The sequence below is a fragment of the Marinomonas phaeophyticola genome (genome assembly GCF_026966905.1).
GTDB classification, from domain to species: Bacteria; Pseudomonadota; Gammaproteobacteria; order Pseudomonadales; family Marinomonadaceae; genus Marinomonas; species Marinomonas phaeophyticola.
Window position 1 is genome coordinate 403,700 of record NZ_JAPUBN010000011.1, and the last position, 57,671, is coordinate 461,370.

The window sequence follows — 57,671 nt, forward strand, 5'->3', positions numbered from 1 at the left end:
TGTAGCCGATTCTTTAAATAAAGCTAAAAAGGCATCATTGGGAGACTCTATCGTTTCGATTTCATGGGCTCGGTTGATCGAAATGGAATCAATAAGTGCTTTTATTCGACGCTCTTGAGGGCTAGCTAAAGGAATGGCTTCACGGACGGCATTGCTGCCACTGCTGGCCGGTATGGCGGTTTTTGTTTCATCTTCTTCCGCGGCTAAGGCTTTAGCTGGGGTGAACGCGTTAATAACCAGTGTAATTAACAGTAAAAAGCCGCTTTTTTTAATCGCTATCATAAATACTTATCTTACTTGCCTTGTTAGAATATGGATAAAATTTAGCCCAATCTGATGCTGGAGTTTACTATGAATGATTTTTTTATCGCGCCTTCTATTTTAGCGGCGGATTTTGCACGACTTGGAGAGGAAGTTGACCAAGTATTAGCCGCTGGAGCAGATATAATCCATTTTGATGTAATGGACAATCATTATGTACCCAATTTAACGATTGGGCCAATGGTCTGTAAAGCACTACGTAAATACGGTGTGACGGCAGAAATCGATGTACACCTTATGGTAAAGCCTGTTGATAGTATGATAACGGACTTTATTGCGGCTGGAGCAAGTTATATTACCTTTCATCCAGAGGCGACTGAGCATATTGATCGATCATTACAATTAGTTCGAGATGGTGGCTGTAAGTCGGGCTTAGTATTTAATCCAGCCACACCATTACATCATATGAAGCACGTAATGGATAAACTGGATATGGTGATGCTAATGTCTGTTAATCCGGGGTTTGGTGGTCAAAAATTCATTCCTGAAACATTGGAAAAGTTAAAAGAAGCACGAGCAATGATTGATGCTAGTGGTTATAACATTCGCTTGGAAGTAGATGGCGGTGTCACTCAAAATAACATAGCGGCCATTGCTGCGGCTGGAGCCGATACTTTTGTGGCGGGCTCTGCGATTTTTGGAAAGCCTGATTACAAGCAAGCGATCGATGAAATGCGTACAGCACTTAAAACGGTTCGTTCATGAGAGTGCCTACTAAATTAGATGAGTGGTTTGATGGTTGGCCAGAGCTGGTTTGCCTTGATCTTGATGGTACGCTGATTGACAGTGTGCCTGACTTAGCTCAAGCGGTTGATTACGCGTTAATGCAAGCTGGGGCAAATCCGGCGGGCGAGGACCGAGTTAGAACATGGGTTGGGTTTGGCGCCGCGAAATTGATAGAGCAAGCCATGCAATGGGCAGACCTTCCGAAAGCATTAGCTGAAAATTGTTATCGTGATTTTTTGTTGTATTACCGTGATCATTTGACAGAAAAAACCACCTTATACCCAAATGTTGTGCAGCTGTTAAAAACGTTTAAGCGTGCAGGAGTGCCTATGGCATTAGTCACGAATAAACCGAGCGTGTTTGTGCAGCCAATTTTGGAACATTTTGAGATGAGTTCGTATTTCTCTTGGCAACTTGGCGGTGATACATTAGAAGAAAAGAAACCGTCACCTATGCCACTATTACATTGTTGTGAAACCGTGGAGGCCGAACCTAAAAACTGTTTGATGATTGGCGACTCGATCACAGATCATAGGGCGGCAACGGCGGCTGGATTTAGAAGTATGTTGTTAACCTATGGCTACCACCAAGGCGTCGATTTACTTTCTTTAGGGGCCGATATGGTGGCGGATGATTTAACGGAATTGTTTATTTAATAGGGCGGCTCGTTGCATGAGTGTGATGTATTGCAATGAACTTTTATAAAGTAAGCTTTTCGTTAGTATAAATAAAAAGCACCTTATCTACGAGTTGTAATATAAGGTGCTTTTTTATGTTCGTGCAGCGCAAAAAACGAATGTCTAAGGCTGAGGTGGCGTTATTTGAGGGGCGTTAACTTGAGTGTTAAGTGTCTCCTCATGAGCTGCGATGTGCAACGTTTGCGTTGGAAAAGCAATTTCAGCACCGCTATCAGTAATAATCTTCATAACGCGTAATAAAACGTCTTGTTTGACTTCGTGATAGTGGACCCAATTGACGGTTTTAGTAAAGGTATAAATAAAGAAGTCGAGAGAGGATGCGCCAAACTTATTAAAATTGACAATCAAGGTCTGTGTTGAATCAATTTCATCATGCTCTTTAAGCATTGTTTTAACCTTACTAATAATATCGGCTAACTGACTTGCATCATCATAACGAACCCCTATGGTTTCATAAATACGGCGGTGGGTCATTCGTGACGGGTTTTCAACTGAAATCACAGAGAAGGTGGAGTTAGGAACGTATAAAGGGCGCTTATCAAAGGTTCTAATGCGAGTTTGTCTCCAGCCAATATTTTCTACCGTCCCTTCAATTTCTTTATCTGGTGAACGTACCCAATCCCCCACAGAGAAGGGACGATCTAAATACACCATTAATCCACCAAAAAAGTTTGCTAATAGATCCTTTGCCGCAAAACCAACCGCAATACCACCGACCCCACCAAACGCGAGCACCCCTGAGACGCTATAACCAAGAGTTTGTAGAATAACCAATAAACTGGTGATGACAATGGATGCACGCAGTAGCTTACTGATTGCAGACGCCGTGGTTAGGTCCATGGGCTGTTTCATTTTTTCAGCTGAAACTAGGATATGCTCACTATTCTTGACTAATCGCGTCACAAACCAGGTAATCAGAGCGATAACCCCCACTTGCCTGATGTTATCTATGGCGGTAACCATTTGTGGGGCTAATTCTTTTTCTGATATTTCAAAAGCCAAAGCAAAGCCGATTAACCAAATGCCAGATGTAACCGGTTTATGGGCCGCATTTAGGATGGCGTTATCCCAATAGGTGGATGTGCGGTCTAATTGTTTGTCAATCCGAATAAATAATCGACTGATTAAAAAATTTAAAATTAGGGTTGCAGAGACAATAAGAAAAATCTTAGTAACCCAATTTATCTGACTTTCTCCTAGACCAACTAATTCCTGTAGAGTTTCCCAAGTCATTTCATCACTCTCGTAAAAAATATAGTGTATTTTAGATTAGAAATAGGGTGCCTAAGCCTAAAAAGGCGACAAAACCAACGATATCGGTCACGGTTGTCAGTATGACTGAGCCTGATAGCGCCGGATCTATTTTGAGTTTATCTAATAGTACGGGTATTAAAACACCTGATAAAGCGGCCATAATGATGTTTACAATAATCGCCAACCCGATGACGCATCCTAGAGCAAAACTGTCAAACCACCAAGCGGAAATAATGCCAATTACGACGGCCCAAACCATGCCATTTAAACCACCAACACGTAACTCTTTGTCTAACAATGAGAATAAGTTGCTACGGGTTATTTGACCTAGTGCCAATCCGCGAACAATAAGGGTTAATGTTTGGCTTCCTGCAATGCCTCCCATGGATGCGACCACAGGCATTAACACGGCCAGTGCAACAACTTGCTGTAGCGTCGCTTCAAAAATACCAATAAACGCTGACGCCATAAACGCCGTCAACAAGTTAATTCCCAACCACAAGCCACGAGTGCGAGCACTTCGTTTTACTGGTGCAAAGAGGTCTGATTCTTCGTTCAAACCGGCGGTAGACATCAATTGGCCTTCTGATGTCTCTCGTAAAATTTCCATGGCGGAGCCAATATCAAAGCGCCCAAGTAGCGTTTGATTGTCATCCAACACCGGGAGTGCGATATGTCCAGAGCGTTCAACGGCATCGGCACTTTTTACCACATCAGTTGACGCGGTTAAAAATGGGTAATCTTCAACCATGAGCTCCGAAATATTAATGTGAGGCTGTGCGGCAATTAAACTATGAAATTTTACACAACCTACCCAGCGACCAGTGCGGTTTACGAGGTAAATCACATCGCTGTATTCAGATATTTCTTTTTTTAGCAGTCTTAATGCCTCAGAGACTCGAATGCTTTGAGACGCAATTAAAATATCATGGTCAATCCAGTGCCCCACTTCGTCATCATCATAGGTGTTGGCTTGTTGGTAGTATTCTTGCTGTTTTTTGTTCATGCGCTTTAGCGCAATATCAACCAACCTATCAGGAAGGGTGTCATCAATCTCAAGGAGGTCTTCGGCTTCCATGTCTTTAAAGAGCAGGTCAATTTGATCTTCCCCTAACTCTCTTAAAATCAGAGCTCGAGCTTCCCCTCGTAACTCAACAAAGATATCGAGACGCTCTTCCTCTTTAATGGTCTCCCAAACTTGCATCCGTTGATCAAGAGGTAAGGACTCTAAAGCAAGCGCCACCTCTTCTGGTTCTAAATCCGATAAGGCTCGATTAATGTCTTTTTCAGATAGGTCTTCTACAATGAGGGTATCGACCAGTTCGGCAACATTATTTTGCATGGTTTGTGCTCCTCATTTGTGTATTGTAAAACGCATTGTTCGGTGTTTCTTTTCTACAGGTTATTATGATGAGAGTGGTAAACGCAACCTGAAAATCTAAATAAGATCTTGTATTAAAAGCAATATTGTCACTGTATAGGAAAGACCGAAGCCGTTTTTTGTTCGAGTTACTTTTCTATTATGTTACCGATGAGTTATGAAAATGACGTGACAAAATAAGGTCTGCATAATGAAATTCTTCTAAATAAAAGTCTACGGTTATTTTGTATTTATAGGGAAAGAATGTAGCGAAACATCGACGTATTTGTAATGGGTGGCGGTTTCTTTGTGCGGGTTGTGGATAATACAAAGACAATAGTGGAATAACGCTTAGATTCATGGTTTTTACAAAGTTCGCTAACCTTTATAAAAACCCTGCATGGATCGTCTTTTATACTTTTAATGAATGGAACAGATTTAACCGTTAATTCTGCGCTTGTCTGATGAAACTGACGGTTCCTATTTCTGCTCCTTGAAGAGAAGTGATAGTAAAAACACCCTCTTTTGCTTGGTATTGGCGGCCTATCTCTAAAGGAGAAATCTCTTGCTTTAGAAAAGCAGAAAGTTTGCAATTTTCAGCGACATCAATACGAATACCATAAGCTCTTGCGATATCTTCAAGAGTGGATGACCCTTTTAAAAATAAGGTTCCGTTAGGTAAGTCAGTGGACAAATCTGGCTCAACGGTGGAAAAAATACAATCGACATAATCACGTAAACCCGGTTTAAGCACGATAAACAAATGATCATCAGGCAATAACTTGGTTGAGCCTCTTGGAGGAAATACATCGTCTTGCCTGACTATCATAGCCACAACCGCGCCTTCTGGAAGCGCCAGTTGAAAGATAGTCAAGTTGGATACTTTTGAGTTCTCTCCTAGAGTATATCGCACTATGTCTGTGTCTACTTCGGCTAATGCGGCAATTTCTAAAGTAACAGAAGGGGTGGCTGGTGGCGCTTCAATTAAGCCTAGCTTTCTTGCCATCCAAGGTAGTGTTGAGCCTTGTAAAGTAGCTGAAATTAATACGACGAAAAACACCACATTGAAAAGAAGAGGCGCCTCAGGGAGTCCAAACAACAAAGGAAAGATAGCTAAAATAATAGGTACTGAGCCACGTAGTCCAACCCAGGCAACCAAACCTATCTCCCGTCTATTAAATCCAAACAGAGAAAGTAGTGGTGCGACGGCGAGAGGTCTGGCAACAAACACCAAGACTAAGGCAATCAATAATCCTTCTTTCCACACTTGAATCAGTGACGAGGGAGTAACGAGCAACCCGAGCATAACAAACATGCTGATTTGGCATAGCCACGCGAGACCGTCATGGAATAAAAACGTGGCACGTTGGTACACAAAACGACCATTGCCAATAATTACGCCAGAAATAAAGATCGCTAAGAAGCCGCTGCCCCCTAATGTGGCGGCGACACCGAAAGACAGTAAGCCACAGGCTGCCACCATGACAGGGTAAAGCCCCGGAGCTTGTAAGGTGATTTTGTTAATCAGCTTTAATGCTGGGTAACCAATCGCCAAACCGACAATACTGCCTAATCCCATTTGTTGGACAAACAATAATGCCAATTCAAAACTAGGTGCATTATCCATGGTAATGATCTGTAGAATGCCAATGGTAAGGAAGATCGCCATAGGATCGTTGGACGCACTTTCAATTTCCAAAGTGGATTTTAAACGAGGACTTAAATGAATACCGGCCCCTCTTAGAATGGTGAATACAGCGGCCGCATCAGTGGACCCTACGATGGCACCAAGTAAGAACCCAATAAGTAGAGGGAGGTCTAAAATATAGGCAGCGGCGACACCGGTAATACCCGCGGTAATGGCAACGCCTACGGTAGCTAAGGTACTAGCGGGTTTCCATACTAATTTTATGGATGAAAGGGAGGTTTGCAGACCTCCATCAAATAGAATCACCGCCAATGCTAACGTGCCTAATGCATGGGCTGTTTGTACATCATCAAATTGGATTCGGCCAATACCATCCTCACCCGCTAACATACCGATCCCAAGGAAAATAACTAATACGGGCAAGCCGATACGAGGGGAAAGTTTGCTGGAAACCACTCCAGCAAACAAGAGTACAGCGGCAATTAAGATCTGATGATCAATGGCAAACATGAAAAGTCCTTTAATAAAAACGCAGTGGAATAAAAAAATCTCTAACCGCATGGAGTTTGCCATGTAGGAACGAATTCCTTACCCCGCTAATATCCTGATAAATAGGGGCATTTAAGAGATTTTCAATGACGAACCAGTACTTATATCGGGCTTTTAATGCTCTAATTCTGATGGATGTTTTTCAATACTTCAATGTTTTATGAAGAGGCCTCTTATTATTTGAGGCCATTATAGACTTTTTTATAACAAATTCGTTATGGCTATTTTCAGATAGAAATTTTTATTTGAATGGCTTGAACCTTCTTACTTGCCAGTTCTGAATATGTTGTACGTAGCGTTCGCAAGCCGCGGATAGCTCCACGTCATTTAATTGATCCGCTTGGTATAAAATAAAAGGCGCTGCCCAGGGAAGTTTGCATCGCCAAGCGGTGGCTTTTAAGGGGGATAACAAGGTATCTAATGAAAAATGATTTTGCCCTCCAGCTTCATAGGCTGTTTTAATATTGCCGGCGGTTGTGGCTATTAATATTGGTGTTCCCTCGAATAACCTTCCTTCCTTTTCATAAGCTAAATAGAACATCTGCGTGAGTACTCGGTCTTGCCATGTCTGTAGCAGCGGCGGCGTTGAATACCATTGAATCGGAAATTGTAAGATTAAATAATCGCTTTCTAGTATGCGCTGAACTTCGGTTGTTACATCAATGTTACCGTCAGGGTATAGAAGGTTCATATCAATAGCGTCTAGATTGGCTAATGTATTTGCTGCTGACATAAGCGCCGTATTGATCCGGGAAGGGCGATAACGCGAATGAAACATAAGCAATGTGATTTTTGGTAGGGAAGTGGTCATCATCATAAAATAGCTCCTCTGTTGCGATAGGAGTAGAATGCAATAGGTTTATATATTAATCTAATTGATAGTTTGTATATTTGATTATTTGTTTTATGAATTTAAGAAGTGTTGATTTAAACTTGTTAGTGATTTTAGATGCTCTTTTAGAAGAGAGGCATGTTACAAGAGCGGCAATGCGCTTAAGTTTGTCTCAACCTGCAACATCAAGCGCCCTTGAACGTTGTCGTTTTTTATTTTCGGATCCGCTTTTGATTCGTAGTCGTGGTGAAATGCGATTAAGTGCCAAAGCTGAAACCTTAAAGGGGCCGATACGGTCTCTTTTAATGCAAGCGGAATCGGTATTGGAGCAATCCGAGACGTCTCTTCACGATATTAAGAAGACCATACGTATTATCATGGCTGATTTGCCTGTGACAGCCATTCTTGGGCCATTGCATCAACGCTTGATAAAAACGGCACCGAACCTAAACCTCATTATTCAACCATGGCATGGCTCGGCATCGGCGTTAGATGGGCTTGCCCGCGGAGAGGCTGATTTAGCGGTGTCTGTATTTCCTAATGTGGGAAATTCGTTTCGTTGTGTCGAGTTACTTAATGAAGAGTATTATGTGCTGATGAGAAAATCGCACCCTGCAGTAGCACAGTTTGATCTATCTCAGTGGTTATCTTATCCCCATATTATGGTGTCCGGTCAAGGTGAGTCCTACAGTGCAATAGATCAAGTTTTACTAAAGCAAGGCCTAAGTCGTCGCATTGCCTTGGTTGTCCCTTATTTTCAAATGGTGCCGGATCTCGTTGCTAAGTCAGATTATATCGCACTTTTACCAAGTCGATGTTTACCTAAGAATGCGACAAATGACTTTGTTATTTTTCCGCCTCCGGTAGCGGTGTCGGGTTTTTCTTTGCATCTCGCTTGGCATCTTCGATCAGACACGGACAGCGCTGTTAATCATGTATCTGATGTTATTCGTGAGTTGACCAGTAGTTCTAGCGCCTTATTAGAATAAAAATTTGAAAAAAATAAACGGGATAGTTTTATTTGTAAAATCTATAGGTATGATCCTGTCTCATAAAAGAATTCACACTAGGAATAAGGCCATGGCTTCATGTTACTGATGATCGATAATTATGACTCTTTTACTTATAACTTGGTTCAGTATATTCGTGAGCTGGGTAAAGACGTTGTGATTTATCGAAATGATGAAATTACAGTAGAGGAAATAAGCGCTCTCGCTCCTACGCATTTGGTTATCTCTCCAGGCCCTTGCACGCCAAATGAAGCTGGTATTTCGCTTGAGGCTATTCGATATTTTGCTGGAAAAATCCCCATTCTAGGCATCTGTTTAGGTCACCAAAGTATTGGCCAAGTGTTTGGTGGTGATGTCATTAGAGCGAAAAAAGTTATGCATGGAAAAACCTCTCAGGTTTATCATAACAATACCTCTGTCTTTACTGGGTTACCAAACCCACATATTGCTACGCGTTATCATTCTTTAGTCGTTGCTCAGGATACTTTGCCGAATTGTCTGGAAATCACAGCATGGACAAAGGATGAGTTCGGTAAAATAGATGAAATTATGGGCATTCGTCATAAAACCTTGATGGTAGAAGGGGTGCAGTTTCACCCTGAATCTATTTTGACTCAGTCAGGTCATGATCTCTTAGCTAATTTCCTAACACGATAAGATTGTGTCTATGATCAGTTTGATTATATGAAATACCTTTTCTCTCTATATATTAACAACGTTTTCTTAATAGGAATTTTTTGGTGATAGCTCATAAATTAGGTTTGATCTCAAATTATGGATGATTCATTAATACCTTTAGTGCCGATTATTTTATCAGGTGGAGTAGGGAGTAGATTGTGGCCTATCTCTCGTCGAAAACATCCTAAACCCTTTATAAAATTGTCTGATGGGGAAACCTTATTGGAAAAAACATTAAAGCGAGCCCTTTTAATATCTGAATCAAATGAATTAGTAATAGTGACTAATCGAGATTTGTTTTTTCATACGAAAGACAATGTTCTTGGTATGCAAGAAGGTGGCTTGTTAAGGAAAGATTTAGAGCAACATTACGTACTTGAGCCTGTTGGTCGTAATACGGCCCCTGCGATTGTATCCGCCGCTCTGCAGTTATTTCAAAAATACGGGCCTGACGTTGTTATGTTGGTGATGCCTGCAGATCACTTGATATCTAACGAGCTTGCGTTTTCAAAAGCGGTGAAGTTGGCTTATGAGGTAGCGTTAAAAGGGCAGTTGGTCACGTTTGGGATTCAACCTGAATATCCAGAAACAAGTTATGGGTATATCCATTCTAGACAGAGATCTTCGTCATCTAATGATATTGATGATCTTTTTTCTTTTAGTGTTGAAAGTTTTTTTGAGAAGCCCGATAGCGCAACAGCTCGTTCGTATTTTGATAGCGGGGATTACTACTGGAATGCTGGTATATTTTGTTTTACTGCAGGTTCGTTATTAAAAGAAGTGGAAATTATTGCTCCGAAAATGTTCAATCAGGTTTGTATTGCTTTTGATGGCTCCGTGGTTACCAGTAATTCAACAACGACACAAATAGAGTTACCAGCAAAGGAATTCTCTAAAGTTGACTCAATTTCTATTGATTATGCTTTGTTGGAAAAATCTAATAATGTATCGGTTATCCCCTGTAATATTGGTTGGAGTGATATAGGTTCTTGGGAGGCATTGAGTGGATTAATGGCTCAGGATAAGGAAGGTAATCATATCTATGGTGATGTGATTGCTCTTGATACTCATAACACTAGTATTTATAGCCCTGATCATTTAACTGCGGCATTAGGTGTGGATAATTTAATTATAGTGAATACTGGAGATGCGGTGTTGGTATCTCATAAGGCGGCTCAACAAAATGTAAAGCAAGTGGTTTTAGAATTAGAAAAGCAGGGTCGAAATTTACATATAAATAATAAAGCAGAGTATCGCCCTTGGGGGCATAGTACGGTATTAGAACAAGGTAAAAATTTTAAAATTAAGCTTATTATAGTTAAACCTAATAGTAGTTTATCTTTGCAAATGCATCATCATCGAAGTGAGCACTGGGTTGTTGTTGAAGGGGAAGCTATTGTAAATAATGATGGTAACATTCTTTATCTTTATGCGAATGAATCAACTTTCATTCCTGCAAGGTGCAAACACCGTCTAGAAAACCCAACTAATATGAACCTTGTATTGATCGAAGTACAAATTGGAAATTATTTAGATGAAAGTGATATTGTACGTTTTGACGATAAATATGGTCGTTTATAGACACCTTGACTAGGGCTGATGTGAATAAATTTTTTCTCATGAGACAATTAATTTTTAAATTTCGATCAGAGCATGTCACATTAACTCACTTTTGCCGACAGCGAATTCAACAACAAGCGTCGTAAAACGCGCAAAGAAATTTTCCTTTCTCGGATGGATTAGTTGATGTCTTAGGATCAGTTTGAAGCCGTGATTGAGCTTTTTACCCCAAAGAAGGAAAAGGCAGAGAACCCTATCCGATGTCTACTATGTTTCGCATTTACTGTATGCAACATGAGTGATCCTGCCATGGAAGATGCGCTTTATGAAATTACTTTCATGCGTTTGGTTGCCGGTTTGTCATTGGAAAGTGCCTGTTTAAAATTGGAAAACTGACTATACGAGCATTATGAATTTTAGGCGCTTACTGGAAAAACATAAGCACTCCGACAGTTATTCAAAGAGGTCAATAAGTGGTTGGCGAGCGCAGGGATTTACTTTAAATAAAGTACGATTGTCGACGCCACCATCACTGAAGCCGCCAGCTCAACCAAGAATAAAGAGAAAGCACGCGATCTCCAAATGCACCAGACTCAAAAAGGGGAGTAATGATTTTTTGGGTTAAAAGCTCACACCGGAATTGACTCCAGAACAGGGTTAATGGACTGCCTAAGCACAACGGCGGCCAACGTGAATGACATTACAGAAATAGAAAACCTATTTCATGGTGAATAAGCGTTTATCTCTGCGGATTCCGGTTATCGAGGTGCACAAAAACGAGAAAAACTCAAAGTCACCTACCGAGGCTTGGTTAAAAATGATAATAAATTGGCGATGCGGTTTGACTTAGCTAATGTGTTTAGAATTGGCCAGATGATACGAGCTAGAAATGATGAAAAATAAACATGCCGATTAAAGAGATTATTAACAAAAGCGGAATAGCGTTTGGAACGAGTGGCGCTAGAGGCTTAAATACTCAATTTAGCGACCGCGTTTGTGCGGCGTTTACGGTTGCTTTTGTGAATGCAATGAAAGTGGAGTATTCCTTCAATCAGATAGCGTTAGCGATGGATCGTCGACCTTCTAGCCAATTTATGGCTCAAGTCTGTGCGGGAGTGTTAGAAGCGCTTGGCTATGCGGTGCATTTTTATGGTGTATTACCAACGCCAGCGTTAGCGCTACAATCAATGAAAGACGGCATCCCCGCTATTATGATTACGGGGAGTCATATTCCGTTTGACCGCAATGGCATCAAATTCTATCGCCCTGATGGTGAAATAACGAAAGCAGATGAACTTGCTATTATGGCAGATACTTCGTTTTTACCGGCTTTTACATTAGCGGAGCTTAATGAGAAAAACACCGCAAAAGAAGTTTATCTAGCACGTTATACGAACGCCTTTGCAAGTGATTTATTCAATGGCTTTCGTCTGGGGATTTATGAGCATTCAGCGGCCGGTCGAGATTTGAATCGTGATGTTTTTGAATCCCTTGGGGCGACCGTCATTTCGCTAGCTCGGTCCGATGTTTTTGTGCCCATTGATACCGAAGCGGTTTCAGATGAAGATAAGCAAAGAGCGTTAGATTGGGTGAAAGAATATCAATTGGATGCGATCTTTTCGACGGATGGAGATGGCGATAGACCGTTACTGTCTGATGAAAAAGGGGTTTGGCTCAAAGGGGATATACTGGGTATTTTATGTGCGAAAGCGATCTCGGCTCGAGCGATTGCGCTACCGATTAATGCAAACTCTTCTGTTGATTTTGTTGATTTTGAGCAGGTGACTCGAACCCGTATTGGCTCACCTTATGTGATTGCTGGAATGGCATCATTCGATGAGCAAACAGACGGCGTTGCTGGATATGAAGCCAATGGCGGCTTTCTTTGTGGTCAAGGATTACGTCTAGGGGGAAGTGCTCTTGCTGCATTACCTACTCGAGATGCGATATTACCTGCATTGGCTGTTTTGGCTAAGGCTCGTTTAGAGGGTGTGTCTTTATCTCGATTAGTGGAAGCGGTAACTGTTCGTTATACCGCAAGTGATCGTTTGCAAAACATTGATTCAGAGAGAGTAAAGAAGACTTTAGCTAACTGGATGGTAGTGCCTCAGCAAGCCGTTTTAGATTTATCGTTAGAGTCAGAACTAAAAGGTGTCAATACCCTAGATGGCTTACGTTTAACACTTATGAATGGTGATGTTGTACACATTAGACCATCAGGGAATGCCCCAGAACTGCGTTGTTATATTGAGTCGGACACTAAAGAAAATGCAGATGCATTAAATCTTGAGGTTATTAGTCGCCTATTTCATTATGGTTAACTAGATAAGAAGAGCTTAAAGTACTTATTTATCAGAATCATGCGCATTACTTATTGTGAGTCAAGCCGATAATAGAAGAATAGTGGATTAATTAAAAAATTTAAACTGTAGTATCAGGTATATAAATAATGTCCTATAAATTCCATCTATCTGATCTGATTTTTATGTTCGCAATTGCTGCGCTTTCTCTATGCAGACAGCAAGGAAGTGGGCGTGTAGAATGAGGGTAATTTTTTATTTGTTTTAATTCTATAGGAGTCCCTGATGGACATTAAATCGGCCATTGCAGCCGTCATAGATAAGCAAAACCTTACAACAGAAGAAATGCGTGACGTTATGCGCATTATTATGACCGGCGGTGCAACTCAGGCTCAAATAGGCGGCTTTTTAATCGGTCTGCGTATGAAAGGCGAGACAGTAGATGAAATAACCGCAGCGGCACAGGTCATGCGTGAGCTGTCTAATAAAGTGATAATTGATCAAGAAAACCTAGTGGATACCTGCGGTACGGGTGGGGATGGCGGTAAGTTATTTAATGTTTCTACGGCAACTGCATTTGTGGCGGCTGCCGCTGGTGCACGTGTTGCCAAGCATGGTAACCGCTCTGTTTCTTCAAAATCTGGCAGTGCCGATCTATTAGAACATGCGGGTATCAATCTGAACCTTACTCCTGAGCAGGTCAGCCGTTCCATTGAAGAGGTTGGCTTAGGTTTTATGTTTGCGCCAAATCATCATGCCGCCATGCGACATGCTATAGGACCACGAAAGGAAATGGCTGTCCGTACTATCTTTAATTTACTCGGGCCTTTAACGAATCCTGCCGAAGTGCAAAATCAAGTCTTGGGCGTGTTTGATAAACAATGGGTTCGCCCAATGGCCGAGGTGCTGCAACGTTTAGGCAGTCGACATGCCATGGTCGTGCACTCTCAGGACGGTTTGGATGAAATTAGTATCGCGGAACCGACTTATGTGGCTGAGCTGAAAGACGGAGTAGTGACTGAATATGAAATACTTCCAGAAGACTATGATATTCCTCGCCAGTCTATAGACCCTCTTCAGGTTGAAAATGCAGAAGAAAGCTTTGTTTTGGTGAAGCAAGCGTTAGCGGGTAAGGGGAAAGTAAATCCGGCCCGTGACATTGTGGCTTTGAATGCGGGGGCTGCAATTTATGTTGCCGGTGTTGCCTCTTCCTATACTGAAGGTGTGATTATCGCAGAAGACGTTATTGGCGGTGGCTTAGCGACAGAGAAATTGTCTGCACTAGCAAGTTTTACACGTTGTTTTTAATGTGTTTTCGAATAAATAGGTGATGTGATTATGCAAGTTGAAACACCAACGATACTGAAGAAAATTGTTGCTCGAAAGCACGAAGAAGTTACTGAAAGAAAGTTGCATGTGACTCTTGAAGAGGTGAAAAATGCGGCTTTACTGGCGAATAAAGAAAACCCAGTACGTGGCTTTGCCAATGCTCTGAAAGCGAAAGTGGCAAACGGACAATCAGGGGTCATTGCTGAAATTAAAAAAGCTTCTCCAAGCAAAGGTGTTTTACGTGAGCACTTTGTACCTGCTGATATTGCTCAATCTTATGAGAAAGGCGGAGCGGCGTGTTTGTCTATTCTAACGGACAAGGATTTTTTCCAAGGGCATGAAGATTTTTTAGTTGAAGCTCGTAATGCGTGTGGTTTACCGGTAATCCGTAAAGATTTCATGGTTGACCCCTACCAAATTTATGAAGCTAGGGCGATGGGAGCGGACTGTGTTTTATTGATAGCGGCTTGTTTGTCTGGAAAAGAATTGTTTGAACTTGATAAGCTGGCTCGAGAATTAACATTGGATGTGTTGGTTGAAGTACATAATAGAGCTGAGTTAGAGCTGGCTCTAGAGTATTCAAATAGTGAATTATTAGGTATTAATAATCGAGACTTACACACTTTTAATCTAAGTTTAAACAATACGTTTGAGTTGTTAGATAGCATCCCTAAAGAACGCTTTATTGTTACTGAGAGTGGTATCCATACCCGTGAAGACGTAGCCTTGATGCGAGACAAAAATGTGAATGCGTTCCTCGTTGGAGAAGCGTTTATGGTTGCGGATGAGCCAGGTAGTAAGCTCGCAGAGCTATTCCAAGTTTAGTGTGACGGCAACGTAAAAAGGCAGTGGACGGATCTTGGTTAATGTCAGTCTTATTGCAAAAAATTAAAACTATCTAAAGAGAGTGGATGATGAAAACAAGTGTCGCTTGGCAAGAAGACGTACATTTTACGGCGCAAACAGGTTCTGGGTTTTCAATTGAGATTGACGGTAACCAAGAAAAGGGCGCCCGTCCGATGGAGTTGATTTTAGCGGGATTGGGTGGTTGTACTTCTTATGATGTAGTGAAGATTTTACAAAAATCTCGTCAAGATGTTGTTTCTTGTGTTGCGGATATTGATGCAGAACGGTCTGATGGTGTACCCGCCGTGTTTACAAAGATCAATATTAAGTTTGTTGTAAAAGGCCGCAAGTTGAAATCCAGCATGGTTGAACGTGCGGTAAAGTTATCGGCAGAGGAATACTGTTCAGCTTCCTTGATGCTTGAGCGTGGTGGTGTTGAAATTACCCATAGCTATGAAGTAATTGAAGTAGAGTAAAGGTCGGTCGGGATTTATCCCGACAAGTGTCTTGGATCATTGTTGCGTTTGGTCGTGCCTTCAGGCCGACAATATATACATTTAAGCCAAATGCTGTCAGCCTGAAGGCCGCTATTATATTGATAATGTTTTACTGTATTTTTCTTGGGATGAGCAGGGAGAGCCGTCCCAATAAGTATAATTGATGTTATTTTTCTCAACTTTTATATGACTGAGACTGACTGTTTTGGCGTCTTCTCTATGCATACATACGGATTTCATTGATTTAGTCGGTAGGTGTGAGCGATGAAAATCGAATAATAATTCTGGTGTGATTTCTTGTTTGTTTTGCGTTAATAAGCTTTTGAAACTGTCTTGTCTGTGTTGGGAAACAATTGGGAAATCTACACCTGAAGAAGTGAAAGGTGAGACAATATTTAGGCTTTGATATTGGTTATGGCCGTCCCAGCAGAGACTGTAGGGTTTGCTTTTGTCAGGGCAGAATACTAGCAAGCTGAAAGGCGCGTAGGTTAATAGCACCATTTCTGACAGTGCGGCGCGAATTTTTTCAAAGCTATTGAGTTCTAAAAGCTGTTTAACCAATATGCCTCTACTGATAAGAGGTCCTGTTGGTGGTTTACCTTGATAAAAATTCAACAAGCAAACAGTAATTCCCGAGTGGGTGACACCCATCCAAGAGCCTAACCCTTGAGGATCAACAGGCATGATATAAGTGGCGTTATTTATTTTTGTGGATGAGAATATTTGTGGAGGTTGTGCTTTTTCTCGACTACGTTGCTCGTCTCGATTGAAAAAAACTTGGTAACCATCCTCATTGTATAACCAGCTGACTGTGCACATAATTATGAGGTGACCGTGTTGAGCGATTCTTGTTGGCGCACATAGGTAGCGGTTGCTGGAGCCAAACCAAAATGTTTTGGTGTTTCTAGATTTTGCAGTTTCACCGCGACACCAATTAATGCCATGTGATGAATACAGTGGCTGGCAACAAAAATCAGTTCTCTATGTAAGCTTGAGACCAGGTGATCTGATTGTTCTTCCTCCAAACAGACTTCTGAAACTATGGTAACAGGTGTCGCTAATGCCTCTTGGCTTAAAGTCAGTAGCCATTGTTTTATGTTATTAAGTTCTTGTTTTGCGGTTGTTAAACAGGTTTCTACTTTCGCACCTCTACGGCGCAGATTGTAATCAATGTGCTTTTTTGAAAAACCATTCACTATGACTAAATAGTTATCAATAATATGACGGATATGCTGCCCAATGCTGCTATTAATATGAGGCGTACAGATGTGGCAATAGGATGAGTCATCTAGTGAATCTAATAAGTCTTGAGCTTGTTGAATGGTTTCTAAATTACCTTTTACAACCGGTATCATTTTTCCTCCTGAGGATCAGGTAATTGTGTTTCCATCTTTTGGTGATGAAAATCTAAATAGTATTCTGCCTGCTCTTTCCCCATATATTTACCTAATACTCTTGGGGTGAGTTGGGTTAAGTCTACGGTAATTAGACCGTCTACTGTTTGATTAAAGTCCGGATCAACGTTAAAACTAATAAAACGACCTTGCAAGGAGAGGTACTGGCGGATTAAAACGGGCACCCCAGCCCCATTTTCTAAGCGAGATACAATGTTAGATAGCAATTGAATGTCGGCTAAACCTGAAAGTAAATTTACTGACCAGAAAGGTTTGCTCGCTAAAGGTACGGGATGGGTCGCTTCCACAAGCTTGGAGCGATCGGCATCATAAAAATGGGCGGTTAGGCAGCTGACAATCAGCTGGTGGGTGAGGGCTTTGTATTCACCACTGATGCTTACTGGTCCGAATAACGTTTTGTATTGCGGGTTTCGTGAGACGAAGGTGGCAATGCCTTTCCATAGAAGCATAAGAGGAGATAAACTTTTCTGGTATGGCTTATCGATAACAGACCGTCCCATTTCAATGGCATTGGGCTGGGTTTTGATGAAATTTTCATCAAACTTAAATAATGTGCGGCTATACAGCCCTTGAATGCCCGATTTTTGGGTTAAGTCATCGACCAGACCAAGTCTGTATGCACCGACTATATTTTTTTGTTCTTTATCCCAAATAAACAAATGTAAGTAATGGTCATCAAATTGATCTAAGTCGATTTCCCGGCCGGTACCCTCACCAACCTCTCTAAAATTACGTTCTCTGATAATGCCTATTTGCTTTAATATACAGGGGATTTCTGTTGCTTCGGCAATGAAAACGCTAAACTGCTTTTGTTGAATTAGCAAGTGATCGGAGGGCAAGGCATGAATCGCTTTCTCTAATTCAGCGCTTGCTACCTCCTCTAGAATAGGCGCTAGGGGCCTGGACGGGGCAGGGATTTCCTTGGCTTCTTTGGTTAAGTCTTTTTGATGAACTGGCTGGGTTTGTTCTAATAAATAGGTATTAAGGCGTAAATAGTTCGTGATATCTTGATCGTTATCCATCTTACTAATTTCATGGGGCTCAATGATTGAACCGCAGCGAATACCAATAGATTTATTTTTCTTGTTAAGTAGCTCACGACCTAATAGTACGGTTCTAAGTCGTGGATGTATGTTTCCGGCTTTATAGAATAAGGGGGAATTTTGGCCTTCTATAAATATCGGTAAACAGCTGGCTTTGCTTGATCTCGCTAGGCGACCGACGAGTCTGCCCCATTCTTTATCTTGCAGATGATGGGTTTGGTCATCAAAAGTAGAGACCTCACCAGCAGGGAAGATTAATAAAGCACCGCCAGTTGTTAGGTGTTGTCCTGCTTCTTTGATGGCTTTCATATTGGTACGGCGAGCTTCTTTGGTTTCAAATACGTCCACACCAATAAATAGATTATCTAATTCTGGAATCCGTTTTAAAAATAAGTTCGCCATAACTTGAATATCGGGACGATATTGCATGAGCATTTTGGCTAGAATAACGCCTTCAACGCCCCCGAGCGGGTGGTTAGCAACGATAAGCAGAGGTCCTGTTTTAGGTATGCCTTCTAGTGGTTCTCCGCTGGAGTGAAAACGGATGCCTAATGAATCTAATGTATGGGTTAAGAAGGTATTAGTATCTGCATTCTGTGGGCGAGTCAGATAATGTTTGTGCAGTTTTTTTAACCCGGTAATGCTTTCCACAATCGGAGCAAAGCACTTCATAGAGGCAGTGGTTCTAGGAAGTAAAAAAGGGCTAAACTCAGATGCTGTTTTCATATTTTAATCCATGGATGGGTAATCAACGACCCAACTCTTTTCTTCTCGCCAAGCGCGATACAATGATGATAAGGATGGTGTTTGGTAACCAGCTTTACGATTTAGATGGCCAATTTCGTATAAAGTTCGATATTGATTCATTAAAACTTTTATGGCGTCTGGTAGCTTGGTTTTACTGTCCCAAATATGTGTTGCTTCACTGCTTGCACCATTGACTTCTAAAATTTGAAAATTTTCGCCTTTCATTAGATCGTCAATGTTTTTAAATTTGACGTCGAGACGGCCATAATGAAACTCGGGCATACCATCAAAGAAAGTATCAAGTGATTCCGCAAGTGCCTCGGTAATATAACGATTTCCGTCTCTAAAAATACTGCCACCACTATGGCTGCCAGCAAAGGCAATACGAAATGCTTCTCCCTCTGGGATAACCTTATCGTGGTTTGCCTTATGTCTAGGCAAATAGACGTGAGATAGCAGACTCGCTCTTGGGTCCGCCATAATTAACTGCTTGAGGGTACTGACTCCATCACCGATCACCCAAGGTGTGTATTTAAGGGTGATCGAAATGATTTTTCCTTTTTTTTCACCTGGGTAACGTATATAGAATACTCCCGCTTCTGCTTGATATTTTGATTTTTCTTGCAATAAAAAACGAGCGCTCTTTGGGAAAGCCGAAATATAGTGGATTAATTGATCTTCTGTTTCAATTAACCGTACGCCCACACCACGGCATCCTAGATCTGGTTTTGCGACGGCGGGCAGCTGCAGTCCCTTTGTGTGATAATCTGTTAATGTATTTTGAGCATTGGTTTTATCATCAAGAAGCGCTTCATTCGTTGATGTCACGTATTCGCATAAATAAGAGCGCACATCCTCTGCCGCTTGATTGAGGATATCGGCTTTTGATTCTCCAACCATACCGCTTAAAGGAATTTTTGGATTGGCAATCAAGGGGAGGCAAACGTTTCTGTATTTCACGCTTAGACCAAGGCATTGAAAAAATACCGGCATATACATGGCCCAAGCAGGCCAGAATTCAAAGAATGAGACCGGCTTCTCCGTGATCTCCAGAGGAGGCATTCCCTCGTTTATGCCAGCAGGCAAGGCGACTTTTGTGATTTTCAAGCAGGTTGTTCCTTTAGCAAATAGGTATTGATCAGTTTATTGATTGAGATAATAACAATAATCATCATAGGTGCCAGTCCCCAACGCCATAAAGAGCTTTCTACCCAAAGAGCGTCCCCTAAAGCAAAAACCGAGGCGTATATAAGGATAGACCATAAGAACGTGGCGAGCCCAACAGACAAAAAGAAGGTTGCAGGTTTAATGTGTAAAGCGCCACAGACTAAATATCCAGTGCCTCGTAAGCCGGGTAAAAAGCGGATGAGGAATACATTTAAAAATGCATTTTGCTGTAGCTTATGTTGAATTTTGATGACCTTTGAGTGGGATAGCCGTTGTTGCACCCAGTGAAACTTATGACAATAACGGCCAATGTAAAATAGTCCGATATCGCCTGAGGCAATACCAATAAAGACCGCCATGATTCCCAAGTGAGTAGGTAAGCTTCCTTCTACTGATAAAAGAGCGGCTCCAACAATGGCAGCGTCTTCTAAAATATAAGAAATAAAAATAATACCCAGAGCAATCGCATAGGGATTTTGAGACCAAGTGAGTAAAGTGTCTAACATATAAAATTCAAACTAAACCATTTTTTCTACTATAGGACTTCAGACATATCAAAAGCTAGCGAGTTCAATGAAATTGTATATATATTTACGGAGGAGGTTTTCTGGAGGAGGAAATAGAGGTTTGCACACAAGATGCACACTTTTTTAGCTGTGTTATTGATTTTATTGAAAAAGATGGTGTCCCCACCAGGACTCGAACCTGGAATAGCCGCTTAGGAGGCGGCAGGTATATCCTGTTTACCTATGGGGACAATGTTCTGCTTGTTTTTTGATCTAAAAACGTCTTTAAAAAGATATTTAGCAAAGTTGCTGATTTTATACATTATTTTTTGAAATACGGCAAATAAAAGCCGCATTTTAATCGATTTTGTCTGTCTTAATGTGGGAGATATATAGAAGGATTAAGCTCTACCGATCGTATGTTTACTGCTAACCGGTTTCGTTCCGCCTGTAGCTGTATAGACGCGGCTTTTCTTATCCGTTCCTTTTAGGATTTCTAAGAGGGACTTATTGCGTTTTTGGGCTATATATAAAATCTGTTCGTTACTCTGATTTTTTACCTTGCAGGACTCCAAAAGAATTTCACACTCTAATACGAGATCATTAAGACGAGGATTTTCTAATTGAGTTTGTAACCAAGCTTTGAATTGACCTTCCTCAGCTTTTTTTTGGTCAATGATGCCAAATTTCAGTAACAACGAATGGCGCTTAATGTTTAAAGAGTCAAGTTCATCTAAAATGGATTGTTTCTGTTCAGAAATTTCCAGGATTTTTTCTGGACTCAGCTGGGCAAGCGCGTCACGCTCACTGTCTAGGAGTGTCGACAGCGAATCTAAAAGTTCTTTATTTCGAGCAAAGATGGGTTCTACAGGGACCATACAATCAGCTTAGAATCAGGTAGTGCTTGTTAAGGTTAAGCGAATAGAGCATCAATACTTTGCATGTTACTGGCTAACTTTTGAGTATCAATTTGATATTCACCCGCGGCAATAGCTTGTTTAACCCGCTCGACTTTCTCCATATCCATATCTGGAAGATTTGATATTTTTGCTTCTTGATCTTTTAATATTTGAGCTGCATCACTTAACTGAACCGTATCTTCAGAAAGCGTGTCTTTACTAGATACATTTTGTCCAGCTCTATTCTCGGTAGACTCAGAAGATTTTTGTAATCTTTCATTCTTACCTATGTTGGCTTGATTACCCAAGCCGTTACTAATATTAATTGCCATAATCCTATCCGCCCCTGAAAATTTTTCACTTAAAGCAACTATCGGCTGTCTAATAAGAAACTTTAGATATTTTTGTAAAAAATAATTATAAAGTACTTTTCTGGATAATCGTTTCAATAGTTTACAAGAATCTCGTTGCTGGATACAACTTTTCCGTACACAATTCGACCAGAGCTGATGTTTTTTACTCTTATTTGCTGTCCGAGTGTGCCGTTTTCGAGTGATTCTCCATTCATTCTAACGCTGATAGCATTACTTTGCGCTTTAATCATGACTCGTGATCCTTTTTTGACAATGATCGGTAGCTCTGTCAGTTTGTCAGTAATGACGGTATTGATGTTAATATTACGAGAGGCAACAAACCCAAAGGGTGGGTTTTCTTTGTTGTAGATATCACCTCTTAATTTGGTGATATCGACTTGGATTAAATCGGTATTGTGTGAGCTGATAGGTTGTTTTCTTGATATGGGAGTAATGGCCACATAAGCTTCTAGTAAGATCATTTGATTTACAGGAACATAAAACTTCCACGCGGGGGCGAAGCATTCAACAGTATAAGTAGTGCGTTTTTGTGCATCTTGACGTGAATTGATGATGGATAAGTTTTCCTCAGAACACGTAGGTAGATAACTAAAGTCCGCTCTGTTTTCTAGCTCAATATTCACGTCAGCTTGAGGATAAAGCTCTGCTAATCGAGGTTTTTCATGGTGTTCTATAAAGTCAGTGATATAGCGTTGAAGGTCTGTTGCGCTACTAACAGAAGAGAAACTGCAAATTATTGAGACGAGAGAAAAAATTTTTTTGTTCATACAGGTAAATATCTCACAGTTTTAGCGCTAAGTTTGCATAAGATATTAGTAAAATAACAAATATCACTCTATGATTGGATGATATTTACATATTTTTTGAGGTTCGCCTTGGCGACACAATAAGGTTCATAGGAGATATAGTTATGGCCGGAGTTCTCGATACAGTAAACCAGCGTACCCAACTTGTTGGTGAGAACCGTCTGGAGTTGTTGTTATTTCGCTTGAATGGAAAACAAATTTACGGCATTAACGTTTTTAAAGTAAAAGAAGTTTTGCAGTGCCCAAAGTTAACAACCATGCCTCATAGTAGTCCTGTTGTTAGAGGTGTTGCTCATATTCGTGGCGGCACTATTCCAATTTTGGATCTAGGTTTGGCGACAGGTGATAGGCCAATTGAAAACATTAATGAATGTTTTGTCATCATCACAGAATATAACCGTCGTATTCAAGGCTTCTTGGTTAAAGGCGTTGAACGCATTGTTAATATGAATTGGAGTGATATTCAGCCACCACCAAAAGGCTTATTGCATGATAATTATTTAACCGCTGTTTGTCAGGTTGATAAGCACATGGTGGAAATTATTGATGTAGAACAAATCCTTTCTGAGGTCGCTCCCACTAAACAAGATATTTCAACTGGTATTGTTACCGATTCGGTACAAGAGAATGCGAAGCAACATCACATACTTATTGTTGACGATTCAAGTGTGGCTCGCAAGCAAATTAAGCGTTGTATGGAAGATGTTGGTTTTGCAACAACGGTATTGTGTGACGGTCGCGAAGCATTAGAGTATCTGCAAAATATTGCCGATGATGGCGGTGATGTTACTACTGAGTTCGCCATGGTTATTTCAGATATAGAAATGCCTGAAATGGATGGATATACGCTAACCACTCGGATACGTAATGACAGTCGATTAAGTGACTTATTTATTTTGCTGCATACCTCATTAAGTGGTGTGTTTAATGAAGCGATGGTGAAAAAAGTGGGCGCGGATGGCTTCTTAGCAAAATTCCAACCAGACGAATTGGCCCGTTTGGCAATAGAAACGGTTCAGATTCAGGGTGATGAGTGATTTAGGGATGTTTAGCGCATTTAACTAATATTTCAAAAATGTGCTTTTTGGGAGTGACAATGTTGAGTACAACAAACGTAATAACGCCACAAGGATATATGAAGTTTCGACAATACTTGGAAAAAGTATGTGGCATTATGTTAAGCGATAATAAGCAATATTTAGTTGCTAGTAGATTAGGTAAATTGCTTGAAAGAGAAGAAATAACGAAATTAGAAGATTTGGTTTCATTATTGGAAAGAAGAGGGGGGGCATTAAAAGAAGAGGTGATTAATGCTATGACAACGAATGAAACGTTGTGGTTTAGAGACTCTCATCCTTTTACTATTTTAAAAGAGAAAATCTTACCTGAGTTGGGGGATAGACCAATTAAAATCTGGTCTGCAGCCGCGTCTACGGGGCAAGAGGCGTATTCCATTAGTATGATCATAGATGAATACAAGTCAAGTTATCCTGGGAAGCTGAGAGCAGGTGAAAAAATAGTGGCTACGGATATTTGTACAAACATACTGCAACATGCAAAGCAGGCTGAGTATGATAGTTTAGCGATTGTTCGAGGCCTTAGTGAAAGCATGCAAAAACGTTATTTTGATAAATTAGATAGCGGTGCTTGGAAAGTAAAGTCTCCTATTCGCAACAGAGTGGACTTTCGCTATTTAAATTTGATCGATTCTTATGCTGGTCTTGGTAAGTTTGATGTGATTTTTTGCCGTAACGTGCTGATTTATTTTTCGGCTGAGTTGAAACTTGATATTTTAACCAGAATGCATAAAGCCTTAAACCCTGGTGGGTACCTATTTTTGGGTGGGTCTGAGGCATTAAGCGGATTATCTTCTTTGTTTGAAATTGTTCAGTGTCATCCCGGTATTGTTTATCGAGTAAAGTAATGTGAAAAGGGCTCTCTCTTCAGTAGAGGGTTCTTTATGATTTTTCTGTGTGACTCCTTCTAGCTTCTTTTCCTTCATCTATTTTCATTTGCCGCTTTTTGCCGTTCTTTTAAGCAATAAAATCTAAGTTATTGAATTATATGATGTATTTTTATTGGCATCTATTTTGCTTAATATTTAATAATATTACATTAAGGTTTAGATGGGAGTTGCGTACATGGCTATAACATTTGAAGGTGCATTTGCAGGACATGATAAAGCATTATTGTTTCGTAGTGCTCGTTCTGCTGTATTAGCGAATAATATAGCAAACTCTGATACACCGAATTATAAGGCTCGAGATATTAGCTTTGAATCGATGATGCAAGAGGCAACTCGTAGTCAACTATCTATGAGCGCAACGAATAATAAACATTTTTCGCAATCCTCTGGTTTTTCTGGATCTGATGACGATGCCTTGTTGTATCGAACACCTAATCAGCCGTCTATAGATGGTAACACGGTAGATATGCAAAGAGAGCAAGCTGAATTTGCTCAGAACTCACTTCAATTTGACACTAGCTTTTTGTTTTTGGATAGAAAAATTAGTGGCATGAAGAAAGCCATATCAGGAGGGCAGTAAGCATGTCTTTAAATAACATATTTGCTATTGCTGGATCAGCAATGAGCGCTCAAAGTGTCCGCTTAAATACCGTAGCGAGTAATATTGCTAACGTAGACAGTGTTTCCAGCTCTGTTGATCAAACTTACCGAGCTCGTAAGCCTGTTTTTGCTGAAATGTTTGATCAGTCTATGCAGGCCCATGGCTGGAATAATGTAAACGATAATGGAATGGGTGCCGGTATTGGGGTTCAGGTGAAGGGGATTATTGAATCCGATGCGCCTCTAGAACCAAGGTATGAACCTGATCATCCAATGGCGAATGAAAGTGGTTTTGTTTTTTATCCAAATGTTAATCCTGTGGAAGAAATGGCAGATATGATGTCGGCATCTCGTTCTTTTCAGACGAATGTCGAGGTTATGAATTCGGCCAAAAGCATGATGCAAAAAGTTTTGACGCTTGGTCAGGCGTAAGGGGTAGCATATGGCAGAAATAAGTAATGGTTTAAACAGTCTGATTGCTCAGTACGGTACAGATAAGGCGAAAGCAGCATCTGGTGTTGATACGCAAACGGCAACAGAAAAAGCCAGTATTGGTGATCAAGATGTGTTTATGACTCTGTATATTGAGCAGCTTAAAAATCAAGACCCAACTGCCCCTCAAGATACTAATGATATGGTTGCTCAGATGTCTCAGTTTAATCAGGTTGAGCAGCTATCAACGATCTCTTCACGCTTAGAGTCCATGTCTGCGGCACTGACCTCTAGTCAAGCGTTAGGCGCTTCGACATTGGTAGGTAAGTCTGTTTTTGTTAGTCAGAAGTCAGCCGAATTAGCTGAAGATGGGAATATCGCTTTACGAGTGGAGATTCCTGATGATGCTCAAACAACGACCTTGAAGATTTCAGATGCGAGTGGCAACTTGGTTAAAGAAGTCGACTTGAGCGATAAAGAATACACATGGGACGGAAAAGCGGCAGATGGCAATCCTTTGCCGCCTGGTAGTTATCAGTTTTCCGCCAAGGCGCGAACATTCGATGGGGATGTTGTTGAGCTACAAACTTTGCTTCCTGCGAGGATTCAAGGTGTCACAATCAACGGTGCTAATGGCACGGAACTTAATGTTGCTGGGCATGGCAAACTTAGCCTGTCTAGCGAACTAGAAATTGTAGGTTAATCGGAGGGCGTTATGGGATTTAATACAGCACTTTCAGGCATCAAAGCTTCTGCGGATTTTTTGAGTGTCACAGGTAACAATATAGCAAACTCCGATACGACTGGCTTTAAGCGTTCTCGTGTTGAGTTTGGAGATCTTTATAATACGAGTGTACTGGGTGCAGGTAGTAGTAATGCTATCGGTTCTGGTGTCAGTGTTAATAATGTTGCTCAGCAATTTGCTCCTGGTAATATATCTGATACAGGAAGTAATTTGGATTTAGCCATTGATGGAACTGGTTTTTTTGTCTTGGACGTAGGTGGTACGCAGGGTTTTACTCGAGCGGGAGACTTTAAACTTGATGAGGAAGGTTTTCTTGTTACTAACGATGGGGCGAATGTTCAGGGATATAATGCTGTCGAAGGTATTATTGGCGGTAACTTAGAAAATTTAACCGTGCCTACTGAGCGTATTGCGCCGCAAGCGACCTCTGAAATGTCGATTCAAGCTAACCTTGATTCTCGTTCTGAAGATGTGCCGGCGTTTATTGATGATATCTTTGACCCTACTGATCCGACTACGTTTGATTATACTCAAACTCAAACGGTTGCGGATACTCAAGTTCCACCTCAAAACCACATCGTTACTTACTTCTATGCGAAATCTGATTTGCCTAACACTTATCAAGTTTATGCAACAGTAGACGGTTCCCCGACTGATGATGCAGGTACGGAATGGTTGACCGACCAGTATATTACTTTCAACGGTCCTGATGGTTATCGCGATGCGGTGGGTACAATTCAGCCTGGCGGAACACAGGTGTTGTATGCCGGTACCAATCAGCCTCAAGTGACTGATATTACTAGTTTATCTCAAGCTCCGTTTACTTTAGGTGGTACGTTAAATGGTAATGCTATTAACGATACTTTAGCTGTGGCCAGTGTTGTTGAGCCTTCTAATATTGCTCGTAAATCATTTGATCCTGCAGACCCTTCTAGTTATACCTACGGTAATACAAAGAATATCTATGACACTTTGGGTGAAACTCATACTGTGGGTTATTACTTTATCCAACAGGGCGAAGCCAATACATTTGAGCTGAAAATTACTGTTGATGGAAAACAAACCTACGATGATCCAGTAACGGGTACGGCGACTCGCTTTGTTCCTGAAGATACGGTAGTGACGTTTGATGCGGCCGGTAATTTGTCGGGTACTTTTGAAGGCTTTCCTCCTTTCGCAATTTCTTCTCCAATCCAGTTGGAGATTACAGGTTTCGATCCAACGAACCCTTCAGCAACCATTCCAGTGGATCTTGCGGGGACGACTCAATATGCATTGACCAGTACTGATACTTTTACTCAGGATGGTTTTGCTGCCGGTGAGTTGCAGGGAGTCTCTTTTGATGAGGATGGCTTTTTGATTGCGACGTATACGAACCAACAGACAGCTGTGCTTGGGCAGGTTGCGTTAGCTACCTTTGATAATACTGATGGATTGAGCCCTGCAGGTGATACGGCTTGGGTGGCAAGCTCGAACTCGGGAGTGGCAAACATTGGCCGAGCGAATACAGGAACACTAGGAAGTATTCGTGGTGGTGCTCTTGAAGAATCCAATGTTGATTTAACATCCGAATTGGTTGCCTTGATTGAGGCGCAAAGAAACTATCAGGCTAACTCGAAAACCTTAGAGACTGAAAATACGGTAACCCAGACAATCATTAACTTACGTTAATCGGTTGAAATAAAGCCTTCTCTAGGAATGGGGAAGGCTTTTGTGCGTCTGATTTTTGCTGATTACACTCAAAAGAATCTACTTTGGCATATTTTTTGTATTGTCCTAGGTAGATTCTTTTTTTTGAGGGTATGGCTAATGGACAGAGCACTCTATTTGGCGATGAGTGGTGGTAAGCAAACCATGCATGCGCAATCCATTCATGCAAACAATTTGGCTAATGTTAGTACTACAGGCTTTCGTTCTGATTTTGAGCAAGCTCGTTCAATGCAAATCAATGGCGAACATTTTCCATCGAGAGTGTTTGCAATGACGGAGAACCCAGGTACACGATTTGCTTCTGGTGGTCTCATTCAAACGAGTCGAAGTCTTGATATTGCTGTGCAAGACAGAGGATTTATTACTGTTCAGGACGAGTTAGGGCGTGAGTCCTATACACGTGCTGGTGATTTGCAAATCACTTCTGTGGGTCAGCTTGTGACCGGTACAGGTTTGCCTGTAATGGGCAATGCTGGTCCTATCTTTTTACCTCCTTTAGATAAAATCACGATTGGCGATGATGGAACGATTTCTATTATTCCTCAAGGTGCTGGTTTGGCTGAAACGGCCGTTATCAATCAAATTAAGCTGGTTGACCCAGATACCAAGCTGCTCGAGAAAGGTAATAGTGGTTTGATTTATGGTAAAGAAGGTCAAACGTTTGAACAAAGTCCTAATGCGAGAGTGACCTCAGGCTTTCTCGAAGGCAGTAATGTTAATGCGGTTGAAGAGATGACGCATATTATGAGCTTGTCTCGCCGCTTTGAACTGAATATTAAGGTGATGGATACTGTTCGAAATAATGAAAATGCCTCGGCACGTATATTGCAGCGTAATGCATAATTAGTATCCGTAACTCAGTAAGTAAACTTATGTTTGCTTGAGAAAGAATTATTTTATAGGTGATGGTATGCATTCAGCTCTTTGGATTAGTAAGACAGGTTTAAGTGCAATGGATAAGCAATTATCTGTTGTTTCAAATAACTTAGCTAATATCTCTACTGTGGGTTTTAAAAAAGATAGAGCGGTTTTTGAAGATCTTTTATATCACACAGTTAGACAGCCTGGCGGATTAAGTACTCAAAATAATGAGTTGCCTTCAGGTTTGCAAATTGGTGCAGGTGTGCGTGTAACAGCGACTCAAAAAGACTTCTCTGAAGGGGATTACAATATTACGGATAGGCAGCTAGATGTTGCGATTCAAGGGGATGGGTTCTTTCAGGTGCTGCAGCCAGACGGTACTATCGGTTATACCAGAGACGGCAGTTTTCAGCTCAATAGTAATGGTCAAATCGTTACTCCGAATGGGCTGTTATTGGAGCCGGCTGTCACAATAGATCCAGATGTGGTTGAAATTACCATCGGGGATGATGGGGTTGTTTCTGTGCTGAGAGCGGGACAAACAGACACAGAAGAAGTTGGCGCAATTAACGTAGCTGGCTTTATTAATCCAGCTGGTCTTGCTGCGCTGGGACAGAATTTATTTGCGGAAACCAATGCCAGTGGCGCTCCTATAGTCGGAGTTCCGGGAGAAGACTCGCTTGGAGAGCTTCGCCAAGGTATGTTGGAAGCTTCCAATGTCAATTCAGTTGAAGAGTTGGTTAATATGATTACCACTCAAAGAGCTTATGAAATGAACTCTAAAGTGATTTCGACAGCAGATTCAATGTTAGGTTTTGTTACTCAGCAACTCTAATAAGCGAATAGGTAAGATTATGAGATTGATGATATTGGCGGCTTTAGGTGTATTTTTAACAGGTTGTGCGGCAGTTGAATCGACACCCAAGTCGGATGATCCTTTTTATGCGCCGGTTATTCAAGAAAATATACAAGCGAACAGAAAAGCCGATGGCAGTATTTATCAAGCTGGTATGGGAGATATTTTCTTTGGGGATAAAAAAGCACGACGAATTGGTGATATTTTGACGATAAATTTGAGTGAAAGTACTCGATCAACAAAATCAAATGATGCCAGTGTGTCTAAGTCTTCTTCATCAACAATAGGTAATCCTACTATACTTGGTATACCTATTGGGTTGGATACTAACTTGCCAAGTACCAATACAGATTTTTCTGGTAGTGCTGACGCGAATCAAAGCAACAGCTTATCTGGAAGTATTACCGTGACGGTTTATAATATTTATCCAAATGGCTTATTGGCAGTAAGAGGGGAGAAATGGATTACACTCAATCGTGGACAAGAATACATTCGGGTTTCAGGATTGGTTCGTGAATCAGATATCAGTGCGGAGAACACGGTCAGCTCAACCCGATTAGCGGATGCTCGGATAGCCTACTCTGGAACGGGTGAGCTTTCGGAAGGCAGTAAGCAAGGTTGGCTAAGTCGATTTGTAAACTCCAGCTGGATGCCTTTTTAAGGCTACTTTTGGCATTCATTGACGGTAATTTTATTTTTTCTAGGTTCATCTTATGAGATTGTTAAGTACATTAATACTGCTTTGTGTGACGAGTTTTACCCATGCAGAAAGATTGAAAGACATTACTTCTGTAGAAGGTGTTCGTAATAACCAATTATTCGGCTATGGTTTGGTTATTGGATTAAATGGCACTGGAGATAATACGGCTTTTACAGAGCAGAGTTTTGCCAGCATGCTGTCTCAATTTGGCATTACTTTGCCGGAAGGTGTGCAAACCAATTCGGATAATGTCGCGGCGGTTTCTTTGACGGCTACGCTGCCTGCATTTTCTAAACCAGGTCAAAATATTGATGTCACGGTATCATCAATTGGTAATTCGAGTAGCTTGAGAGGGGGGACGTTATTGTTATCGACCCTTAAAGGGGCGGATGGTGAAGTCTATGCTATTGCGCAAGGAAACTTAGTTGTTGGTGGTTTAGGGGTTCAGGGAGCGGATGGCTCTAGATTATCCGTTAATATTCCTACAGTAGGTCGAATTCCGAATGGCGCTTCGGTTGAACGAGTGGTGCCGAATAGCTTTAACCGAGGTGATACATTAACATTTAATCTTAATCGTCCAGACTTTACGACGGCTAAGCATGTCGCCGACCGAATTAATAATCTATTGGGTCCAAATATTGCCCAGACATTAGACGCAACTTCCATTCGTGTTTCAGCACCAAGAGATCCAAGTCAGAGAGTTTCGTTTTTATCAATATTAGAAAATTTAGAAGTGGAACTAGGTCAAGAGAGAGCGAAAATTGTTATTAATTCTCGTACAGGAACGATTATCATAGGACAAAATGTCACCGTTACTCCGGCGGCTGTGACTCATGGTAGTTTGACGGTGACAATTAAAGAAAACCCTGAGATAGGACAGCCAAACGCGTTAGCTGGTGGTGAGACGATTCTAGCGCCTCGAACAGAAATAACCGTAGATGAAGACAGTGGTCATATGTTTCTCTTTAATCCTGGTGCGTCCCTCAACGATATTGTAAGGGCGGTTAATCAAGTAGGAGCTGCGCCTGGTGACGTCATGGCTATATTGGAAGGCTTAAAGCAGGCTGGCGCGTTAAATGCCGATCTAGTGGTAATATAAACATTTGGTTTTAGTCCAGAGTAGGTCAGAGGAGAGGTTGTGAATAAAGTAAATTCCAATGAGTTTTATGGTGACTTTGCATCCTTGGCCGCCTTGAAAACGCAAGCGCAAAAAGATCCTGATGCCGCATTAAAAAGAGTTGCTCAAGAATTCGAATCTATTTTTATTGGCATGCTATTAAAAAATATGCGTAGTTCCAATGAGGTTATTGGTGGGACGGATTTATTTTCTAGTAGCCAAACCCGTCAGTATGAAGAGATGCTGGATTCACAAATGGCGCAATCAATGGCGACTTCTGGTGGTGTTGGTTTAGCGGATGCATTAATACGCCAATTTGAAGGTCGTGGTACGGCGTCTTTATCTGCAGCAAGGGCAGAAAGTAGTGATGACTCTTCATTGCTGCAAAGTATCGCTACTCATGATTTAGCAAAAATACAATTAATGGCTCAAGCGGCAAGTAAGCGTTTATTAGATCAGTCTGAGTTGACTCGTCAGTTATCTTCAAATACCGCAGCGGAGGTGGGTGCTTCTAATGTAAACTCATCGGACGTTGTTCCTGTCAAAAATGTCATATTTGACTCCCCTGAATCCTTTGTAGAAGATCTTTGGCCTCTGGCTCAGCAAGCCGGTAGGCAGCTTGGTGTAGATCCCAAGGCTATTTTGGCTCAGGCCGCGTTAGAAACTGGCTGGGGAAAGTACCCAATAGCTAAGGCGGATGGCAGTGCTAGCTTTAATATGTTTGGGATCAAAGCCGATTCGCGTTGGCAAGGAGATCGGGCTGTCGTGACAACGTTAGAGTATGAAGATGGGGTGGCCAAAAAGCAAAAGGCGCCATTTAGATCGTATAACTCTTTTTCTGAAAGTTTTAATGACTACGCTGACTTTTTACAAAACAGTGAGCGGTATAAAGATGCCTTGCAAGTGGGGGATAATGCGTCAATGTTTGCCGCCTATTTGCAAAAAGGGGGTATGCAACTGACCCTAACTACAGTCAAAAAATAGGAAATATTCTATCTAGTAAGTGGTTTAAAACACTTCTCTAATATCTCTTAACATTCTTTATAAAGTGGTCAAGTTTTTGCATGACCTACCGATATACTTAATATCTTTGTTAACTTAATAGCAAAGAAAATACAGAGTGAAATCGAGGTAGGTCATTATGGCTGCAAGCTTATATTCAATTGGATTGTCTGGTATTCAGGCCAGTAATGCTCTTATTACGACAACAGGGCAGAATACGTCTAACGTTAATACGGCTGGCTTTAATAGACAAACCACGGTCTTATCGGCGACGCTTAATGGTGGTGTTGAGATTCGTGATACTGAACGTGTCGTGGACCAATTTCTAAATCAACAGGTTCGTTCGGATACCTCTGCAAATAATTACTATGACAAATATTACCAGTTAGCTTCAACGGCGAATGAAATTGTTGGTGATCAGTCGGTTTCTATAAATACTTATCTTGATAATATGTTTTCCTCGCTTCAATCGGCTAATGCTGAACCAACTAACTTAGCGACAAGGGACATTGCTTTAACCGATTTAACCAACATGGTGAATCAATTTAATGAATTAGCAGGTTTTGTTGAAAGCCAAAATACACTGGCGAACAATCAGCTTGGAACTGTTATCAGTGAAATTAATGAGATTGCCGGTCAAATAGCCAATTTAAATGGTAAAATTTTGGTTCAAGAAACTGTCGGTGGCCGTGTTGCAAATGAATTAAGAGATCAGCAAGAAGAGTTGGCAAGAGGCATCAGTGAGATGATTGATGTGAAATTGTCATATGACTCCAATGGCCTAATGGAGTTGCAATTAAAAAATGGACAGCCATTGGTCTTGCAGGATGATACAAAGGATTTGATATTGTCTCCTAACGAGCTTAACCCTTCTGAATATGAATTGAAATTAGACTTTGGACGCTATGAAATTGGTTTGAATAACGATTCTTTAGGGGGAGTTAGGTGCGTTAATGGATTTTCGCAACGATATGTTGACTGAAATGGATAGGCGTTTAGGTCAACAAGCGATTGTGATTGCCGATAGTATGAATTCACAAAACGCGCTAGGTTTAGATTATAACGGAGATTACGGTAAAGACTTATTTTCTTTAAAATCGATAAGAATTAATCAAAGTTCAACTAATTCAAGTTTGTCTCATAATGTGAGTATTCGTCCAGAAGCTGGTAAGTCAAACGAAATTACCACAGACACTTACAGTTTAACTATGACATCAGCGACGACATTCGACGTGAAGGGTTATGACTCGAATGGTAAGGCCAACGGTGTGTTTATTGGTGTTGATTTAATCACGGCCGTTCCGTCTGCTGATGGCTATGTCTCTATACCTGGGTTAGGGCTTGAGGTTAAATTGCAACAGGATCCAAATGTAAACTTTGCCAATGGAGACTTGTACCAATTTACCCCTACCAGTGGGGCGGCAGCGGGGATATCTGTTGCGGCTGGAACAGGTGAGCAGTTTGCATTTAATGCCCCTATTATCGTTTCAAGTGACTTAACCAATATATCAAACGCTCAGATTAGTCTTTCAGATATTACTGATGTTGATTCTGCTTCCTCTGGTTTTGCTTTTGGTGGTGGCTTGGATGCTACGGCGCCACAATCGATTCGATTTACGTTGGCGGATGAATATGAGGTAATTGATGGTGGAGGCAATATCTTAGCAACGGTTTCTGGTGTTACTGACTATAATAATTTACTAGAGCAAGCTGGGTTAAGTGCTGCAGGCTACGACGTGTCAGTCTCATCAATACCAACTCCAGGCGATTCTTTTGAAATGACGTTTAATTCATCTGGAACAGGAGATAATTTTAATGGATTGAAATTAGCTGACTTGCAAAATCAAAATTTGGTTGAAGGTGGTAGATCTTATACTCAGAGTTATACGGCTATGGTGACGAATGTCGGGAGTCAAACTCATTCTCTGAAGTTGAATTTAGATTCTAGTGATACGGTTTTACAACAGAGCCTCAATAGACGAGACGAGGTGTCTGGAGTCAGTATGGATGAGGAAGCGGTAAAATTGGTTAGGTTCCAGCAATCTTATTCCGCTTCGGCACAAGTCATTACAGCGGCCAGAGACACTTTTCAAACATTATTGAATGCAGTGAGGTAGATCATGAGAATTACCAATAATTATATCTATCGTCAGTCCGTTGAAGGTTTAGCGAAAGCAAATGAACGGTATTTTGAAGTAAATCGTAAAATCACAGAGCAGTCTGAAATTGTTAAACCCAGTGACGACCCTGTTGGAGTTGGTCAGCTATTACAGTATGAAGCGAGTAATTTATTAATAGAGCAATATTCGAAAAACGCGACATTAGCTAAAAATAGACTGGAATACCAGCATGCATCATTAGATAGCTTAAAAGGCTTTTTAGATAAGATGAGTACCTTGACTATTCAGGCTGAAAATTCAGCTAATGATCAAGTGGATTTGAATGCTATTGCTGAGGAATTGGAGTCTTTGGTCTTTTCTGCTGCTGACTTGATGAATTCCAAAGGGTCTGATGGCAAATACGTGTTTGCTGGTTTTGATTCTGATAATCCTCCGTTTCAAAAGCAAACGGACGGCTCTTATCTCTTTAAAGGGGATGAGGGAATCATGCAATCTCAACTGTCTGAAACGGTAACAATTGATGTTTCTAATTCTGGTAAAGAGCTTTTTGAAGCCGCTAGAGTGCGTAATGACTTCACGGGAGCAGTGACGGCAGGCGCGGCGACACTGGTTCAAATGAGGGTTGAAGACCAAGGGGCTTTTGATACATTTGTTGATGCTAATTATGATGCGATTACACCAGCAAATAATCGTTACACATTAACGACGGTGGCAGGTGTGCCAGATACGTTTTCAGTTGCGGATTCCAGTGGTACAGTGCTGTCATCAGGTGAATATGTTTCAGGTCAGCCAATGGTGTTTCTTGGTATGGAGGTGTCATTAGATGGCGCTGCTGGTAGCTCAGTAGATTTAGATATAAACCCACCTTCTCGGGATAATATTTTGAATCAAATGAACGACTTTATTGGTACGCTCAGAGATTCATCTTTAACCATAAAAGATAAAGAATTTGCTTTTAGAAATGCTTCCGTAAGTATTAAAAATACGCTAGAAACGATGGGTATTGGCAAATCGGCGATAGGTGCTAGGCTAAATACTATATCGCAAGTTGAAAGTTACAGCTCTATTGCAAAAATCACTAATCAATCCGCACAAAACGCTATATCAGGGCTAGATTTACCGGCGGCATCGGCTGAATTGGCTTTAGCTCAGCAAGCGATAGATGCATCGCAACTTTTATTTTCAAGAGTGACCAACCTTTCACTGTTTAATGTGTTGTAGGTACTTAAATGTCATCGTTTAAAGCGGATTTGTGTTTTGGTGTTGATATTTCCTTCGACTATTTCGATGTGGATCTGCTGTTAGATGCGTTACAAATCAGTTCTGAAATTAAGAACAGTAAAAGGATACAGCAACTGATTAAAGAGCATGGTAAGAGGCACCGAATAATTCAAATTGCAAAGCGTCAAATGGCATTGGATATCGTTAAAGTGGCTCTAGATGAGGGGGTGATGCCCTATGATTCCCACTTTTATGAAAAAACAACATTGTCTTCAGTTGCTGATCGTTTGTATGACTCTGAAGAGAGATTGTTGCAAATTTGCTTGTCCATTTCTTTAGGTAAGTCCGTTAAAGGGCTACGTAAATTGGGAGATGGGTATAGTACAAAAGAGTTAAGGATTATTTCTGTTAAAGGTCGAAGTTTATTTCGATATTTCCGTGCTCTTCTGAATGATAATACTCGTAATTTTATTTTGGCATTTAAAGAGGGCGTGGGAGGAGACGGCGCGCTTTCTCAAAAAGACATTCCACATGCTATAAATTCAGATGTAATCGATAGCGTTCCTTTTGATCGTCAAGCTGAAACCCTGTCGAAAAAAGAAACAGAAAGTAAATTCAAACTGAAACACTCGGAATTTGTTGATGAAATTGTGAAGGCAAATCAGTTGCTTAATGAAGGCCAGGTCTTACTCACTGAGCAGATAAAAAATATGAAGGTGGGCGCGCCTTTTGACGTACCTTCATTGCAAAAATACATTCAACAATTAGTTAAATCATACGATAGAAACCCTTTTGCGTTACTTGCATTGCGTCATGTTAAAGACAGCGAGTTCTATTTGCTGCAACACCTTTTAAGTTCCGCCGTTTTAGGTATTCATTTTGCTCGTATAATTGGTTTGTCTGATTCATATGTGTCGGCCATTGCATTGGGTGGCTTGTTATTTGATATAGGACGTTTTCGATTGCCAGAAGCGCTATCAACTAAGTTGGAAAAATTGACGGAAAAAGAATCTGACTTATTTCAAAAACACATAGATTTTGCGCTTAGTGTGGTAAAAAACTCTGATGGGTTGGTGAAGTTGATTTATCAGATGATTAGTGATCACCATGAAAGAGTGGATGGCACGGGTTATCCCGCAGGAAAACAAGACGATGAAATTTCTATTTACGGAAAAATAGCGGCTATTATTGATGCTTATGATGCGATGACATCTGAGCAGCAGCATAAAGTATCAATGGGGCCTGTTAAAGCTTGTGAGTGCTTGATAAAAGAGTCGGGTTTGGCGTTTGATAAAAAATTGGTTGAAGCATTTGTTCAGAGTATGGGGGTGTATCCTGTCGGGTCATGTGTCTCCCTGTCTAATGGGCGTGTTGGGTTTGTAATTACGTTAAATAAGTTGAAGCAACCATCATTAATTCGACAAGTATTTAGTGTTACGCAGAATGCGTTTATTCCAACAACTGATATATCAGTAGACGATTCTAGCTCAAAGCGTAGCGATGTGACCATAGTATCTGAAATGGATCCCCAGCTTCATGGCATTCAATTTATTAATCATTTATTTTGATTTTTAGATAACTATCTCTAACGCATATTTTCGTGAATTTCCACTCGGATTCCCTTCTTCCTTTCCTTAAATATTTCCTAAAGAAGCTTGTTCTCTAAGCAAAAAAGACAGTTATCTTATTGTTTATTCAGTTGAAATACGCTATTCCTTAAAATAACTCAATTATTTTAAGGCTTTAGAAAGAGAATGGTGGAGTATTTATGATCTTTTGAGAGGTAGGAGGCGCCTTTGCCTAATGGGGTATTAACAAAGGCGCCGAGAAAGGATGATTAAAGCGGAGGCATTAAAAATCCAGTATGTATCCTATTTTGTATATAAATACATACGTACTTTAATAGTAAGCATGAAGTATGCCAAAAAGTGTGAATTAAGGTTTTACTGAGTAAACAGGTTAGATTATTTTGGGGTTCTGATTTTACTTATAAAAGAGCGTGGTTATTTACGTTCTCTGCTGAAGTTTTGTTTGGATTGCGATAGGTAATGATTATTAGCTAGGTACGATTTCTTTTTATTCTTGGATTAGATCTAATTGAGGCGGCATTTTTTTGCCGTAGAGGAGATGTTTTTCTCCTTGGGAACGCAAATAATGTCAACTTTAGTTAAAGTTTGATTCTGGTTGCCGATAACCTTAAGAGAGTAATTTGTCACCACAAATATAAGGGCTGGCTATTAAGTGAGTGACTTAAGCGTTGTGATTAAAGTTAGTCGATGATTGGCGCGTTTAGTGTAACAAGCTTTCTAATCTGTTTGCCTGTAGGGCCGTGCTCTCTATAATAAAAATGGACCAACGTCTTCTCGTATCTATCAGAGAAATACCTTCAAAGGAGTTTCGAGAAATAGCGGATGCTTTGGATGAGTTTACTGAGAAGCTTAAAAACAAGGGTGTATTGTTAGACGAAACGGTTTGAAATGAATAGGTTACTGTGACGTTAGCGCCCCAGTGAATCGTGTTTAGTTTTATTTATGAGTTGTGTTTTTTGGCTCTGATTGCTTCTTTCTGATAAAAAGGTAGAAGAATCTACTCAGGGTCTGACGTTTTTTATGTTGCATGCAAGTATTTCAATCGACTTAAGTTGCTTGGCTTGTAAGTTTACTTGGTTTTTAAGTGTCGAGTTCGTAATTTCATATTTGCGTATGGTTTACTCGAGTGGCAGATGTAGTCAATAGGTTGAGTTATGTATAATCCCAAAGTTAAAAATTACCAAAAAGAAGCATTGAAAATGAGAATAGCGGGAGCGGACCGTTATGAAGTGATTCAGATGTTAATGGAGGGAGCCATAGAAAAAATGGTGATGGCTAAAGTCACGATTGAAAGTAAAAATATGGAAGCTAAGAGTGATTTCTTGTCTAAGGCGTCTAGTATTTTGATTGCTTTAAGAGAATGTTTGGATTTTGAAATCGGCGGTGAAGTGGCTGAAAATTTATATGCTCTATATTCTTATATGATCGATCGTTTAATTGAGGCCAATTTAAAAAATGATACGGCTGTTGTAGATGAAGTTATTGCTCTAATAAAAGACATCAAGTCGGCTTGGGATGAAATTCCTCATGATGTTAGAGAGAAAACGCTGACCGAAAATGGCATGGATGCAAATGTTGACTGATCAACTCGAAATAATAAATGGCCTACTAAAAGAGTTAGAGATTACGATTGAAGAAGTTGATATTGAGAAATCACAAGAAATAATATCAAACTTTAATCAAGCCGTTCAGTGTGTTCTCAGGGATGATGGTCAACTGCAAGAATGTGACTTCAAATCTATTCAATCCTCATTGAATAGATTTGGTGATTTAATTTCTAACGTTGCAGAAAGGAAAAAGAATACAGGGAATGAGTTAGGAGCCATAATCAATGTTAAGAAAAAGCTTAAAGCGTATAAAAACGCTAAGTAGGTAGTTTCATTTATAAAGAGAGTTGCGATCGTTTTGTTGCTATCTTTAAACCGCGATCATTACTTGCGGTGCCTTATGCCAAGTTTCCCAATAACTCGTATTTACACGACGGTTTATCTTTAATTTAGTCAGCGTTTTCAATTATTTTTCTTATAGTCATTTTCCAAAAGCCTCATATTTAGTTTTTTTCTATTAGTGACTTAATTCCGTGTGATCATAATCCCCTTCAATAGAGAGATCGTCTAAAAACGTTTGGTTTTTGGTTGCTATTGTATTGCTGTGAAATTTATTAAAAGGGGTGTTTTAGCTTTACATAATCAAATTTTAGTAAAATAAATTTAAATTAGTTGTTATTTTTCAATGGTTTAATAAAATTTATAAAAAACATAAAACAAAGCTAAAGGATTTTTTAAGAGGACCGATAACTTAAATAACGAAGCAAAGTGTTGAGTACAGCGACCACTGCTTAATCTATTAAGTTTAAGAGTAAATGGTAAGTTTACTTTGGGAGAATGATAATGGCTTTATATGTAAATACAAATGTTAGCTCGTTAAACGCACAAAGACAGTTAAACAATTCTGGTAATTCATTAGATACGTCATTCCAGCGTTTATCATCTGGATTGCGTATTAACAGCGCAAAGGATGATGCGGCAGGTTTGCAAATATCTGACCGTTTAACATCTCAAGTTAATGGCTTAAACCAGGGTAACCGTAACGCAAACGATGGTATTTCACTTGCGCAAACGGCAGAGGGTGCGTTAGACGAAGTAACATCAATGTTTCAGCGTATTAGAACATTAGCACAGCAAGCATCAAATGGTTCCAACACTGACGAAGACAGATTGGCTATTCAAGAAGAAATTCGCTCATTGTCTGCAGAGGTGAATCGTGTTGCAGAAGATACAACGTTTGGTGGTCAAAATTTATTAGATGGTAGCTATGACGCTAACTTCCAAGTCGGTGCAGATGCTGTACAAACGATTGGGTTTAGTATGCAGAATGTTGGTGGCTCTGCTACAGGCTCAATGTCAGCAAATAAAGGGTTTACACTTTCAGGTATTGCAGGCGTTGCCAGTAATGTAACAGGTAAAGGCTTAAGTACTTTAGTCGCTGGTGTATCAGCTATTTCGGGATCAGCGGTTGATGGTAACTTTGACTTTAGTACACAGTTCATAGCGACAGCCATCAGTGTTTCTTCACAGGGTAATGCACAATATGTTCTTGCTGGTATGGATTCACTTATTGCTGTTGTAGATAAAAAACGAGCAGAGTTAGGTGCGGTTCAAAACCGTTTTCAATCTACTATTCGTAACCAATCGAATATTTCTGAAAACTTATCTGCTGCACGTTCTCGTATTAAAGACACTGATTTCGCGCAAGAAACAGCAAACTTGACTAAGATGCAGATTCTACAGCAAGCAAGTCAAACAATCTTAGGTCAAGCTAATCAGCGTCCACAGGCCGCATTAAGTTTACTAGGTTAATAACTTAAAGACTTTATAGTAAGTACTGACGGAAAAAGCAAAAGTGCCTTTGCTTAATGGGGTATTAACGAAGGCGCTACAAAATTTTGCTAGCGGAGGCTTTACATTCAAATAGTTCTAACATTGCTAGAACATATTAAATCAGATCGAAAACTATGCTATTAGTTTGTTCAGATCTAATCACTCTCAAATGTATCAAATTATAATGCCCGTAAAGGGCATTATTTTTGACGGCCATTTATTATATTTCTCCTCCTTTACTCTGGTTGATTTTAGACAAAGTCCTCGTTCAGGAGTGATCTTTATTCTTTGTATGTGTTTTCTAGATTAAAGTTGGCTTTAGGCTAATTTTTAAATTGACTGATTGCTTACCCCTAGGTGCAAGGTATTACTTATGTATCCACTTTATCTCCTCCATTTTTTGCATGAGGCAGTGGCTTAACGTTAGCAAATCAGAAGAGAGTGTAGGATGGCTTTATATATTAGATATCAATGTCAGTATTATTAATGGGCAAAGGTAACTTGCAAGGGGTTGTGGAGGAGTAGGTTTGTCTGTATTTAAAAGAGCATCCTCGGTTAAAAATCATGTGAAAGATGATGATTTCCCGGAGGAATCGGCGAACTTAGCCAAAAATAAGGCTCAAAAATATATTCTATGGCAGGCTGATTTTTGTTCCCAGGCGGTACCTAGTTTATTGCAGGGCAACTAAAATAGACGTTATTTAAAAATTAAAGCTAAATAAAGTTAAAGCTTTCTCTTTAATGGACGATAAAAGTCTTAGAGGACTAAAAATCCAGGACTCTAAATCGCGGATTATAACAGGGTAGGGGTATCCCGTTGTAATCTATCGAACTTTGAAGCGGAGGCTACTATGGCTTTATATGTAAATAGTAATGTGAGTTCTTTGAACGCACAAAGACAATTAAGTAACTCAAGCAATTCATTAGATACATCGTTTGAGCGTTTATCGTCTGGTATGCGTATCAATAGTGCAAAAGATGATGCTGCAGGTTTGCAGATTTCAAACCGTCTAACGTCGCAAGTTAATGGTTTGAATCAAGGTAACCGAAATGCTAATGACGGTATTTCACTTGCACAAACTGCTGAGGGTGCACTTGATGAAGTGACATCAATGTTTCAGCGAATTCGTACTTTGGCACAGCAAGCGTCCAATGGCTCGAATACGGATGAAGACCGTTTAGCTCTTCAAGAAGAAATCCGCTCATTATCTTCAGAGGTAAACCGTGTTGCAGAAGATACGACTTTCGGTGGTCAAAACTTATTAGACGGTACTTATGATGCTCAGTTCCAAGTAGGGGCAGATGCAGTACAGACTATTAGTTTTAGTATGCAAAATGTCGGTGGCTCTGCTACTGGTTCAATGTCAGCAAATAAAGGGTTTACACTTTCAGGCATTGCAGGCGTTGCCAGTAATGTCACGGGGAAAGGCTTAACTACTTTAGCCGCTGGTGTTTCCGAGATCGCTGGTTCAGCAATCGGTGCAACATCCGATTTTGCTACAAAATTCATCGCAACAAATATCAGTGTTTCAACTCAAACGAATGCGCAATACATCCTTGCTGGTATGGATTCGCTTATTGCTGTTGTAGATAAAAAACGAGCAGAGTTAGGTGCGGTTCAAAACCGTTTCCAATCCACTATTCGTAACCAGTCTAATATTTCTGAAAACTTATCTGCTGCACGTTCTCGTATTCAAGATACCGATTTCGCGCAAGAAACAGCTAACTTAACTAAGATGCAAATCTTACAGCAAGCTAGCCAAACAATTTTAAGCCAAGCAAATCAGCGACCACAGGCAGCGCTATCGTTATTAGGCTAATTGATTTGAACTATGATGGGCACATTTAGACTGAGCAAATAGTCTAAATGTGGCTTATAGTACTTATATACGTTTCTAGGATGCCGAAATGATTGATTTAAATTCTACGAATAAGACAATAGGTGGCTTAAGCACTGCAGCTAGCACTCTAACTAAAGAGCTAGTAAAGGAAGAAAAGCTTGAAAAAGGTACTGAATTAGTATCTAGAGAAGCTATTGATATTAATAGTGTGTCTGAGCTTGACGAGAAAGAGAAAGAAAGTTTATTTCTAGAGGTGAAAAAAACCTTGAAAAACTCAATGAATACATTCCTTTAACATCGACCAATTTAAAATTTGAGTTTGATGAGCAGGAGGATCTTCCAATTATTAAAGTACTTGATAAAAGTAATGATGAAGTGATACGAGAGATCCCAACAAAAGAGTTTAGGGAAATAGCTAAAGCTTTGGATGAATTTGCCGATAAATTAACTAACAAGGGTTTACTGTTTGATAAAACAGTTTAAATCGTTTCAGCTATTTAGGATTATATTATGCCTCTAATTACATCTGCGGGTATTGGTTCAGGCCTTGATTTAGAAAGTATTATTTCAGCTTCAGTAGATGCTGAAAATGTGCCTAAGATGAATGCCTTTGCAGCTAAGGATGAGGCGCTGCAGGTTGAATTATCCGCTATTGGTGAGGTTAAATCTGCGTTGTCTAAGTTACAAGACACGATAGAAAAGTTAGCAGACCCTGATAACTTTAATAAGCGTGTCGCCAATATAACCCAACCAACAAGTGATGACGGAGATTTGATTTCTGTTACACCTACTTCAGATATCTCACCAGGTGATTTTAAGATTGAAGTCGTTGAGATTGCCCAGGGTAGTCGAGCGGTTTCTGGTGATGGACTATTCGCCTCTAATGAGGACGTCGTTAGTGCCTCAGGAGGAACACTTACTTTTTCAGCCGGACCAGACAACACGTTTGATTTAACGATGGATGCGGGAGCAACACTTTCAGATCTACGTGATGCGATAAATGATTCTGACAGTAACTTTGGGGTTACGGCAAATATAATCAATACAGGTACAGAGTCAAAGCTTGTTTTAACCTCTACCGTTACTGGTACTGGAAACGATCTTGTTATTACGAATGATAATGATGAACTCGATAGTGTGTCGACTGTGGCTAACGGGGGGCGCTGGTGGTATTGGAATAGCCCCAGAAAACATCGCGAAGGATGCTGTAATAAAAGTTGACGGCATTACTATAACAAACGACACCAATACCTTTAAAGATGCTGTACAAGACATGACAATTACTGCTAAGCGAGCAAGTGTTGGTGGTGAAACAGCCAAGCTTTCCGTTGATTTTGACCGAGAGAGCGCTACGACGCTAGTTGATGAACTTATTACTAATTATAATAATGTCATTGGTCAGTTAGGATTTCAATCACGCGTTGGCAACCCTTTAAACAGTGATTCCACTATTCGTTCGTTGAGTTCGCAACTTGTTAATGTTTTGTCTACTAGCTTAACCGATGCAGGTCCTTTTGAAAGTATTTTTGATTTAGGGTTAGGCGTTGATAAAGAAGGGTATTTAGAAAAATCATCGTTAGTACGTAGTTTAAATGATGTATTAGATAATAACTTTGATGATATTGGTAATGCTTTTGCAGGTGAAAATGGTATAGCCACCAAGTTTGAAGCGTTACTGGATAATTACATAGATTCTGATGGCATCATGAAGCAACGTGAAGACAGCTTGAATGGACAAATCTCAGAATTAGAAGATGATGTCGAAAACCATCAGTACAGAATGGAATCTTTGGAAGCAAGGCTTCGAGAACAATATGCGGGGTTAGATGTGTTGCTTGCTCAAATGCAATCAACGCAAAGCTATTTAAGTGCACAATTAGCGAGTCTTCCTGGTTTTGTCAGTTCTAGTAATTAGTCACTTAAGCATTGAGAGCGGATGTAATTAGGTTTAATACAATGCTGTTTATTTGCAATTTCTTATCGAAAGGCATTATTGTGCAGCTAATAAAGTCGATGTGAGTAAAAACAGTCTCATAAAAATCATAAACACTTTAAGAAATATACACATGTCTAAAAATGATCTGCACAAAACTCAAGAGTCTTTAAATGAGATAGAAGAAACTCTCCATTCTATTTCCCAAAAAAAGCAAAACGAAGACGTTTTTGTAGAGAAAGCGAATCGTGTATTTGATAATAATATTCGAGCGTTTAGGAAATACTTCCCTGAGATAGCGGATAAGTTTATTTCCCATGAAACGGACAGTAAATTTAATTTGTTTTTAAATCCAAATGGCACAGCAAATTTTGTTGATTATGACACTGGGGTGCCAATATACAGTGATGATCCTCATGCTCAGTCTCAAGAGCAGATTGAAAATATGCTTAAGCACCCTATCATGGGAAAAGTAGATCAGAGCAAACTGGAATTAATAAAAAACGAAACAAACTTTATACATATCGATTTAATGGCCGGTATAGGGTCTATTTACAATGAGGCCCAGCGCGACTTAGATGAAGCGAAGAGTATTGCAGAGTATGTTCCGAGTGCCATTATTTTTGGTGTTGGGTTGGGTTATTATTTAGAAAGTTTTTTTAATAGCTTTAATGCCGCTTACATTAGTATTTTTGAGCCTAATGAAGATTATTTTTTTGCTAGTTTATTTACCTTTGATTGGGCTGACTTTCTTAAAAAGGTTGATGAATCAGGTAGCTATTTGTATTTTTCGATAGGTGTTCCTGAGCAAGAAATGTATGAGGCTCTTTACAGTCGGTCAAATGATATAGGCGCATTTAGTGTGGCCAGTGCCTTGTTTTTCCAGCACTACCCTTCTGAGGCGGTAAACAAATTAATTGCTGAATTTAAAGGGAATTTTCATCAGTTCTTTATGGGGTGGGGGTTTTTTGATGATGCGCTACTCAGTATTGCTCACACGGTAAATAATACTCAAAAGAATATTAATCTGTTAAAACCTACGGAAAAAATTGCAGACACATACAGCCATTATCCAATATTTATCGTTGCGAATGGCCCTTCCTTAGATAACGATATTGAAAATATTAAAAAGTTGAAAGAAAAGGTGATCATTGTTGCGTGCAACTCGGCAACGACAGCGTTGTTGAAGCAAGGTATAACACCTGACTTTCATGTAGCTCTTGAAAGGACAAAAGCAACAGAAGATTTCTTAAAAGCATTTATTCCCGAGCCGACGCGAAAGAAAATTAATTTGCTTGTTTTAAATGTCATGTATCCTAACGTTTTAGATTTATTTAGCTGGTGTGGCGTTGCCCTCAAAGGGAGTGAGGCTGGGACATCGCTATTCCATATCTCAGAATTTTTGAAAAATAACAGTATCACTGGCACGATAGGCTACAGTAATCCTTTAGTTGGTAATACAGCGCTGAGTTTTTTTGGCAGCATGGGGTTTAAAAATATTTACCTATTTGGTGCGGATAATGGTTATAAAGATCCGAACCATCATCATTCAAAAGGAAGTTATTATTATTCTGGTGAAGGTGAGACCATTCATGCACCATTAAAAATGGGTGGTGAGTTAGTTGTACCCGGTAACTTTGGTGGGAGTATCATTACTGACCACTTTATGCACACTGGTAAAGTACAAATGGAGCGTTTTTTAGAGTCTAAGTTAGATGCAGGAATAAGTTGCTTTAATTGTAGCGATGGTTCTGCAATCAAGGGCAGTATGCCTTTGAGATCGGATGATATATTACTAGAAGAGTTTAGCTTTTCCAAAAATACCGTAATTGATCATATAAAACATCAGCCTTTTTCAAAATTAGATAAAACGGTTGCTTTAACAGATTATTTAGATTTTGATGAGTTTGAGCAACTCTGTAATACAATGGTTGATATTCTTAATGAGCCAATCTTTAATAGAACAGAGGCGTTAAAACAGTTACTGAAAAGCTTAAGGTATTTGTTTTCATTTAAAAAACATCCTAGGTATACGCATCTTTATTTGTTACTTGAAGGTGAGTCACTTTACGTTACTTCAGTATTGATTTCATTACTTTATAATTTCGGTGATGAAACCAATATTATCCCTTATTACAATAAAGCGAAAAACCTTTGGACGGACTTTGTTGCTGATGCGCCACAGCAGTACAGAGATCGTTGGGATGAGCTAAGTGATTACAGCTTCGATTATTCAAAACCCTCGGTGAGCTAGTAAATAGGATGATTAAGAGTAAAAGGTTTACGCTTAAACGCTTAACCGAGGAGGACGCTTCAAACCGATATCTTGGCTGGTTTGAAGAGAGTAATACTAGTGCGTTTATTAGTTATACATCATCTTCAGTAAAGGCGTTAAAAGACTACATTACTACTAAAAATGCAGACCCAACATGTCTTTTGTTGGGTATTTTTGCCGATGAAGAACACATAGGCAATATAAAGTATGAACCTATAGATTTAGTAAGCAAGTCTGCCACCATGGGGATTTTATTGGGAGAAACTCAGTGGCGTGGAAAAGGGGTGGCGGCTGAAGTTATTTCTGCCAGCGCTAACTTTTTAGCCGCAAACCATGGGGTTGAGTGTATTTTACTTGGAGTAGATAAAAGTAATATTCCTGCAATCAATGCATATAAAAAAATTGGTTTTGAAATCACCGAACAAACTGAGCACGGTTTGTTTATGAGAAAGTCACTTCAATAAAAAACACCTATTCTCCCTAAGTCTTTTTTTAACGCTGCCGATAAGTTACTAGAGCGCAAGAAAAATCTCATTATAATGCCAAATAAATAATTTAAAATTATTATTTCTAAGGATACAAGATGTCATCAAAAAGCAATTCGGGTGCTGAGCTTTGGCAAAAAGCAAAAAAATCATTCCTGGCGGGAATCAGTTACTTTCTAAGCGTGCCGAAATGTTTTTACCTGATCAATGGCCTGCCTATTATAAAAAATCGAAGGGTTGTGAGGTTTGGGACTTAGATGACAATCATTACTATGACTTTTCTATCATGGGAATTGGAACCAGCTCTTTAGGTTATGCTAATAATGAAATTAATGATGCGGTGATAAGTTCCATCTCAAACGGATCGATGAGCAGCCTGAACTGTCATGAAGAGGTTGAGCTAGCTGAAAAATTGATTGAAATTCACCCTTGGGCTGGTGCTGCACGTTTTACTCGTACAGGTGGTGAATCTTGTGCGTTAGCGGTTCGAATAGCACGTGCTTATAGCAAAAAAGATGTGGTCGCATTTTGTGGATATCATGGTTGGCATGACTGGTATTTAGCGACGAATTTAACCGACGGTGAAAATTTAGATGAGCAATTATTACCAGGCTTAAAACCCGCAGGTGTTCCTAAACAATTGCAAAATACGGTTGTCCCTTTCAAAGAGGGCGATATCGAAGAATTTAAAGCGATTATAGACAAGTATGGAGATAATCTAGGGGTTGTGATGATGGAAGTTTTCCGTCATGGATTGCCAGATATTGCATTTTTAAAAGCAGTCAAAGCCCTTGCTGTTGAACATAATATTGTTATTATTTTTGATGAAATATCCTCTGGTTTTAGGCTCAATACGGGGGGGCTCATCTTTTAACATCGATAGAACCTGATATCTGTGTATTAGGTAAAGCACTCGGTAATGGTCACCCTATAGGTGCTATTATCGGCCGTTCTGAGGTAATGGATGCGGCGCAACAATCGTTTATAAGCAGTTCATATTGGACTGAACGGGTTGGTTTTACGGCGGCGTTAAAAACATTAGAAATATTTCAACGGGATAATGTACCAAAGCGTATAAATGAGATTGGTGCAAGGCTTAAGTCTCGCATTGAAAGTGTTGTTGCTCAAACCGAGTTTCATTTAAAAATTATAGGTATAGACAGTGTACCTATATTTATATTTCCAGGGGAAAATGCATTAGCATTAAAAACATTATTTACTCAAGAAATGCTTAAGAAAGGTTTTTTAGCGAGTAATGTCATTTACCTGTCTACCGCTCACACCGATGAACTTTGCGATAAGTACATTGATGCAATGAGAGACGTTTTTTTCTTTCTCCAACAAGCACTTGATAGTAAGACGGATATTGCAAGCTTAATTAACGGTCCTGTGTGCCATAGTGGCTTTCAAAGGTTAAATTAATGACGCGAGTATCTGCTTTTATTCAAGCAAGAATGGGGTCGTCAAGATTACCGGGAAAGGTTTTAAAAGAAATCAATGGAATTCCCGTCATTCTGCATATTGTTATGCGTTTAAAGCAATCAAGATATATTGATAATATTGTGTTACTCACCTCTTTTAATAAAGAAAATGATGAGCTTGTCGAATTAGCTAAACATCATAATATCAACGTTTTTAGGGGTTCTGAGGAAAATGTTTTAGAGCGGTTCCAACAAGCAAGCCAAGCGTTTCCATCAGAGCATATAATCAGAATTACAGGTGATTCGCCATTTGTCGATGCTGGTATATGCGATTTATTATTACAGGCGTACTTTAATAAACAAGTTGATTATGCTTTTTTAAGTGAGCGTTTTGCTGAGGGCGTTGATTGCGAAGTGTTTAGTTCTTCTATATTAGCTGCCTTAGACGCGAGTGTGCTTAGAGCTTCAGAGAGAGAGCATGTTACCTTGCATTTTTACGAGAATAAACGTAAACAGTTTTTTACTTATGAAATGGAAAATATAACTGACGATAGTCTCTATAGGTTCACATTGGATACGCTAGAAGATTGGCTGGTTATTAAAGAGTTAGCACGTTTTACCGATGATACTGTTAACATTAACTATCAATGCATTAAAGAATTAATGGATGCTCAACCCTACATTAAAGAGATTAATAGTAAAGTTGTTCGAAATGAAGGGTTGGTAATTTCATTACAAAATGAAGAGCAGTAAATGCGCTAGGGCTTATGATGAAAATTAATGATAAAACGATAGGCGAAAATAGTCCGTGTTACATCATTGCTGAAATGTCTGCTAACCATGGCGGAGATATAAATAAAGCAAAAAGATTAATCGCAGAAGCGAAATTAGCCGGTGCAGATGCAGTTAAGTTACAAACCTACACGGCAGATACCATTACATTAAATTGTACCAAGTCTGATTTTTGTTTACCTAGTGATAACCCCTGGCAGCAACATGTGTCGTTGTATTCCTTATACCAAAAAGCCTACACTCCTTGGGAGTGGCATCAAGCGCTTTACGAAGAAGCAAAGCGTTGCGATATCGATATCTTCTCCTCTCCATTTGATGAAACGGCCGTTGATTTACTTGAATCGTTAAATACGCCTGTTTATAAAATTGCTTCCCCAGAGATTACAGATATACCGCTTCTAAAATATGTAGCGGCAACAGGAAAACCGGTAATTCTATCAACGGGCATAGCGGAACTAGCGGATATAGAGCTCGCTGTAGAGACATTACGCAACAATGGTTGCACAAGCATTGCTATTTTAAAGTGCACCACGGCCTACCCGACACCATTAGAGGAATGCAACTTGGCCACTATTGATGATATTGCTAAGCGATTTAATTGTATTGCGGGTTTATCTGATCATACACAGGGCATTGTTTCGCCTATAGTGAGTGTGTCGCTTGGCGCAAAAATAATCGAAAAGCACTTTATTATTGATAAATCAGATGACTCGGTAGATGCTTTTTTCTCATTAGATAAAGATGAATTTTCGTTATTAGTAAAGTCGGTAAGGGATGCGGAAAAAGCAATTGGTGTTGTTAATTATGATATTACTGATTCGGCTAGAAAAAATATGCTTGCGAGGCGCTCGCTTTATTTTGCTAAAGATTTACCCGCGGGTCATATCATTACCAAACATGATATAAAATCGGTTCGACCAGGCTTTGGATTACATACAAAGCATTATGATGATGTGCTTGGGTTATCACTAAAAAGTAGTGTGGAGATAGGTGATAGAGTTAGCTTTGCATTGATGAATGAGTCAAGAGGCTAGCTATGAAAACGTGCGCTGTCGTCGGTGGTGGGATTTGTGGCATAACAGCAAGTATTTTATTACGTCGGTATTACGACCGCGTCGTATTAATAGAACAATCTAGCTCTCTGGGTGGACTCCTTAATTCGGTTACCGATGAAGCGGGTCACTTTTACGATCAAGGCACACATATACCAGCAAGTACGGGTATCAATGAAATAGATGAAATTTTATTTAATCACCCTCATTTTGAAACAAATTGGCACCCTTTAAACCCGCTTAAAACAGGCAATTATTTTGCTGGAAAATGGGATTTAGAAACGCAGACAATTGATGCCAGAAAGTTAGACTCGACTCTCTATACACAAGGTATAGGCGAGTTTATGTCACTCACTGAGTCTTCTGAAGCCGATAACATAGAACAATATTTGTGTGAGACCTTAGGTGTTGTCTTTTATCAATACCTCTCAAAGCCTATAATCAAGAAGCTTTATGGCAATGATGTATCCTTCAGCGATTTGGCAAAAACGACCAGCATAAATTATTTTGGAGCCATGAGAATAAAAGCGTTTAACGCATCGCTATCACGTGTGTTGAAGCAACACCCTGAATTTGATAAAAAGCTTGGGTTTCATAGTGCCGCTGAGTTTGAATCGCTTCTTACAGAGAGCGGTGTAAACCTACCGAGTTATTATTACCCTAATGATCCCAAAGGGGCGCAAATATGGATAGATGAGTTGCAGACAAAGGCTGAGTCTTTGGGGGTTGAAATACTATGCAATCGCCAAATTGTGGAGATAGAATCACAGAGTGACACAATTACCGCATTTAGCCTTAACGATGGTACTCATGTTGAATGTGATCTTTTATTTTGGAGTGCACCTCCTGTATTTGCATTAAAAGCAGCGCATTTACCGATCGCAAACTATAAACCTACCTTTAGAACGGCAAATATTTTACATTTCACTTTTGATAAGCAACCGCTAAATACAGAGTCTCATTATCTTTGGAATTGGGATTCTTGTTCTGATATTTTTAGAGTGACGCTTTATAATAATTTAAGAGTCAGTGATCAGTATCAGCTGTCTGCGGAGGTCTTAAGGTACAAATCACAACCTACCTATACCTTAGATCAAGGTATTGATGACCTTAAAGCGATGGGTCTAATAGACAGTGATACAAAAATGGTGAGCGGTTTTGTTCAAAAAATTGATAATACCTTTCCAGTGCCTACTCATGATTTTTGTAATGCAACACAGATGAATTATGAAACGCTAACAACCTCGTTTAAAAATATTATTGTATCTGGGAGATTTAGTGGCCGTTGTTGGTTGCTCTCTGATGTACTTGTGCTCGCTCATAAAGAATTAGAAGAGTATTGCGCCGTTGGCTAATTTTATTTTTTATTGCAATGGAACAAAACTAACAGGTTTTGGTCACTTATCAAGGTGTTTAAATATAGCTCGGGCTATCTCTTCAATAAAACATGACAGCCACATTTTATTTTTTGGTGAATTTGATCGTTTTTCTTGTGAACGTATCGCAAAATTTGGCTTTAAAGTGGCCAGTAAACACTTTGTGTTTGTTGATAATATGACCGTGATTGCTGACAGTTATCACCTTAGTTTCAGTTCATTGTTTGAGTTAAAGGCGACTGGCATTAATCTGTGTATTATTGATGATTTTGATCAATACAATTATGACTTTTTAGATCTAATTATCAACTTTAGGTTCAATGCTGAGACACTTTGTAATGTCACACCTGCGCATCGACTCGGACTGCGCTATTTTTCATTTGCAGAAGAGTTACGACCACTAAGACAGCGTCGCTTAGGCTTAGAGAGTATTAACACAAATAAGATAAAAACGATTTTAGTGTTTATTGGTGGTGACGACCGCTTTGATGTCGCCAACAAGGTAGTCCATGCTTTAGATAGGTTGCTAATAGATAAGGAAATTATTTTATTGGACAGACATACTCGTTCTATTTTTTTGAAAAATAATGCCTATAAATCGCTAGCGTTTATTGATGATATGTCTGTTGTCTATCAGCAAGCGGATCTTATTATTAATGGGGGAGGGCTTACCAAATATGAAGCTGGTTTTTGTCTTATACCAAATTGCGCTGTATCGCAAACCTATGAGCAACTCCAAGATACCTTAGAGCTTGCTAAGGCGCATTTAACGTTTGATTTAGGTCTTGCTGAAAGCGCAACGATAGAGAGCTTAGCAGAGAGTATAAGGCAATTTATGCACACAGAAATTAAGCTACAAAGAAATGCGATGAAGACGTTTTACAAACAAAACTCAACCGAACAATTAGCACAAGAAATTATAAAGGTATCCAATGAGTGAGTTTAATTCTAAACAAGCTGAATGGGATGAAATTGCACGTGTGAACCGTGACTTCAAAGCTCAGGTCGGGCGTCCTTTTGACGATGTCCTTTGGCAAGCCTTAAGCATTGACGTTGAACAAAAACTAATGCTGTCAGCGCATGCAAACAGCATCTTAGATGTGGGGTGTGGCAATGGATTACTGCTGTCTAAATTATTAAGCAAGTGTGCTCACTATGCTGGTATTGATTACTCTGAGGCGATGATTGGAGAAGCGAAAAAATTGCTCCCCGCAGGTACGTTTTATCAATCACAGGCAAGTCAGCTGCCTTTCGATGATAATGAGTTTGAAAGAGTGCTCAGCTACAGTATTTTTCACTACTTCCCAAGTTATCAATATGCACTCGACGTTATCAAAGAAATGATACGGGTATGTAAGCCTGGCGGTGTTATTTTGATCGGAGATATTTTAGATAATCGATTTGAACAGGATATAAAAAGTAATAGTAATTTAGAATATGAGAAGACAATTCCCTTGATTCATCGCTATTCTCAATGGCGTTTTTTCTCTTTTGAGCAATTAAAAAGTGATTTGCAACACCATGTTAATAAAGTTGAAATACTCACTCAGCCAGCTCATTTCCCATTATCGCAATATCGCAAGGACCTGAGGTTATGGGTGTAATTGAATTGCAGGAGCTTATTGCCACTTTATTTAGCCGTAAATATGCATTACTCACTCGTTCTGGTAGCTTTGCTCTAATAACGGCTATAAATGCTTCAAATGCACCTAAAGGTAGTTCCGTGATTATGCCTGCAAGTTGTTGCCCTATTGTTTTATTTGCGATTCAAATGGCTGGTTATAATGTTATTTTGGCGGATATTTCTTTATCTTCACTCTCTATGGAGGTCAGTGACATAGAGGAGGTTTTTGATGACACTGTTTCAGTTATTGTTGCTGTCCATGGGTATGGGCATTACTGCAAAATTGATGAAATTGTTGAGTTTGCGAAAAGTAACAATGTTGGGTTGATTGAAGATGCGTGTTTGGCGTATGGCGGTAGCTATCAGGGTAAAGCATTAGGCTGTTTTGGCGATTTCTCCATAGTTAGCTTTGGCTACGATAAGCCAATAGATAACCTATATGGTGGTGCTATTTTAATGAACAAGGAGTGTGATTATAACAATGCGAAGGTATTCTTAAGTGACAATAGCATGGCTCAATTCAATGACATGGAGCAATTAGCGAAATTAAAAAACCGCTTTTCAGGTTTTATAGAGGAAATACAAATACGCAAAAATAATGTCGCTTACCTGCAGGAGAATATCCGCAATCCGCTTTTCACAAAAGCAAACTATGATGATGAAGTCATCTATTGGCGATACCCTCTGCTTATAAAAAATAGAGCTTGTTTTCTTGCTAAGGCGAAGGAAGAAGGAATTGTATTTACTAAACATTATAAATCACTAGGTGAATTGCAAACCCACGGATACTACCCAAATGCCGCAGTGGTTGATGAGCAAATTATAAATTTATTTGTTCGCCCAGAAACGCCTAAAAAACAATTAATTGATATGGTAATGTTTATCAATGACTACCAAGACGAATAATGCTTTAAAAGCATATTATCAATTACTGTATAAAGAATATGGAGATAGCCATAAATCTGTGCAGCATGTGTCAAAAGAATCGCAAAATGTTCGCTTTGCGATTTTTTTAAGCATGATAGCCTCCAATAGCCGAGTGATTGATTTAGGCTGCGGGCTAGGTGATATGCTGTTATATCTTAGAGAAAACGGCTTTACTGGGGAGTATTTGGGTTATGATTTTGTCCCTGAATTTATAGACTCAGCTAAAAGTAAATTTGCTAACGATGGAAAAGCCGCGTTTGCTGTCTTTGATATCTATCAAAATGAATTAGCTCGGCATTACGATCATGTGCTTATAAGTGGTGTTTTTAATAATAAAATGAACGATAATGCCGGCTTTATGAATTTAGCCATCGCGAAAAGTTTCTCAAGTTGTAAAAAATCAGTGATTTTTAATGCGCTCTCAACCTATGTTGAATTTGAAGATACGTCTTTATTTTATGTCAACCCTATGAGCGTATTTGATGAATACAAGCGTAATTTAACGCCCTATATTCATTTAAAACATGATTATGTAACAAAACCAAATGGCTTTCCTTATGAATTTACTATGCAATTAAGCAAAGGGGTTGATGTATGATTCTAAGTGTTATGCAGCCGACGTATCTGCCTTGGCTTGGTTATTTTTCATTGATAGACAGTGCTGATACGTTTGTTTTTTTGGATAATGTTAAGCTTGAAAAAAGTGATTGGCATATTCGAAATAGAATCAAGACTAAGGATCAGGCATTGATGCTTAGTTGTCATGTAACCACACCAACAGGTCGGATGAATGCGACCATAGAAAATACCCCTTATATAAAAGCACATTCTTGGAAAAAGAAGCATCTTCGCAGCATTGTCGAAAATTATAATAAAACTCCATACTTTAATGAGTTATCTCCAATCCTCGCTCGTATTTATGCTCAAGAGGGTTTAGACACTGTTGCTCAATTTAATATGGCTTTAATCAAGGCGCTAATGGCTTATATGGAGATTTCAACACCGGTCTTTGCTGCGTCTGACTTATTCGGTATCTCAGGTGTCAAGGATGAACGCCTTGTCAGTATTTGCCAAACCTTACATTGCGATCATTATTTATCGCCATTAGGTGCTAGAGCATATATTGAAGAAAATAGCCCAGGTGGTGAGCTTGTGAAACACAATATTGAGGTGTTTTATCAGAATTTTGAACATCCAGAATATATTCAACAAAAAGGGGAGTTTATTTCGCATCTAAGTGCTGTTGATTGTTTATTCAATATGGGTCCAAAGAAGACCTTAGAACTGATTAGACAAGCAACAAAATCGCCAATATATTATAGCGACCTGTCAGGTTAGCTTCCAATTTGCCGGGTTTACGAAACGCTCATCTTCTAAATTGAATTCATCGAAATCCACGTCTTGAATGTTATTTTCTAAGCTAGATAAAATCTCTTCAAGTTGAGCCGCATTATTAACTCCGATGACTATTTTATCTATTTCTTTTATATTACAAACGTAATTAATTGCCAATGAAAGGGGGGTAATGTTAAGTCTTTTTGATACTTTGTGTAAGTTTATCAGTTGCGTTTTTATTGGATTAAAATATCTTGGCCAAGTGCCTTCAGACATCAGTATTAAACCTTGCAAGAATGCAGAACGAGTATGGATTTCTATATTTGAGGCTTTGAGTTTTTTTAAGGTGTGTGTTCTTAAAAAACGTTGGTCATATATATTTGCAGGTATTTGAATCAAATCAGTAAAATTGAGCACATTTTGGTTTACCTGTTTGGGTGAGTAGAGAGACAGACCAACTTTATTAACAAGTCCTGTTTGCTTTAAATAGGTTAGGGCATTCGCGGCTTCAGGATAATGATTAAAATCCTCTGAATTATGCAGTAATAGACCGTAAATTGATTCTTGTTTTAAATCGTTGAGTGTCTGACTAAAGCAATCCAAAACGCAGTCAAATACTTTTTCATTGGATGCGATAGGTTTAATTTTACTAATTATATTAAAGGGGGTTAAATCTTGTCTTCCCAGTGCGGATTCTGCGTCTCCATAAGCCGCTGCCGTGTCTATTGTTGCGATGCCTTTGCTATGAGCAAGTCTAAGGATCTTATCTACCTCATCTAATTGTGTTTTTCCAAGAGTATTACTTACCCCATAATTAACGCCAAACTGGACAGAACCAAGAGCTAACTTCATAAGACTTTGAGCACAGCGTCAATGACTTTACTTTGTTCTTCTTTAGTCATTAAAGGGTAAAGTGGAATTGTTATTGCCTCGTTATAATAGCGCTCTGCGTTTGGAAAATCCCCGTAATTAAATCCAAGCTTTTTATAATACGGTTGCAAATGAATAGGAATATAATGAAGGTGGCTCATTATTCCTTGCTCACGAAGTTGACAGATCAACGCCTTATGATGCTCTTTATCAGAGTTCATTAAACGGACAATGTATAAATGGTAGCTTGAATAACAGTCTTGCGTTTGTTTTAAGTGAATAACGGGTAAGTCTTTAAATTCATGATTATAGCGTAAGGCTAATTCATTACGTTTTGAGACAAATGCATCGAGTTTACTTATCTGGCTGAGACCTAATGCGGCATGCAAATCCGTCATTCGATAATTAAAGCCGAGTTCGATTTGCTGATAATACCAAGGGCCGTGACTTAGCTCGGTCATTTCAGCTTGATCTGATGTGAGGCCATGACTTCGTAATCGTGTTAAGCGTTTTGCCAGTACTGAATTATTGGTGACGGCCATACCGCCTTCTGCCGAGGTGATAATTTTTACTGGATGAAAACTGAATACGCAAATATCCGAAAATTCACAACAACCTACAGGCGTATTTTGATATTTTGCTCCAATAGCATGGGAGGCATCTTCAATAATCTTGAAGCCGTAATGTTCTGCAAGTTTATGAATCGCTTGCATATCACAAGATTGACCAGCTAGATGAACAGGAATTACCACTTTGGGTAATTGGTTTTCTTGTTCAGCCAACACCAGTTTTTTTTCAAGTTCATGAATCGACATATTGCCACTGGCTAAGTCAATATCAACAAAATCAATTTTCGCTCCGCAATATAAAGCACAG

General features: G+C 39.7%; 60 protein-coding genes, 1 tRNA gene and 1 pseudogene (2 of these 62 running past the window's edge). 46 read left to right on the forward strand and 16 right to left on the reverse strand.

The window, feature by feature from the left end; genetic code table 11:
• Positions 1–282, reverse strand: the 5' portion of a protein-coding gene (locus tag O1D97_RS05755; protein WP_269123704.1) for a DUF3530 family protein. Its footprint begins 720 nt before the window's first position; only the first 282 of its 1,002 coding nucleotides appear in the window; the start codon lies at positions 280–282; its stop codon lies beyond the left edge, outside the window.
• 69 nt (positions 283–351) lie between these two features.
• On the opposite strand from O1D97_RS05755, the gene rpe reads away from it, so the two are divergent.
• Positions 352–1,026, forward strand: a complete 675-nt coding sequence (gene rpe / locus O1D97_RS05760) for a ribulose-phosphate 3-epimerase (RefSeq protein WP_269123706.1) — start codon at positions 352–354, stop codon at positions 1,024–1,026.
• Complete coding sequence (locus O1D97_RS05765) at positions 1,023–1,703, forward strand: phosphoglycolate phosphatase (protein WP_269123708.1); 681 nt, start codon at positions 1,023–1,025, stop codon at positions 1,701–1,703. Before rpe ends, O1D97_RS05765 begins: the two co-directional genes overlap by 4 nt.
• Before the next feature lie 144 nt (positions 1,704–1,847).
• Here O1D97_RS05765 and O1D97_RS05770 read toward each other — a convergent pair whose 3' ends face one another.
• From O1D97_RS05770 to O1D97_RS05785, 4 genes are all read right to left on the reverse strand, one after another.
• On the reverse strand, positions 1,848–2,978 hold the full coding sequence (locus tag O1D97_RS05770) for a mechanosensitive ion channel family protein (RefSeq protein ID WP_269123710.1): 1,131 nt from the start codon (positions 2,976–2,978) through the stop codon (positions 1,848–1,850).
• Between the two features lie 31 nt (positions 2,979–3,009).
• Positions 3,010–4,341 carry a magnesium transporter gene (gene mgtE, locus O1D97_RS05775; RefSeq protein ID WP_269123712.1) on the reverse strand — a complete coding sequence of 444 codons (1,332 nt, stop codon included), beginning with the start codon at positions 4,339–4,341 and terminating at the stop codon, positions 3,010–3,012.
• A gap of 463 nt (positions 4,342–4,804) precedes the next feature.
• Positions 4,805–6,517 (reverse strand): potassium/proton antiporter, encoded by a 1,713-nt coding sequence (locus O1D97_RS05780; RefSeq protein WP_269123714.1) that lies wholly within the window; start codon positions 6,515–6,517, stop codon positions 4,805–4,807.
• 280 nt (positions 6,518–6,797) lie between these two features.
• Positions 6,798–7,373: an NAD(P)H-dependent oxidoreductase gene (locus tag O1D97_RS05785; RefSeq protein WP_269123716.1), complete on the reverse strand. Its 576-nt coding sequence runs from the start codon at positions 7,371–7,373 to the stop codon at positions 6,798–6,800.
• A gap of 89 nt (positions 7,374–7,462) precedes the next feature.
• Here O1D97_RS05785 and O1D97_RS05790 point away from each other — a divergent pair, with 89 nt between their 5' ends.
• The 8 genes and pseudogenes from O1D97_RS05790 to O1D97_RS05825 all read left to right on the forward strand — a co-directional run bounded on the left by O1D97_RS05790 (position 7,463) and on the right by O1D97_RS05825 (position 15,587).
• A complete protein-coding gene (locus O1D97_RS05790) occupies positions 7,463–8,377 on the forward strand; it encodes a LysR family transcriptional regulator (protein WP_269123718.1) in 915 nt (304 codons plus the stop codon).
• Between the two features lie 99 nt (positions 8,378–8,476).
• Positions 8,477–9,055, forward strand: coding sequence for an anthranilate synthase component II (locus O1D97_RS05795; RefSeq protein WP_269123720.1), 579 nt, complete (start codon positions 8,477–8,479; stop codon positions 9,053–9,055).
• Between the two features lie 117 nt (positions 9,056–9,172).
• Positions 9,173–10,657: a mannose-1-phosphate guanylyltransferase/mannose-6-phosphate isomerase gene (locus O1D97_RS05800; RefSeq protein ID WP_269123722.1), complete on the forward strand. Its 1,485-nt coding sequence runs from the start codon at positions 9,173–9,175 to the stop codon at positions 10,655–10,657.
• A gap of 84 nt (positions 10,658–10,741) precedes the next feature.
• A pseudogene (locus O1D97_RS05805) lies at positions 10,742–11,539 on the forward strand (IS5 family transposase); the annotation flags it as partial.
• Between the two features lie 2 nt (positions 11,540–11,541).
• Positions 11,542–12,957, forward strand: coding sequence for a phosphomannomutase (locus O1D97_RS05810; RefSeq protein ID WP_269123724.1), 1,416 nt, complete (start codon positions 11,542–11,544; stop codon positions 12,955–12,957).
• 264 nt (positions 12,958–13,221) lie between these two features.
• Complete coding sequence (gene trpD / locus O1D97_RS05815) at positions 13,222–14,244, forward strand: anthranilate phosphoribosyltransferase (protein ID WP_269123725.1); 1,023 nt, start codon at positions 13,222–13,224, stop codon at positions 14,242–14,244.
• Positions 14,245–14,274: 30 nt separating this feature from the next.
• The gene (gene trpC, locus O1D97_RS05820; protein ID WP_269123727.1) at positions 14,275–15,090 is read left to right on the forward strand and encodes an indole-3-glycerol phosphate synthase TrpC; all 816 of its coding nucleotides are present in this window, start codon (positions 14,275–14,277) and stop codon (positions 15,088–15,090) included.
• Positions 15,091–15,179: 89 nt separating this feature from the next.
• The gene (locus tag O1D97_RS05825) at positions 15,180–15,587 is read left to right on the forward strand and encodes an OsmC family protein (protein ID WP_269123863.1); all 408 of its coding nucleotides are present in this window, start codon (positions 15,180–15,182) and stop codon (positions 15,585–15,587) included.
• A 114-nt stretch (positions 15,588–15,701) separates the two neighbouring features.
• Here the strand turns inward: O1D97_RS05825 and O1D97_RS05830 are convergent, their stop codons facing one another.
• From O1D97_RS05830 to flgA, 9 genes are all read right to left on the reverse strand, one after another.
• Positions 15,702–16,427, reverse strand: coding sequence for an NRDE family protein (locus O1D97_RS05830; RefSeq protein ID WP_269123729.1), 726 nt, complete (start codon positions 16,425–16,427; stop codon positions 15,702–15,704).
• Positions 16,428–16,429: 2 nt separating this feature from the next.
• Entirely contained in the window at positions 16,430–16,963 is a 534-nt protein-coding gene (locus O1D97_RS05835; RefSeq protein ID WP_269123731.1) for a DinB family protein, read from the reverse strand.
• Entirely contained in the window at positions 16,960–18,792 is a 1,833-nt protein-coding gene (locus tag O1D97_RS05840; protein ID WP_269123732.1) for a bifunctional lysophospholipid acyltransferase family protein/GNAT family N-acetyltransferase, read from the reverse strand. Before O1D97_RS05840 ends, O1D97_RS05835 begins: the two co-directional genes overlap by 4 nt.
• Positions 18,793–18,795: 3 nt before the next feature.
• Positions 18,796–19,920 carry a D-alanine--D-alanine ligase gene (locus O1D97_RS05845; protein ID WP_269123734.1) on the reverse strand — a complete coding sequence of 375 codons (1,125 nt, stop codon included), beginning with the start codon at positions 19,918–19,920 and terminating at the stop codon, positions 18,796–18,798.
• On the reverse strand, positions 19,917–20,486 hold the full coding sequence (locus tag O1D97_RS05850) for a DedA family protein (protein ID WP_269123736.1): 570 nt from the start codon (positions 20,484–20,486) through the stop codon (positions 19,917–19,919). The genes O1D97_RS05845 and O1D97_RS05850 overlap by 4 nt, the downstream gene beginning before the upstream one ends.
• Before the next feature lie 175 nt (positions 20,487–20,661).
• Positions 20,662–20,737, reverse strand: a tRNA-Arg gene (locus O1D97_RS05855).
• A 150-nt stretch (positions 20,738–20,887) separates the two neighbouring features.
• On the reverse strand, positions 20,888–21,364 hold the full coding sequence (locus O1D97_RS05860; protein WP_269123738.1) for a flagella synthesis protein FlgN: 477 nt from the start codon (positions 21,362–21,364) through the stop codon (positions 20,888–20,890).
• 35 nt (positions 21,365–21,399) lie between these two features.
• The gene (gene flgM / locus O1D97_RS05865) at positions 21,400–21,717 is read right to left on the reverse strand and encodes a flagellar biosynthesis anti-sigma factor FlgM (RefSeq protein WP_269123740.1); all 318 of its coding nucleotides are present in this window, start codon (positions 21,715–21,717) and stop codon (positions 21,400–21,402) included.
• 113 nt (positions 21,718–21,830) lie between these two features.
• Positions 21,831–22,526: a flagellar basal body P-ring formation chaperone FlgA gene (gene flgA / locus O1D97_RS05870; RefSeq protein WP_269123742.1), complete on the reverse strand. Its 696-nt coding sequence runs from the start codon at positions 22,524–22,526 to the stop codon at positions 21,831–21,833.
• A 143-nt stretch (positions 22,527–22,669) separates the two neighbouring features.
• On the opposite strand from flgA, the gene O1D97_RS05875 reads away from it, so the two are divergent.
• The 36 genes from O1D97_RS05875 to O1D97_RS06045 all read left to right on the forward strand — a co-directional run bounded on the left by O1D97_RS05875 (position 22,670) and on the right by O1D97_RS06045 (position 55,928).
• Positions 22,670–23,602 carry a chemotaxis protein CheV gene (locus O1D97_RS05875; protein WP_269123744.1) on the forward strand — a complete coding sequence of 311 codons (933 nt, stop codon included), beginning with the start codon at positions 22,670–22,672 and terminating at the stop codon, positions 23,600–23,602.
• 59 nt (positions 23,603–23,661) lie between these two features.
• Positions 23,662–24,489, forward strand: coding sequence for a CheR family methyltransferase (locus O1D97_RS05880; RefSeq protein WP_269123746.1), 828 nt, complete (start codon positions 23,662–23,664; stop codon positions 24,487–24,489).
• 217 nt (positions 24,490–24,706) lie between these two features.
• On the forward strand, positions 24,707–25,111 hold the full coding sequence (gene flgB, locus O1D97_RS05885; RefSeq protein ID WP_269123748.1) for a flagellar basal body rod protein FlgB: 405 nt from the start codon (positions 24,707–24,709) through the stop codon (positions 25,109–25,111).
• Positions 25,112–25,113: 2 nt separating this feature from the next.
• On the forward strand, positions 25,114–25,563 hold the full coding sequence (gene flgC / locus O1D97_RS05890) for a flagellar basal body rod protein FlgC (protein WP_269123750.1): 450 nt from the start codon (positions 25,114–25,116) through the stop codon (positions 25,561–25,563).
• Between the two features lie 10 nt (positions 25,564–25,573).
• Positions 25,574–26,266, forward strand: coding sequence for a flagellar hook assembly protein FlgD (locus O1D97_RS05895; RefSeq protein ID WP_269123752.1), 693 nt, complete (start codon positions 25,574–25,576; stop codon positions 26,264–26,266).
• Positions 26,267–26,278: 12 nt separating this feature from the next.
• The gene (locus O1D97_RS05900; protein WP_269123754.1) at positions 26,279–27,979 is read left to right on the forward strand and encodes a flagellar hook protein FlgE; all 1,701 of its coding nucleotides are present in this window, start codon (positions 26,279–26,281) and stop codon (positions 27,977–27,979) included.
• Between the two features lie 138 nt (positions 27,980–28,117).
• The gene (locus O1D97_RS05905) at positions 28,118–28,861 is read left to right on the forward strand and encodes a flagellar basal body rod protein FlgF (RefSeq protein ID WP_269123756.1); all 744 of its coding nucleotides are present in this window, start codon (positions 28,118–28,120) and stop codon (positions 28,859–28,861) included.
• A 67-nt stretch (positions 28,862–28,928) separates the two neighbouring features.
• Positions 28,929–29,714, forward strand: a complete 786-nt coding sequence (flgG, locus tag O1D97_RS05910; protein ID WP_269123758.1) for a flagellar basal-body rod protein FlgG — start codon at positions 28,929–28,931, stop codon at positions 29,712–29,714.
• Positions 29,715–29,733: 19 nt separating this feature from the next.
• A complete protein-coding gene (gene flgH, locus O1D97_RS05915; RefSeq protein ID WP_269123759.1) occupies positions 29,734–30,396 on the forward strand; it encodes a flagellar basal body L-ring protein FlgH in 663 nt (220 codons plus the stop codon).
• A 52-nt stretch (positions 30,397–30,448) separates the two neighbouring features.
• On the forward strand, positions 30,449–31,534 hold the full coding sequence (locus O1D97_RS05920) for a flagellar basal body P-ring protein FlgI (RefSeq protein WP_269123760.1): 1,086 nt from the start codon (positions 30,449–30,451) through the stop codon (positions 31,532–31,534).
• A gap of 39 nt (positions 31,535–31,573) precedes the next feature.
• Positions 31,574–32,536: a flagellar assembly peptidoglycan hydrolase FlgJ gene (flgJ, locus tag O1D97_RS05925; protein WP_269123761.1), complete on the forward strand. Its 963-nt coding sequence runs from the start codon at positions 31,574–31,576 to the stop codon at positions 32,534–32,536.
• Positions 32,537–32,693: 157 nt separating this feature from the next.
• Positions 32,694–33,536, forward strand: coding sequence for a flagellar hook-associated protein FlgK (gene flgK, locus O1D97_RS05930; protein WP_269123763.1), 843 nt, complete (start codon positions 32,694–32,696; stop codon positions 33,534–33,536).
• Positions 33,508–34,671, forward strand: coding sequence for a flagellar basal body rod C-terminal domain-containing protein (locus O1D97_RS05935; protein ID WP_269123765.1), 1,164 nt, complete (start codon positions 33,508–33,510; stop codon positions 34,669–34,671). Before flgK ends, O1D97_RS05935 begins: the two co-directional genes overlap by 29 nt.
• 3 nt (positions 34,672–34,674) lie before the next feature.
• Positions 34,675–35,895 carry a flagellar hook-associated protein FlgL gene (gene flgL, locus O1D97_RS05940; RefSeq protein ID WP_269123767.1) on the forward strand — a complete coding sequence of 407 codons (1,221 nt, stop codon included), beginning with the start codon at positions 34,675–34,677 and terminating at the stop codon, positions 35,893–35,895.
• A gap of 8 nt (positions 35,896–35,903) precedes the next feature.
• Positions 35,904–37,463, forward strand: coding sequence for an HD-GYP domain-containing protein (locus tag O1D97_RS05945; protein ID WP_269123770.1), 1,560 nt, complete (start codon positions 35,904–35,906; stop codon positions 37,461–37,463).
• A 1,175-nt stretch (positions 37,464–38,638) separates the two neighbouring features.
• A complete protein-coding gene (fliS, locus tag O1D97_RS05950; RefSeq protein ID WP_269123772.1) occupies positions 38,639–39,067 on the forward strand; it encodes a flagellar export chaperone FliS in 429 nt (142 codons plus the stop codon).
• Positions 39,057–39,356 carry a hypothetical protein gene (locus O1D97_RS05955; protein ID WP_269123774.1) on the forward strand — a complete coding sequence of 100 codons (300 nt, stop codon included), beginning with the start codon at positions 39,057–39,059 and terminating at the stop codon, positions 39,354–39,356. The genes fliS and O1D97_RS05955 overlap by 11 nt, the downstream gene beginning before the upstream one ends.
• Positions 39,357–39,874: 518 nt before the next feature.
• Positions 39,875–40,843, forward strand: coding sequence for a flagellin N-terminal helical domain-containing protein (locus O1D97_RS05960; protein WP_269123776.1), 969 nt, complete (start codon positions 39,875–39,877; stop codon positions 40,841–40,843).
• Between the two features lie 548 nt (positions 40,844–41,391).
• A complete protein-coding gene (locus O1D97_RS05965; protein ID WP_269123778.1) occupies positions 41,392–41,553 on the forward strand; it encodes a hypothetical protein in 162 nt (53 codons plus the stop codon).
• A gap of 162 nt (positions 41,554–41,715) precedes the next feature.
• Positions 41,716–42,684 carry a flagellin N-terminal helical domain-containing protein gene (locus tag O1D97_RS05970; RefSeq protein WP_269123779.1) on the forward strand — a complete coding sequence of 323 codons (969 nt, stop codon included), beginning with the start codon at positions 41,716–41,718 and terminating at the stop codon, positions 42,682–42,684.
• Positions 42,685–42,772: 88 nt separating this feature from the next.
• The gene (locus O1D97_RS05975) at positions 42,773–43,000 is read left to right on the forward strand and encodes a hypothetical protein (protein WP_269123781.1); all 228 of its coding nucleotides are present in this window, start codon (positions 42,773–42,775) and stop codon (positions 42,998–43,000) included.
• A complete protein-coding gene (locus tag O1D97_RS19845) occupies positions 42,991–43,188 on the forward strand; it encodes a flagellar protein FlaG (protein ID WP_428981105.1) in 198 nt (65 codons plus the stop codon). Before O1D97_RS05975 ends, O1D97_RS19845 begins: the two co-directional genes overlap by 10 nt.
• 27 nt (positions 43,189–43,215) lie before the next feature.
• The gene (gene fliD / locus O1D97_RS05980) at positions 43,216–43,926 is read left to right on the forward strand and encodes a flagellar filament capping protein FliD (protein WP_269123782.1); all 711 of its coding nucleotides are present in this window, start codon (positions 43,216–43,218) and stop codon (positions 43,924–43,926) included.
• The gene (gene fliD / locus O1D97_RS05985; RefSeq protein ID WP_269123784.1) at positions 43,826–44,620 is read left to right on the forward strand and encodes a flagellar filament capping protein FliD; all 795 of its coding nucleotides are present in this window, start codon (positions 43,826–43,828) and stop codon (positions 44,618–44,620) included. Before fliD (O1D97_RS05980) ends, fliD (O1D97_RS05985) begins: the two co-directional genes overlap by 101 nt.
• 151 nt (positions 44,621–44,771) lie before the next feature.
• Positions 44,772–46,892, forward strand: coding sequence for a motility associated factor glycosyltransferase family protein (locus tag O1D97_RS05990; protein ID WP_269123786.1), 2,121 nt, complete (start codon positions 44,772–44,774; stop codon positions 46,890–46,892).
• A gap of 8 nt (positions 46,893–46,900) precedes the next feature.
• Complete coding sequence (locus tag O1D97_RS05995; protein WP_269123788.1) at positions 46,901–47,377, forward strand: GNAT family N-acetyltransferase; 477 nt, start codon at positions 46,901–46,903, stop codon at positions 47,375–47,377.
• A 151-nt stretch (positions 47,378–47,528) separates the two neighbouring features.
• Positions 47,529–48,272 carry an aminotransferase class III-fold pyridoxal phosphate-dependent enzyme gene (locus O1D97_RS06000; RefSeq protein ID WP_269123790.1) on the forward strand — a complete coding sequence of 248 codons (744 nt, stop codon included), beginning with the start codon at positions 47,529–47,531 and terminating at the stop codon, positions 48,270–48,272.
• 17 nt (positions 48,273–48,289) lie between these two features.
• Positions 48,290–48,820, forward strand: coding sequence for an aminotransferase class III-fold pyridoxal phosphate-dependent enzyme (locus O1D97_RS06005; RefSeq protein ID WP_269123865.1), 531 nt, complete (start codon positions 48,290–48,292; stop codon positions 48,818–48,820).
• On the forward strand, positions 48,820–49,572 hold the full coding sequence (locus tag O1D97_RS06010) for a glycosyltransferase family protein (RefSeq protein WP_269123792.1): 753 nt from the start codon (positions 48,820–48,822) through the stop codon (positions 49,570–49,572). Before O1D97_RS06005 ends, O1D97_RS06010 begins: the two co-directional genes overlap by 1 nt.
• A 17-nt stretch (positions 49,573–49,589) precedes the next feature.
• Positions 49,590–50,645, forward strand: a complete 1,056-nt coding sequence (pseI, locus tag O1D97_RS06015; protein ID WP_269123794.1) for a pseudaminic acid synthase — start codon at positions 49,590–49,592, stop codon at positions 50,643–50,645.
• 2 nt (positions 50,646–50,647) lie between these two features.
• On the forward strand, positions 50,648–52,018 hold the full coding sequence (locus O1D97_RS06020; protein WP_269123795.1) for an NAD(P)-binding protein: 1,371 nt from the start codon (positions 50,648–50,650) through the stop codon (positions 52,016–52,018).
• The gene (locus tag O1D97_RS06025; RefSeq protein ID WP_269123797.1) at positions 52,011–52,979 is read left to right on the forward strand and encodes a hypothetical protein; all 969 of its coding nucleotides are present in this window, start codon (positions 52,011–52,013) and stop codon (positions 52,977–52,979) included. The genes O1D97_RS06020 and O1D97_RS06025 overlap by 8 nt, the downstream gene beginning before the upstream one ends.
• Positions 52,972–53,643 (forward strand): class I SAM-dependent methyltransferase, encoded by a 672-nt coding sequence (locus tag O1D97_RS06030; RefSeq protein WP_269123799.1) that lies wholly within the window; start codon positions 52,972–52,974, stop codon positions 53,641–53,643. Before O1D97_RS06025 ends, O1D97_RS06030 begins: the two co-directional genes overlap by 8 nt.
• Entirely contained in the window at positions 53,634–54,569 is a 936-nt protein-coding gene (locus O1D97_RS06035) for a DegT/DnrJ/EryC1/StrS family aminotransferase (protein ID WP_269123801.1), read from the forward strand. Before O1D97_RS06030 ends, O1D97_RS06035 begins: the two co-directional genes overlap by 10 nt.
• Positions 54,550–55,188: a class I SAM-dependent methyltransferase gene (locus O1D97_RS06040; protein WP_269123803.1), complete on the forward strand. Its 639-nt coding sequence runs from the start codon at positions 54,550–54,552 to the stop codon at positions 55,186–55,188. The genes O1D97_RS06035 and O1D97_RS06040 overlap by 20 nt, the downstream gene beginning before the upstream one ends.
• The gene (locus O1D97_RS06045) at positions 55,185–55,928 is read left to right on the forward strand and encodes a WbqC family protein (RefSeq protein ID WP_269123804.1); all 744 of its coding nucleotides are present in this window, start codon (positions 55,185–55,187) and stop codon (positions 55,926–55,928) included. The genes O1D97_RS06040 and O1D97_RS06045 overlap by 4 nt, the downstream gene beginning before the upstream one ends.
• Here O1D97_RS06045 and O1D97_RS06050 read toward each other — a convergent pair.
• Both O1D97_RS06050 and pseC read right to left on the reverse strand, forming a co-directional pair.
• A complete protein-coding gene (locus tag O1D97_RS06050; protein ID WP_269123806.1) occupies positions 55,920–56,777 on the reverse strand; it encodes an aldo/keto reductase in 858 nt (285 codons plus the stop codon). The two genes, O1D97_RS06045 and O1D97_RS06050, sit on opposite strands and share 9 nt — an antisense overlap.
• On the reverse strand, positions 56,774–57,671 hold the 3' portion of the coding sequence (pseC, locus tag O1D97_RS06055) for a UDP-4-amino-4,6-dideoxy-N-acetyl-beta-L-altrosamine transaminase (RefSeq protein ID WP_269123808.1). 254 nt of this gene lie beyond the right edge of the window; the window shows 898 of its 1,152 coding nt (coding positions 255–1,152); the start codon falls outside the window, past its right edge; its stop codon occupies positions 56,774–56,776. The genes O1D97_RS06050 and pseC overlap by 4 nt, the downstream gene beginning before the upstream one ends.

Coding starts and splice junctions, on each gene's coding strand:
- rpe (WP_269123706.1), top strand. CDS start 352: ATGAATGATTTTTTTATCGCGCCTTCTATTTTAGCGGCGGATTTTGCA.
- O1D97_RS05765 (WP_269123708.1), top strand. CDS start 1,023: ATGAGAGTGCCTACTAAATTAGATGAGTGGTTTGATGGTTGGCCAGAG.
- O1D97_RS05770 (WP_269123710.1), bottom strand. CDS start 2,978: ATGACTTGGGAAACTCTACAGGAATTAGTTGGTCTAGGAGAAAGTCAG.
- mgtE (WP_269123712.1), bottom strand. CDS start 4,341: ATGCAAAATAATGTTGCCGAACTGGTCGATACCCTCATTGTAGAAGAC.
- O1D97_RS05780 (WP_269123714.1), bottom strand. CDS start 6,517: ATGTTTGCCATTGATCATCAGATCTTAATTGCCGCTGTACTCTTGTTT.
- O1D97_RS05785 (WP_269123716.1), bottom strand. CDS start 7,373: ATGATGATGACCACTTCCCTACCAAAAATCACATTGCTTATGTTTCAT.
- O1D97_RS05790 (WP_269123718.1), top strand. CDS start 7,463: ATGAATTTAAGAAGTGTTGATTTAAACTTGTTAGTGATTTTAGATGCT.
- O1D97_RS05795 (WP_269123720.1), top strand. CDS start 8,477: ATGTTACTGATGATCGATAATTATGACTCTTTTACTTATAACTTGGTT.
- O1D97_RS05800 (WP_269123722.1), top strand. CDS start 9,173: ATGGATGATTCATTAATACCTTTAGTGCCGATTATTTTATCAGGTGGA.
- O1D97_RS05810 (WP_269123724.1), top strand. CDS start 11,542: ATGCCGATTAAAGAGATTATTAACAAAAGCGGAATAGCGTTTGGAACG.
- trpD (WP_269123725.1), top strand. CDS start 13,222: ATGGACATTAAATCGGCCATTGCAGCCGTCATAGATAAGCAAAACCTT.
- trpC (WP_269123727.1), top strand. CDS start 14,275: ATGCAAGTTGAAACACCAACGATACTGAAGAAAATTGTTGCTCGAAAG.
- O1D97_RS05825 (WP_269123863.1), top strand. CDS start 15,180: ATGAAAACAAGTGTCGCTTGGCAAGAAGACGTACATTTTACGGCGCAA.
- O1D97_RS05830 (WP_269123729.1), bottom strand. CDS start 16,427: ATGTGCACAGTCAGCTGGTTATACAATGAGGATGGTTACCAAGTTTTT.
- O1D97_RS05835 (WP_269123731.1), bottom strand. CDS start 16,963: ATGATACCGGTTGTAAAAGGTAATTTAGAAACCATTCAACAAGCTCAA.
- O1D97_RS05840 (WP_269123732.1), bottom strand. CDS start 18,792: ATGAAAACAGCATCTGAGTTTAGCCCTTTTTTACTTCCTAGAACCACT.
- O1D97_RS05850 (WP_269123736.1), bottom strand. CDS start 20,486: ATGTTAGACACTTTACTCACTTGGTCTCAAAATCCCTATGCGATTGCT.
- O1D97_RS05860 (WP_269123738.1), bottom strand. CDS start 21,364: ATGGTCCCTGTAGAACCCATCTTTGCTCGAAATAAAGAACTTTTAGAT.
- flgM (WP_269123740.1), bottom strand. CDS start 21,717: ATGGCAATTAATATTAGTAACGGCTTGGGTAATCAAGCCAACATAGGT.
- flgA (WP_269123742.1), bottom strand. CDS start 22,526: ATGAACAAAAAAATTTTTTCTCTCGTCTCAATAATTTGCAGTTTCTCT.
- O1D97_RS05875 (WP_269123744.1), top strand. CDS start 22,670: ATGGCCGGAGTTCTCGATACAGTAAACCAGCGTACCCAACTTGTTGGT.
- O1D97_RS05880 (WP_269123746.1), top strand. CDS start 23,662: ATGTTGAGTACAACAAACGTAATAACGCCACAAGGATATATGAAGTTT.
- flgB (WP_269123748.1), top strand. CDS start 24,707: ATGGCTATAACATTTGAAGGTGCATTTGCAGGACATGATAAAGCATTA.
- flgC (WP_269123750.1), top strand. CDS start 25,114: ATGTCTTTAAATAACATATTTGCTATTGCTGGATCAGCAATGAGCGCT.
- O1D97_RS05895 (WP_269123752.1), top strand. CDS start 25,574: ATGGCAGAAATAAGTAATGGTTTAAACAGTCTGATTGCTCAGTACGGT.
- O1D97_RS05900 (WP_269123754.1), top strand. CDS start 26,279: ATGGGATTTAATACAGCACTTTCAGGCATCAAAGCTTCTGCGGATTTT.
- O1D97_RS05905 (WP_269123756.1), top strand. CDS start 28,118: ATGGACAGAGCACTCTATTTGGCGATGAGTGGTGGTAAGCAAACCATG.
- flgG (WP_269123758.1), top strand. CDS start 28,929: ATGCATTCAGCTCTTTGGATTAGTAAGACAGGTTTAAGTGCAATGGAT.
- flgH (WP_269123759.1), top strand. CDS start 29,734: ATGAGATTGATGATATTGGCGGCTTTAGGTGTATTTTTAACAGGTTGT.
- O1D97_RS05920 (WP_269123760.1), top strand. CDS start 30,449: ATGAGATTGTTAAGTACATTAATACTGCTTTGTGTGACGAGTTTTACC.
- flgK (WP_269123763.1), top strand. CDS start 32,694: ATGGCTGCAAGCTTATATTCAATTGGATTGTCTGGTATTCAGGCCAGT.
- O1D97_RS05935 (WP_269123765.1), top strand. CDS start 33,508: ATGGATTTTCGCAACGATATGTTGACTGAAATGGATAGGCGTTTAGGT.
- flgL (WP_269123767.1), top strand. CDS start 34,675: ATGAGAATTACCAATAATTATATCTATCGTCAGTCCGTTGAAGGTTTA.
- O1D97_RS05945 (WP_269123770.1), top strand. CDS start 35,904: ATGTCATCGTTTAAAGCGGATTTGTGTTTTGGTGTTGATATTTCCTTC.
- fliS (WP_269123772.1), top strand. CDS start 38,639: ATGTATAATCCCAAAGTTAAAAATTACCAAAAAGAAGCATTGAAAATG.
- O1D97_RS05955 (WP_269123774.1), top strand. CDS start 39,057: ATGTTGACTGATCAACTCGAAATAATAAATGGCCTACTAAAAGAGTTA.
- O1D97_RS05960 (WP_269123776.1), top strand. CDS start 39,875: ATGGCTTTATATGTAAATACAAATGTTAGCTCGTTAAACGCACAAAGA.
- O1D97_RS05970 (WP_269123779.1), top strand. CDS start 41,716: ATGGCTTTATATGTAAATAGTAATGTGAGTTCTTTGAACGCACAAAGA.
- O1D97_RS05975 (WP_269123781.1), top strand. CDS start 42,773: ATGATTGATTTAAATTCTACGAATAAGACAATAGGTGGCTTAAGCACT.
- fliD (WP_269123782.1), top strand. CDS start 43,216: ATGCCTCTAATTACATCTGCGGGTATTGGTTCAGGCCTTGATTTAGAA.
- fliD (WP_269123784.1), top strand. CDS start 43,826: ATGATGAACTCGATAGTGTGTCGACTGTGGCTAACGGGGGGCGCTGGT.
- O1D97_RS05990 (WP_269123786.1), top strand. CDS start 44,772: ATGTCTAAAAATGATCTGCACAAAACTCAAGAGTCTTTAAATGAGATA.
- O1D97_RS05995 (WP_269123788.1), top strand. CDS start 46,901: ATGATTAAGAGTAAAAGGTTTACGCTTAAACGCTTAACCGAGGAGGAC.
- O1D97_RS06010 (WP_269123792.1), top strand. CDS start 48,820: ATGACGCGAGTATCTGCTTTTATTCAAGCAAGAATGGGGTCGTCAAGA.
- pseI (WP_269123794.1), top strand. CDS start 49,590: ATGAAAATTAATGATAAAACGATAGGCGAAAATAGTCCGTGTTACATC.
- O1D97_RS06020 (WP_269123795.1), top strand. CDS start 50,648: ATGAAAACGTGCGCTGTCGTCGGTGGTGGGATTTGTGGCATAACAGCA.
- O1D97_RS06030 (WP_269123799.1), top strand. CDS start 52,972: ATGAGTGAGTTTAATTCTAAACAAGCTGAATGGGATGAAATTGCACGT.
- O1D97_RS06035 (WP_269123801.1), top strand. CDS start 53,634: ATGGGTGTAATTGAATTGCAGGAGCTTATTGCCACTTTATTTAGCCGT.
- O1D97_RS06040 (WP_269123803.1), top strand. CDS start 54,550: ATGACTACCAAGACGAATAATGCTTTAAAAGCATATTATCAATTACTG.
- O1D97_RS06045 (WP_269123804.1), top strand. CDS start 55,185: ATGATTCTAAGTGTTATGCAGCCGACGTATCTGCCTTGGCTTGGTTAT.
- O1D97_RS06050 (WP_269123806.1), bottom strand. CDS start 56,777: ATGAAGTTAGCTCTTGGTTCTGTCCAGTTTGGCGTTAATTATGGGGTA.